The 57,671-nt window shown below is 57.6% G+C and carries 48 protein-coding genes, 1 tRNA gene and 2 pseudogenes (1 of these 51 running past the window's edge); 22 read left to right on the forward strand and 29 right to left on the reverse strand.

Features of this window, described 5'->3' with window-relative positions; translation table 11 throughout:
* Positions 1-131, forward strand: a 131-nt coding sequence (locus LKO31_RS08115) for an IS3 family transposase (protein WP_227690578.1), incomplete at its 5' end; no start/stop codon positions are given.
* A 102-nt stretch (positions 132-233) separates the two neighbouring features.
* Here LKO31_RS08115 and LKO31_RS15080 read toward each other — a convergent pair.
* The 10 genes and pseudogenes from LKO31_RS15080 to LKO31_RS08165 form a co-directional block, all read right to left on the reverse strand.
* A pseudogene (locus LKO31_RS15080) lies at positions 234-359 on the reverse strand (hypothetical protein); the annotation flags it as partial.
* Positions 360-1,032: 673 nt separating this feature from the next.
* Positions 1,033-1,108: transfer RNA gene (locus LKO31_RS08125), tRNA-Phe, on the reverse strand.
* Positions 1,109-1,203: 95 nt separating this feature from the next.
* A complete protein-coding gene (locus tag LKO31_RS08130; RefSeq protein ID WP_227689799.1) occupies positions 1,204-1,398 on the reverse strand; it encodes a DNA gyrase inhibitor YacG in 195 nt (64 codons plus the stop codon).
* Complete coding sequence (locus LKO31_RS08135; protein WP_227689800.1) at positions 1,388-2,368, reverse strand: Rne/Rng family ribonuclease; 981 nt, start codon at positions 2,366-2,368, stop codon at positions 1,388-1,390. Before LKO31_RS08135 ends, LKO31_RS08130 begins: the two co-directional genes overlap by 11 nt.
* Positions 2,361-2,930 (reverse strand): Maf family protein, encoded by a 570-nt coding sequence (locus tag LKO31_RS08140; protein ID WP_227690579.1) that lies wholly within the window; start codon positions 2,928-2,930, stop codon positions 2,361-2,363. Before LKO31_RS08140 ends, LKO31_RS08135 begins: the two co-directional genes overlap by 8 nt.
* Before the next feature lie 34 nt (positions 2,931-2,964).
* A complete protein-coding gene (gene infA / locus LKO31_RS08145) occupies positions 2,965-3,183 on the reverse strand; it encodes a translation initiation factor IF-1 (RefSeq protein WP_003049127.1) in 219 nt (72 codons plus the stop codon).
* A 190-nt stretch (positions 3,184-3,373) separates the two neighbouring features.
* Positions 3,374-5,311, reverse strand: a complete 1,938-nt coding sequence (locus LKO31_RS08150) for an asparagine synthetase B family protein (protein WP_227689801.1) — start codon at positions 5,309-5,311, stop codon at positions 3,374-3,376.
* A gap of 155 nt (positions 5,312-5,466) precedes the next feature.
* Positions 5,467-6,687 carry an ExeA family protein gene (locus tag LKO31_RS08155; RefSeq protein ID WP_227689802.1) on the reverse strand — a complete coding sequence of 407 codons (1,221 nt, stop codon included), beginning with the start codon at positions 6,685-6,687 and terminating at the stop codon, positions 5,467-5,469.
* A 77-nt stretch (positions 6,688-6,764) separates the two neighbouring features.
* Positions 6,765-7,994: a pyridoxal-dependent decarboxylase, exosortase A system-associated gene (locus LKO31_RS08160; RefSeq protein ID WP_227689803.1), complete on the reverse strand. Its 1,230-nt coding sequence runs from the start codon at positions 7,992-7,994 to the stop codon at positions 6,765-6,767.
* A gap of 4 nt (positions 7,995-7,998) precedes the next feature.
* Positions 7,999-9,555: an acyl-CoA ligase (AMP-forming), exosortase A system-associated gene (locus LKO31_RS08165; RefSeq protein ID WP_227689804.1), complete on the reverse strand. Its 1,557-nt coding sequence runs from the start codon at positions 9,553-9,555 to the stop codon at positions 7,999-8,001.
* A 192-nt stretch (positions 9,556-9,747) separates the two neighbouring features.
* Here LKO31_RS08165 and LKO31_RS08170 point away from each other — a divergent pair, with 192 nt between their 5' ends.
* Positions 9,748-10,020: an acyl carrier protein gene (locus tag LKO31_RS08170; RefSeq protein WP_227689805.1), complete on the forward strand. Its 273-nt coding sequence runs from the start codon at positions 9,748-9,750 to the stop codon at positions 10,018-10,020.
* 84 nt (positions 10,021-10,104) lie between these two features.
* Here the strand turns inward: LKO31_RS08170 and trxB are convergent, their stop codons facing one another.
* Positions 10,105-11,070, reverse strand: a complete 966-nt coding sequence (gene trxB / locus LKO31_RS08175) for a thioredoxin-disulfide reductase (RefSeq protein WP_227689806.1) — start codon at positions 11,068-11,070, stop codon at positions 10,105-10,107.
* A gap of 111 nt (positions 11,071-11,181) precedes the next feature.
* Between trxB and LKO31_RS08180 the strand changes: the two genes are divergently transcribed.
* Positions 11,182-11,892, forward strand: a complete 711-nt coding sequence (locus tag LKO31_RS08180; RefSeq protein WP_227689807.1) for a class I SAM-dependent methyltransferase — start codon at positions 11,182-11,184, stop codon at positions 11,890-11,892.
* 30 nt (positions 11,893-11,922) lie between these two features.
* Here LKO31_RS08180 and trhO read toward each other — a convergent pair whose 3' ends face one another.
* From trhO to LKO31_RS08200, 4 genes and pseudogenes are all read right to left on the reverse strand, one after another.
* Positions 11,923-12,681, reverse strand: coding sequence for an oxygen-dependent tRNA uridine(34) hydroxylase TrhO (trhO, locus tag LKO31_RS08185; RefSeq protein WP_227689808.1), 759 nt, complete (start codon positions 12,679-12,681; stop codon positions 11,923-11,925).
* Positions 12,682-12,742: 61 nt separating this feature from the next.
* A complete protein-coding gene (locus tag LKO31_RS08190; protein ID WP_407699263.1) occupies positions 12,743-12,946 on the reverse strand; it encodes a hypothetical protein in 204 nt (67 codons plus the stop codon).
* A gap of 290 nt (positions 12,947-13,236) precedes the next feature.
* Positions 13,237-13,608, reverse strand: a pseudogene (locus tag LKO31_RS08195) (AraC family transcriptional regulator); the annotation flags it as partial.
* An 80-nt stretch (positions 13,609-13,688) separates the two neighbouring features.
* Positions 13,689-15,782: a malate synthase G gene (locus LKO31_RS08200; protein WP_227689809.1), complete on the reverse strand. Its 2,094-nt coding sequence runs from the start codon at positions 15,780-15,782 to the stop codon at positions 13,689-13,691.
* Positions 15,783-16,101: 319 nt separating this feature from the next.
* Between LKO31_RS08200 and LKO31_RS08205 the strand changes: the two genes are divergently transcribed.
* From LKO31_RS08205 to LKO31_RS08220, 4 genes are read left to right on the forward strand one after another with little or no spacing between them, the layout of a single operon-like run.
* Positions 16,102-17,304, forward strand: coding sequence for a hydrolase (locus LKO31_RS08205; RefSeq protein WP_227689810.1), 1,203 nt, complete (start codon positions 16,102-16,104; stop codon positions 17,302-17,304).
* Positions 17,301-18,317 (forward strand): arginine N-succinyltransferase, encoded by a 1,017-nt coding sequence (locus LKO31_RS08210; protein WP_227689811.1) that lies wholly within the window; start codon positions 17,301-17,303, stop codon positions 18,315-18,317. The genes LKO31_RS08205 and LKO31_RS08210 overlap by 4 nt, the downstream gene beginning before the upstream one ends.
* Positions 18,318-18,322: 5 nt before the next feature.
* Positions 18,323-19,570, forward strand: coding sequence for an N-succinylarginine dihydrolase (locus tag LKO31_RS08215; RefSeq protein ID WP_227690580.1), 1,248 nt, complete (start codon positions 18,323-18,325; stop codon positions 19,568-19,570).
* 60 nt (positions 19,571-19,630) lie between these two features.
* Positions 19,631-20,473 (forward strand): alpha/beta fold hydrolase, encoded by an 843-nt coding sequence (locus tag LKO31_RS08220; protein ID WP_227689812.1) that lies wholly within the window; start codon positions 19,631-19,633, stop codon positions 20,471-20,473.
* Here the strand turns inward: LKO31_RS08220 and LKO31_RS08225 are convergent.
* The gene (locus LKO31_RS08225; RefSeq protein ID WP_227689813.1) at positions 20,470-21,264 is read right to left on the reverse strand and encodes an HAD family hydrolase; all 795 of its coding nucleotides are present in this window, start codon (positions 21,262-21,264) and stop codon (positions 20,470-20,472) included. The genes LKO31_RS08220 and LKO31_RS08225 overlap by 4 nt on opposite strands.
* An 87-nt stretch (positions 21,265-21,351) precedes the next feature.
* Between LKO31_RS08225 and LKO31_RS08230 the strand changes: the two genes are divergently transcribed.
* The 5 genes from LKO31_RS08230 (at position 21,352) to LKO31_RS08250 (ending at position 25,473) form a co-directional block, all read left to right on the forward strand.
* Entirely contained in the window at positions 21,352-22,458 is a 1,107-nt protein-coding gene (locus tag LKO31_RS08230) for an ABC transporter permease (RefSeq protein WP_227690581.1), read from the forward strand.
* On the forward strand, positions 22,458-23,306 hold the full coding sequence (locus tag LKO31_RS08235) for an ABC transporter ATP-binding protein (RefSeq protein ID WP_227689814.1): 849 nt from the start codon (positions 22,458-22,460) through the stop codon (positions 23,304-23,306). The genes LKO31_RS08230 and LKO31_RS08235 overlap by 1 nt, the downstream gene beginning before the upstream one ends.
* Before the next feature lie 8 nt (positions 23,307-23,314).
* Complete coding sequence (locus tag LKO31_RS08240) at positions 23,315-24,256, forward strand: MlaD family protein (protein WP_227689815.1); 942 nt, start codon at positions 23,315-23,317, stop codon at positions 24,254-24,256.
* 16 nt (positions 24,257-24,272) lie between these two features.
* On the forward strand, positions 24,273-24,923 hold the full coding sequence (locus LKO31_RS08245) for an ABC-type transport auxiliary lipoprotein family protein (RefSeq protein WP_227689816.1): 651 nt from the start codon (positions 24,273-24,275) through the stop codon (positions 24,921-24,923).
* Between the two features lie 229 nt (positions 24,924-25,152).
* On the forward strand, positions 25,153-25,473 hold the full coding sequence (locus LKO31_RS08250; protein ID WP_227689817.1) for a DMT family transporter: 321 nt from the start codon (positions 25,153-25,155) through the stop codon (positions 25,471-25,473).
* A gap of 14 nt (positions 25,474-25,487) precedes the next feature.
* Here the strand turns inward: LKO31_RS08250 and pepN are convergent, their stop codons facing one another.
* Positions 25,488-28,088 carry an aminopeptidase N gene (gene pepN, locus LKO31_RS08255; protein WP_227689818.1) on the reverse strand — a complete coding sequence of 867 codons (2,601 nt, stop codon included), beginning with the start codon at positions 28,086-28,088 and terminating at the stop codon, positions 25,488-25,490.
* A 45-nt stretch (positions 28,089-28,133) separates the two neighbouring features.
* Here pepN and LKO31_RS08260 point away from each other — a divergent pair, with 45 nt between their 5' ends.
* Positions 28,134-28,967: an SDR family oxidoreductase gene (locus LKO31_RS08260; RefSeq protein ID WP_227689819.1), complete on the forward strand. Its 834-nt coding sequence runs from the start codon at positions 28,134-28,136 to the stop codon at positions 28,965-28,967.
* Here LKO31_RS08260 and LKO31_RS08265 read toward each other — a convergent pair.
* The 9 genes from LKO31_RS08265 to LKO31_RS08305 all read right to left on the reverse strand — a co-directional run bounded on the left by LKO31_RS08265 (position 28,959) and on the right by LKO31_RS08305 (position 39,687).
* Complete coding sequence (locus LKO31_RS08265; protein ID WP_407699264.1) at positions 28,959-30,263, reverse strand: DUF445 domain-containing protein; 1,305 nt, start codon at positions 30,261-30,263, stop codon at positions 28,959-28,961. The two genes, LKO31_RS08260 and LKO31_RS08265, sit on opposite strands and share 9 nt — an antisense overlap.
* Positions 30,264-30,344: 81 nt before the next feature.
* Complete coding sequence (locus LKO31_RS08270) at positions 30,345-33,779, reverse strand: efflux RND transporter permease subunit (protein WP_227689820.1); 3,435 nt, start codon at positions 33,777-33,779, stop codon at positions 30,345-30,347.
* A 204-nt stretch (positions 33,780-33,983) separates the two neighbouring features.
* Entirely contained in the window at positions 33,984-35,132 is a 1,149-nt protein-coding gene (locus LKO31_RS08275) for an efflux RND transporter periplasmic adaptor subunit (protein WP_265104614.1), read from the reverse strand.
* Between the two features lie 337 nt (positions 35,133-35,469).
* On the reverse strand, positions 35,470-35,739 hold the full coding sequence (locus LKO31_RS08280) for a GlsB/YeaQ/YmgE family stress response membrane protein (protein WP_227689822.1): 270 nt from the start codon (positions 35,737-35,739) through the stop codon (positions 35,470-35,472).
* Positions 35,740-36,417: 678 nt separating this feature from the next.
* Entirely contained in the window at positions 36,418-37,410 is a 993-nt protein-coding gene (nadA, locus tag LKO31_RS08285) for a quinolinate synthase NadA (RefSeq protein WP_227689823.1), read from the reverse strand.
* A 131-nt stretch (positions 37,411-37,541) separates the two neighbouring features.
* On the reverse strand, positions 37,542-38,462 hold the full coding sequence (locus tag LKO31_RS08290) for an MBL fold metallo-hydrolase (RefSeq protein WP_227689824.1): 921 nt from the start codon (positions 38,460-38,462) through the stop codon (positions 37,542-37,544).
* A gap of 210 nt (positions 38,463-38,672) precedes the next feature.
* Positions 38,673-39,005 carry a Grx4 family monothiol glutaredoxin gene (grxD, locus tag LKO31_RS08295; protein WP_227689825.1) on the reverse strand — a complete coding sequence of 111 codons (333 nt, stop codon included), beginning with the start codon at positions 39,003-39,005 and terminating at the stop codon, positions 38,673-38,675.
* A 109-nt stretch (positions 39,006-39,114) separates the two neighbouring features.
* Positions 39,115-39,348, reverse strand: coding sequence for a BolA/IbaG family iron-sulfur metabolism protein (locus LKO31_RS08300; RefSeq protein ID WP_227689826.1), 234 nt, complete (start codon positions 39,346-39,348; stop codon positions 39,115-39,117).
* Positions 39,349-39,360: 12 nt separating this feature from the next.
* Positions 39,361-39,687, reverse strand: coding sequence for a DUF1476 domain-containing protein (locus tag LKO31_RS08305; RefSeq protein ID WP_227689827.1), 327 nt, complete (start codon positions 39,685-39,687; stop codon positions 39,361-39,363).
* A 203-nt stretch (positions 39,688-39,890) separates the two neighbouring features.
* Between LKO31_RS08305 and LKO31_RS08310 the strand changes: the two genes are divergently transcribed.
* The 7 genes from LKO31_RS08310 (at position 39,891) to LKO31_RS08340 (ending at position 53,877) form a co-directional block, all read left to right on the forward strand.
* On the forward strand, positions 39,891-43,019 hold the full coding sequence (locus LKO31_RS08310; protein WP_227689828.1) for a CHAT domain-containing protein: 3,129 nt from the start codon (positions 39,891-39,893) through the stop codon (positions 43,017-43,019).
* Positions 43,020-43,022: 3 nt separating this feature from the next.
* Complete coding sequence (locus tag LKO31_RS08315; protein WP_227689829.1) at positions 43,023-45,095, forward strand: adenylate/guanylate cyclase domain-containing protein; 2,073 nt, start codon at positions 43,023-43,025, stop codon at positions 45,093-45,095.
* Positions 45,082-45,825: a hypothetical protein gene (locus tag LKO31_RS08320; RefSeq protein WP_227689830.1), complete on the forward strand. Its 744-nt coding sequence runs from the start codon at positions 45,082-45,084 to the stop codon at positions 45,823-45,825. Before LKO31_RS08315 ends, LKO31_RS08320 begins: the two co-directional genes overlap by 14 nt.
* A 118-nt stretch (positions 45,826-45,943) precedes the next feature.
* Positions 45,944-47,812, forward strand: coding sequence for a ShlB/FhaC/HecB family hemolysin secretion/activation protein (locus LKO31_RS08325; RefSeq protein ID WP_227689831.1), 1,869 nt, complete (start codon positions 45,944-45,946; stop codon positions 47,810-47,812).
* Positions 47,813-47,859: 47 nt separating this feature from the next.
* Positions 47,860-51,270 carry a beta strand repeat-containing protein gene (locus LKO31_RS08330; RefSeq protein WP_227689832.1) on the forward strand — a complete coding sequence of 1,137 codons (3,411 nt, stop codon included), beginning with the start codon at positions 47,860-47,862 and terminating at the stop codon, positions 51,268-51,270.
* A gap of 103 nt (positions 51,271-51,373) precedes the next feature.
* Entirely contained in the window at positions 51,374-52,837 is a 1,464-nt protein-coding gene (gene cysS, locus LKO31_RS08335) for a cysteine--tRNA ligase (RefSeq protein ID WP_407699265.1), read from the forward strand.
* 92 nt (positions 52,838-52,929) lie between these two features.
* Positions 52,930-53,877 carry a D-2-hydroxyacid dehydrogenase gene (locus LKO31_RS08340; RefSeq protein WP_227689834.1) on the forward strand — a complete coding sequence of 316 codons (948 nt, stop codon included), beginning with the start codon at positions 52,930-52,932 and terminating at the stop codon, positions 53,875-53,877.
* 58 nt (positions 53,878-53,935) lie between these two features.
* Here LKO31_RS08340 and LKO31_RS08345 read toward each other — a convergent pair whose 3' ends face one another.
* Together LKO31_RS08345 and LKO31_RS08350 are read right to left on the reverse strand one after the other, a co-directional pair.
* Positions 53,936-54,154: a DUF2093 domain-containing protein gene (locus LKO31_RS08345; protein WP_227690583.1), complete on the reverse strand. Its 219-nt coding sequence runs from the start codon at positions 54,152-54,154 to the stop codon at positions 53,936-53,938.
* Positions 54,155-54,257: 103 nt separating this feature from the next.
* Complete coding sequence (locus LKO31_RS08350; RefSeq protein WP_227689835.1) at positions 54,258-55,601, reverse strand: oxygenase MpaB family protein; 1,344 nt, start codon at positions 55,599-55,601, stop codon at positions 54,258-54,260.
* A 68-nt stretch (positions 55,602-55,669) separates the two neighbouring features.
* Here LKO31_RS08350 and LKO31_RS08355 point away from each other — a divergent pair, with 68 nt between their 5' ends.
* On the forward strand, positions 55,670-56,368 hold the full coding sequence (locus LKO31_RS08355) for a CerR family C-terminal domain-containing protein (protein WP_227689836.1): 699 nt from the start codon (positions 55,670-55,672) through the stop codon (positions 56,366-56,368).
* Between the two features lie 69 nt (positions 56,369-56,437).
* On the opposite strand, the gene LKO31_RS08360 is transcribed toward LKO31_RS08355, so the two are convergent.
* Entirely contained in the window at positions 56,438-57,109 is a 672-nt protein-coding gene (locus LKO31_RS08360) for a helix-turn-helix domain-containing protein (RefSeq protein WP_227689837.1), read from the reverse strand.
* Between the two features lie 526 nt (positions 57,110-57,635).
* Between LKO31_RS08360 and LKO31_RS08365 the strand changes: the two genes are divergently transcribed.
* On the forward strand, positions 57,636-57,671 hold the beginning of the coding sequence (locus tag LKO31_RS08365; protein WP_227689838.1) for a LuxR C-terminal-related transcriptional regulator. Its footprint extends 696 nt past the window's final position; only the first 36 of its 732 coding nucleotides appear in the window; the start codon lies at positions 57,636-57,638; the stop codon falls past the right edge of the window.

Genomic DNA, 57,671 nt, shown 5'->3' on the forward strand with positions numbered 1-57,671 from the left:
AAAGTTGGCCAACGCGGCGTCAAGCGGAAGCTGCCATCTTCCAGTACATCAACGGCTTCTACAACACCCGTCGTCGCCATTCGTATCTCGGCGGCATTAGCCCACTCGCGTTCGAAGCCCAGGTGGCATAATGAGATAGGTGACCGGCGCAAAACCGGTACAAGTCCAATCGCTAAGCTGCGGCATAGCGAGCGCTCCACCTCTTCGGTCCTGATCCCAAACTTTGCCGCGAGCTCCCGATAAGAAAGATCATCAACGATATGACCGAGGAAGATTTGACGGTCGGCCTCACTCATCCGTTTGGCAGCGCGCTCATAGCGGCGCAGTTTGCGCCGCTCTACTTTGACCCAGCCGGTCATGCCGCTTTTCCACTAGACCCCAAGAGGCAATCCGATGCTTGTTCAAACTGAGGGACGATCCCACTCCTTACCCCAACATAGCAGCACCGCCGTTCCAACATATTCTTTACCATATCGCTTCTCCTTCAAACCAACGCAACCGGACAGAAAGGGGCTGGGTGGGCGGCAGGAAGGAGCCGATTGGCCCGCATGACCGGACGGGCTGCATCCGCAGGACCGAAACGAAGTGGAGGACCCGCAAAGCGGGTTGCGGCCCGTTCGAGCGGGACTAAGGCGCGTGACGTCCATCCAGCCCCCTTTTCGGCCAAAAAAACCCGCCGCCGCGCGGCGACCATCTGCGCCGGAGGCGCTCCCAATGACGATATATTCACGTGAATCTCGGAACGTCGCTGCTAAATATTCTCATATTGCGGGGGATGTGCCGCTGCCTTTCGCCTCTCGGGCGCTCTTGCCAACATGGCATCAGGATGAAAATCAAGCGCGGTGATAGAGCTTTTGGATTCGAAGCAGACATCTATGCGCCTACCCAGCCTATCCCTTGAACCACCGTGCAAAAGGATGGAGGTCCGAATCTTTGTCCAGCGACAGTTGAAAATCGCAAATCAATTGCTGCTGTTGCATGACCAAGTTATTTTTGATGTGCTACCAGTTGAGATGTTCTAATCAGAACAAGTGGTGCCCGGGGACGGGATCGAACCGCCGACACTGCGATTTTCAGTCGCATGCTCTACCAACTGAGCTACCCGGGCATCCGGTCAGCGGCGTTGTTTGCCGCTGCGGTGAAGGCCCTATAGGTGGCACATTTTCACCTGTCTAGAACCTTTTTTGCAGAAAGATGAAATTCTTACTGATCTTCCAGCCGATCCCCATCCATTCCGCCATCTGGGGCCTGCACAACAGGCACACGGTAACCCTCGCCAAACCATGACAGCAAATCACGATCGCGGCAGCCTCGGCTGCAAAATGGCTTAAACTCCTCGACGCGGGGTTTCCGGCACAAAGGGCAACTGCCCGATTTTGAAACCAATTTATTGGGCATGGCCCATTCCTTTCATGCTGGGGTCCACCATCAATTGGACGCTGCGCCCGCAAAATTGTTGCAATTGGGCGGTCCAGTCGGGATGCGCCGCGATCCAATCGATCACGGACGCCCGCGACGTCAGGGTTAGCGTCCCTGTCCCGCCCGTGCGCTGGGCGCGGCGCAGCAACAAGGCCGCGTCGCTTGCCACCGCGTCATAGCGAATTTGTTCGATAAAATTGGGGCGGTCACGGCGGCGGATGATTTGCATAAAGCCATAGCCATTGGTCGCCGTACGTTCAAAGGGCAGCGCGAGCAATTCATCAACCAAGGCGTCCACCTCCAACCGCTGGGCACGGCCTGCAAGGCTGGGGAAGTCGATGCCAATGGGGCCGCCAATGTCGAACGCCTCTATGGCCGCAATCACCGCGTGGCAACCCGTACGGGCCAAGGCCTGCCCCTCTCCCTCTCCGTCAATGTCGATCATGGTCATCGCCGGCGTGGGGTCGATCCACAGCGCCCCACCGTCAAATTCCCAATAGCCGCGCTGCGCCCGCTCGACCATCTCGGTCCAGCCTGCGGCTTCCAACCGATCTTCGCTGGGGGTGAGCGCCGACAACATCGTGATGGGATGCTGGGTTGCTGAAATGCGATCGAGCAGGCTTGGACCTTTTTGCACAACTGCGCCGTCTGCGGCGCAGCGGACACGGGCCAATTTGTGCCGCCCGCGCTCCTTCATCGCCATTCGCCCCACTTCGGCCAAGAATCGCCCGCCCAAGGGCACAGGCGCACGGCCTTGCAGGCTGGCGAGCTGTTTGCCGCCATCAGTGGTTAATTCCACCAGTTTGGGCTCTACCAACCGCGCTTCGGCGATGGTGCCATGGGACAGGCCGTCTAGCGGACGTTCAAGCCGCACAGCGCGCAGCGTGTCGCCGTCGATCAGAGCAGCACGGTTTTCACCAATGCCCGCCTCATACAGCCATTCAGCCAAGCGCGATGCCCGCGCTGGTCAGTAAAGTTCGGGTTTCATACAAAGGCAAGCCGACGACATTGCTGTGGCTGCCCGATAAAAAGCGGACAAAGGCCTCTGCCCGTCCTTGAATGGCATAGCCGCCCGCTTTGCCCATGCCTTCGCCGCTGGCGACATAAGCGTCGATTTCTGCAGCAGTCAGCAATTTAAACGCCACCACCGTGTCCACCACGCGCACGCGCGGCTTGCCATCACTGCCAATCACGCAAATGCCCGAATAAACATGGTGCCGCCGCCCCGACAACAGCGTCAACATGCGGCGCAGATCGGCTTCGTCAGCGGGCTTTTCCAAAATACGGCGGCCAACCGCCACCGTGGTATCCCCCGCCAACACCACTTCATGTGGTGCGCGCGTCGTCGCTTCCGCTTTGCTGCGCGCCAACCGGCCCACATAGTCGCGGGGCAATTCACCCTTCAGGGGTGATTCGTCAATTTCGGGGGCTGCAACACGCGACGGCACAAGGCCGATGCGTGCTAGCAATTCCAGTCGGCGCGGCGACGTCGACGCCAAAACCAAGTCTATAGGAAGGTTAGCGCCTGTCACGTCACACGACCAATCACTTGAAACGATAAGTGATCCGACCCTTGGTCAGGTCATAAGGCGTCAGTTCCACGAGCACTTCGTCGCCCACCAGAACACGGATGCGGTTCTTGCGCATCTTGCCAGCCGTATGACCCAAGATTTCATGGTCATTTTCCAACCGAACGCGAAACATCGCGTTGGGCAACAGCTCGACCACTTGGCCGCGCATTTCGAGTAATTCTTCTTTCGCCATTTCACCTCTGCGGCCCTAGCTCAGGCCTTTACATGAAGGATGGGCGCCCATAGCGCCAATTGGCGCAAAATGAAAGCGATCAGTCGCATTCGGCTGGTCAAACGGGAAATATACCCCCTGCCCCCGCCCGATCACCCCCCACAGCCCATCATGATGAACCATTTCCCAGTCGCTATTTGCGCGCTGCTGATCACCCCATAAACCGGCCGAGCGCCCGCTCCAGCAACAGCAATTGCCACAGCAAATGACCATGATCTTCGCTGCCTGCCTGATGCGCAGCCACCATGGTGCCAATTTCGGCCATATCAAACCAGCCCGTCCGCGACATGATTTCCGATGTCGCCAACCGCTGGGCCTCGCTGGCCCAGCTTCCCCGAAACCACAGCGATACCGGAATTTCTGGCTTGATACGCGGTTGTTCCAGCACCGCCTTGGGCAAATATTTGCCCAGCGCCTGTTTCAACACATGTTTGCCGCCCAATTTCCCGACACGCATAGACGCGGGCAGGCTGGCGACAAATTCGGCCAAACGATAATCCATAAAGGGGGCCAAGATCATCGGCTGATCCGCTCCGCCCAACCGGTCCAACTTGGACATCATCTGGCTGGGCAGCGCGATCTGCCATTCCGCAAATTGTGCGCGGTCCAAGGGCTCACGGCATTTGGCGCTGGCCATCGCCCGCCAATATCGTCCCTCGCCAATATGGTGGCCCAAGGCGCGCACCGCGCCGTCGTGAAACACCCGCACCCGCCGCGCGGGCCCTGTGCGGGCCACAGCCCGTGCATAAGCCTGTGTACCGCTTTGCCCCAAGCTGGTCATGCGGGCGCGCAATCGGGCACTGGACGGTGCCCAATCCCAACGCGGCAAGGCGCGGGCCAGCGGCCCCAAAACACCGCGCCGTACAAAGGAGGGCAGGCTTTCGCGCAGCCTTTCTTCTTGATGATGGAACATCATGCGGCGCGTTCCGGCAAAAATTTCATCCGCGCCGTGCCCGACCAAAGCCGCCGAAAACAACGACAAGCTGTCACGGCCAAGCGCCATCAAAATGGGAATATCCAGATCCGAACAAGGTTCATCAAAGCGGTCCGCGATATCATCGACCATCGCCAAAGTCGCGCTGGGCGCCGCCATGTCATGATGGTCGCCCGCAAAACGGTGGGCCAAGGCCCGCGCCGCTGCTCGTTCATCCCATTCGCGTTCGCCCGACCCGATGGTCATGCTTTTGATCGCGCGCTTGCTCGATTCCGCCATGACAGCCGCCAAGCCGCCGCTGTCCATGCCGCCCGACAGATATAGTCCCGTCATCGGTTGAACCGATGCATAATCCCGCACCACCACGCGCAGCAAATAGGCCAGATATTCTGCGACCTCTTTCTCGCTCGCTTTGACACGGCGGGAAAAATCGGGCCGCCACCAGCAAATTGGCGCGGCGCTGGGGTCGCCGCGCTGCAACAGCATATAATGGCCAGCCGCCAATTTATGCACGCCAGCCACCAAACAATTATCGTCAGGGACATAGCCCAAAGCCAGATAATCCTCGACCGCCGTTAAATTGGCTTCCCGCCCCAGCAAAGGGTGACGCAGCAAGGCTTTTAATTCGGACGCAAAGGCCACGGACCCATCCGATAATGGCGCATAATGGAGCGGCCTTGCGCCCATACGGTCGCGGGCCAAAAACACACAGCCACGGCTGTGGTCATGGATGGCCAACGCAAATAATCCGTTCAAACGCGCCAGCGCATCCACGCCCCACTGCCGCCACGCCGCCAGCACCAGTTCCGCATCGCTCCGCGCCAAAAAACGATGGCCGCGCCCGTCCAGCTCGGCACGTAATTCCGACGCGTTGAACAATATTCCGTCAAATATGATGGTGGCGGCCTCGTCATCACTGGAGAGCGGTTGCGCTGGCAAGGGCTGCGCGAGCGCGGGACCATCGCCCATCTGCGCAGCGGCGGCCCCATCCTCGTGCGACACAATCCCCAGTCCGACGCCCGCAGACGTCCATTCGCCATGATGATCCCCGCGATATGGCATCGCATTCAGCATGACGCGCAAGCGCGCCGGATCAACGGGCTTGGCCGTCTGAAGATGATAAATTCCAGCAATTCCACACATATCTGCTGACAAGCTTAGCCCTTAATTCCGGTCAGGTCAGCAATCTTCTGCGCCCTGCTCCACGCTTCTACACGTGGCGGGGCCTATGCGTTCCCACATGGCGAAAATGAACATGGGCCTTGTGCGGCAAAACCATGTCCTGCGTTACACGCGCCTTATTGCTGTCGTTACTCCGCCGCGGCGCGTGGGGCCATTTGGTCGGGGAATAATATTTCCGCATCTTGGTCCTGTTGGTCCACCCATTGAATCAACAGTTCAATCATCTGGCGCATCGCCATATCTTGCTCGCTGAGCCGCGCTTCCAATTTGGCGACGCGGTGCTGCAACATCACATATTCCGCCGTGGCGATCATGGCGGGCGAATCTTTGACCGTGGACGCGCTGGGCTGACCCGCGTCTTTCTTGGGGACTGATGGGTCCACAGGCTTTGCCCCGCTAGGCTGGGCCGCCACTTTCGCCGCCAATTTCGTCGCCACCGTAGCAAGGCTGGCATCACCGGCTTGGGCAGGGCTGGCTGTGCCCGCTTCATCCCTGTCCCCCGACAATTCCGACACGACATCCCGCACGGTCTGCGCGCTGATCCGCGTCACTTCTTCCAAGGCGCCGTGCAACAAAATGCGGCTGAACAGGCGGTTGACAAGCCGTGGAATGCCCTTGCTGTGCGTAAAGATTTCGGCAAATGCGTCGGCCGCGATAATGGGGTTGCCATTCCACCCCACCTTAGCCAGCCGATGGAAAATATAAGGTTCCAATTCATCGGCTTCCATCGGTTCCAGATGATGGGTCGCAATCACCCGCTGGCGCAGCGCATCCAACGACGGGCTGTGAAACAAAATCTGGCGAAATTCGGGTTGGCCAATCAGAAAAATCTGCATCAATTGTTGCCCGTCTTGCTGCAACGCAGCCAATAACAACAATTGTTCCAGCGCGGCGATGCTCAGATTTTGGGCATCATCGATGATCAACACGGTCCGGCGACCAGCCCGCAATTCCCCGCGCAAATATATCTCGATGCCGCGCAGCAATATTTCCTGCTCTTCGGCTTGATAGGCCAGCCCAAACTCCTCAGCCGCCACCATCAAAAAATCATCGGCTCCTTGGTCAGGAATCGTCAATTGCACCCCATGACAATGATTTTGTTCGGCCAAAAGCTGCTCAAGACTTTCCATCAAATGGCCAGCCAGCGCGGTTTTCCCCATGCCCGCATCGCCGGTGATCAATATGATCCCCTCCCCCTGCGCCAGCCCATATTCCAAATAGGACATGGCCTTGCGGTGCGTTGCGCTTTCAAAATAATAATGGGGGTCGGCGGTCAGTTGGAACGGACGACCAGTAAAGCCGTAAAATTGGTCATACATCGCGACATGCCCGTGCCTATGCTGCGCCATTTTGGCTTCAGCTTCCCCATGAACCAGCCACCCTAGGAAAAAAGGGTGAAGATAATCTTAGGCGTTTTTCGGCACGCCTACACCAAATATTCTGATGCAGCCCCCTGCCCCAAAAATTGCGCGGGGCTGGCCGAGGCACCATAAGCCCCCGCCTGAAACAGCACGATCAAATCCCCCACATCGGCGGTGGGCAAATGCACCTGATCACCCAATCGGTCCAATGGCGTGCATAAACATCCAACCACCGACACAACTTCTTGCGGCTCAGCCCCAAATTTTCCCGCAACCGCAATCGGATAATTCCGCCGAATGACCGTGCCGAAATTCCCACTGGCCGCCAATTGATGATGCAAGCCGCCATCCGTTACCAAAAATATGTCGCCGTGGCTGGTCTTGCGATCGACGATACGGGTCACATAAATGCCCGCTTCGGCAACCAACCAGCGCCCCAATTCCATCGCAAAGCGGCTGCCCCGCAAAATGCGGGGCCGCGCGGCCAATTGATCGGCCAAACGCGCCCCAACCAAGCGAATATCCACGGCGCTGTCGCCGGAAAAATAGGGCACACCCAAGCCGCCACCCAAATTTACCAGCGGCGGCGCCTCGCCAATGTCGCTGGCCAGATCGGCGGCCAAAGCCATGGTCTGCGCCTGTGTGTCGGCAATAGCTTCGGCCCCCAAGGCCTGCGACCCAGCGAAAATATGAAAACCGCGCCAATCCGCGCCCGCCGCCAAAATTTCGCGAACCAAGTCCGGCACCATCGCCGCATCAACGCCAAAAGGCTTGGCCCCGCCGCCCATCTTCATGCCCGACCCCTTCAGGTCGAAACCAGGGTTAACCCGCACCGCTAGCTTGGCCTGCATGCCGAGATTGGCCGAAATCGCCAAGGCCCGTTCCGCCTCGCCCGCCGATTCGACATTCAGCGTCACACCCGCCGCAATCGCGGCCTCCAATTCCCGTTCGCGCTTTCCCGGACCCGCAAAGCTGATATGCTCCGCCGCCACGCCCGCCGCCAAAGCCGCCGCCATCTCGCCGCCCGATGCCACGTCAAAACCATCGACGATGAACGCCATATGGGCCAGCAACGGCGCGAAGGGATTGGCCTTCATCGCATAATGAAGCTGCACTTCTGGCGGGAAAGCGGCGCGCCATTCGGCCGCCCGCGCGGTCAGCATCGCGCTATCATATAGGAATAAAGGCGTATCGCCTGCCTGATCAGCCAGAATATCGACCCGCTGACCACCGATCAGCAACATTTGCTGTGGATCAGCGACAAAATCAGCGGGAATGGGTCCAAATGCTTTCATGACTCTATGCCTGCCACTCGCTCGCAATTTGCGTGCGGTCTAATTTGCCATTGGGGTTGCGGGGTAAGTTATCGCGCCAGACGATATGTTGGGGCTGCATAAAATTGGGCAAGGTCTGGCGCAAATGGGCCATTAATTCGGCTTGGTCCTCCGCGCTGCCGCGCCCCGCTTTTCCGCGCACCATCAAAATAATGGCCGCCCCCAGTCGGTCGTCAGGCACGCCAAAGGCCACAGCCTCTAGGACAGTGGCCACGCTTTGCGCCGCTTCTTCCACCTCTGTGGGGCTGACACGGTTACCCGATGTCTTGATCATCGCATCATCGCGCCCCACGAAATAGAGCAAGCCCGCCGCGTCCCGCCGCACTTGATCACCCGACCATACCGCCACGCCGCCATATTGTGACGCCGATGGCGCGTGGCGAAAACGCTGGGCTGTGCGCTCGCTATCTTGCCAATATCCTTGCGCGACCAAGGGGCCGCAATGCACCAATTCCCCAACTTCGTCATCGTCGCACAGGCTGCCATCGGCGCGACACACCAATATTTCGGCATGGGGAATGGCGCGGCCCATCGATGTCGGATGCTGGACCACCAAATCGGGCGGCAAATAGGTCGAACGAAAGGCTTCGGTCAGGCCATACATGGGCACGATATCAGCGTCGGCGAAGGTTTCGCGCATGGCATGGATTAACGCGGGTGTCAGCGCGCCGCCACTGTTGGTCAAACATTTCAGCCGCGTCGCCGCATCCTGGGGCCATTCGGCTTCAACCAGTTGCACCCACAAGGGGGGAACCCCCGCCAAGATGCTGATGTCGTGCCGCACGACCGCCTTCATTATGTCACGCGGGGTCAGATAATCGAGCGGGGCCACACTCGCCCCCGCATAAAATGCGGACAGCAATTGATTCTGCCCATAATCAAAGCTGAACGGCAACACCGCCAGCACGCGGTCGTCGCTGCTCAATTTCAAATATTGCGCCACGCTTTGCGCGCCGAGCCATAAATTGGCGTGGCTCAGCATCACCCCCTTGGGGCGTCCGGTGGACCCGCTGGTATATAATAAGGCAGCCAGATCATCTGCCCGCGCATCCGATGGCGGCAATCCCTGCCCATCACCGTCCATCACCGCGTCCAGCGATTTCAGCTCCGCAATGTCAAAACCGAGTTCATCCGGCCCAGTGGCATCGCCGCCCTGTCCATCGGACAACGCCGCGATGCGCCCCGCATTGGCGATCAGCAACGCCGCGCCGCTGTCTTGCAAAATATGGCGGGCCTGCGCACCCTTCAACAAAGGATTGATCGGCACATGCACCAATCCAGCACGCGCTGCAGCCAGCGGCATCAGGCAGGTCAGGCGGTTCTTCGCGCTCCATGTCGCGACACGTTCGCCCTTGCCGCCCACTTGCTGGGCCAGCCACGCCGCCAAACGTCCGACCTGCTGATCCATCGCGCCATAGCTGATCACCTCTGCGCCAAACCGCAAAGCGGGTGCGTCCGCCGCCCCGCATCTTGTCAGATGGTCCAGCGGACAAAATGCGATGCCTGTCCCTCGCTTTGTCATATCTGCATATTCATCATGGCTGTCAGGCTCGATAATAGGCGCAGCGCCTTATGCAAATCATAAAGATGGCACTATGCTATAATAGGAATGGCAAATCCGGACTTTTCAAGCGCCGCTCAGCACGGCATGGGGAAAGAAAGACCATGCTGCGCTGCGTCAAATTACGTATCCGCACGTCAAAAGGATAAGCTTATGACCGATTCTGCTTCTGCATCGCTGGACGTGGAATTGCGCGATTTTCTGGCAAATATTCTGGGACTGACGCCGGAACGCGCCCTCGCCCTTGGGCCGGATAGCGGTTTGTTCGGCGAATTGCCGGAATTTGATTCGATGGCCGTCGCCGCTGTGCTGACCGGCCTAGAGGATGAATTTCACATTCAAATTGACGATGACGACGTCGATGGCGAAATTTTTGAAAGTTTCGGCAATTTGCTGGCCTTTGTGGCGAACAAACGCGGCGAATAAAGCGCAAACAGCCGCCATTTCACAACGCCGATGAAAAAAGGGGACCGCAAAACGGCCCCCTTTTTCGTGAAAATATTTATAATCTTACTGGGCCTTGGCCGCTTCAAATTCTGCTTCTGCCAAGAAACGCTCGGCATCCAAGGCGGCCATACAGCCCATGCCCGCCGCCGTAATGGCCTGACGATAATGTTTGTCGGTCACATCACCGGCCGCGAACACACCCGCCACCGCCGTGCGCGACGTGCCAGGGATCACCTCCAAATAACCATCAGCGTCCAGCGGCAATTTGCCCTTGAACAATTCGGTCGCGGGGCTGTGGCCAATGGCGACAAAGCCGCCGTCGGTCGGTTCATGGCTCTTTTCGCCCGTCACCGTGTCCACCAAATCTACGCCAACCAATCCGGCTGCACCTTCGCCGCCAACAAAACGTTCAACGGCCTTGTTCCACAACACCTTGATCTTGGGGTTTGCCAGCAAACGGTCCTGCAAAATCTTTTCGCTACGCAAGCTGTCGCGGCGGTGGATCAAGGTCACGTCATCGCTATGGTTGGTCAAATATAGGGCTTCTTCGACTGCGGTGTTGCCGCCGCCAATCACCACCACTTTTTTGCCGCGATAGAAAAAGCCATCGCAGGTGGCACAGGCGGAAACGCCCTTGCCACCCAATTCCTGTTCGCCGTCCACGCCCAGCCATTTGGCCTGCGCGCCGGTCGCGATGACCAGCGTGTCCGCCATATAAATATCGCCGCCATCGCCGGTCAGTTTGAAGGGACGCTGGGTCAAATCGACATCCGCGATCATATCCCAGACCATCGACGCGCCGACATGGGTGGCTTGCGCGGTCATTTGCTCCATCAACCATGGGCCTTGGATAACCTCGGCAAAACCGGGGTAATTTTCGACATCGGTGGTAATCGTCAATTGCCCACCGGGTTGCAGTCCCTGCACCACAATCGGCGTCATGCCAGCACGGGCCGCATAAATCGCCGCCGACAATCCAGCAGGGCCAGAGCCCAAAATCAGCATTTTCGTATGATATGTGGTGGGCATGATGGTCCTTTAGAATGTGCAACAAGGCCCTGTGTGGGCAGGGCATAAATGGGTGTTGCCAATTGCGCTAGCAAGGGACAGGCTGCGCGCCAAGGGGGAGGAGAATTTCTTATGCCGCAAAGCCGCAATGAAATGGACCAAGGGACCCAAGCCGCCACTGCATCCCGCCCCAGTTGGTGGGACCGTCATATGGTGCCGCGCCTGATCCGATGCGCCTGTTCCCAAGGCCAAATTATGAAAAGTCGCAGCAAAATCGTGCCCTTGGCCAGCGGCGATGTGCTGGAACTGGGCTGCGGCGGCGGGATTAATATGGAATTTTACAACTGGCCGCACATCACCAGTTTTACAGGCCTTGACCCCTCCCCCCAATTGCTGACGATGAGCGAACAAGCCGCCCAGCGTCACGGCCTGCACGGCAAGGGGGTATCGCCGCGCATCATATTGGGGCGCGGCGAATCCATGCCCTTTGGCAACCACAGCTTTGACAGTGTGGTGACCACCTTCACCCTTTGTTCGGTGGACGACCCAGCGGCGGTGTTATCCGAAATCCGGCGGGTTTTGCGTCCCCATGGGCGCGCCTATTTTCTGGAACATGGTGCCGCGCCGGATATTGCGCCCGCCAAATGGCAACGCCGCATCGAACCGGTCTGGAAACGCATGGCGGGCAATTGCCACCTCAGCCGGCCGATCAGCGCCGCCTATGAACAAGCGGGTTTCGCGGTGGACAGATTGGGCGCCCATTATATGCCCAAAACGCCGCGCCCCTTTGGCTGGGTGGAATATGGCACGGCCCGCATGATGCCCAGCACGGCGGACCTATAGCGAATAGCCCCCGTCCGGGGTTAGGCTAAGCTATTCGGCCTTGTCACCTTCGTCGCTTTCCGTCCGCACATCGCCCAGTTCCACCAAGCCATGGCCAATGCTGACCCGTTCATCGAACACAAAGCATCCGCCACGCCAGCGCGTATCGTCCGGCGGCATTTTTTCCAGATAATTTAAAATGCCGCCCTTCAGATGGTAAACATCCTCGACACCCTGCGACCGCAAAAAGGCCGTCGATTTTTCACAGCGAATGCCGCCCGTGCAAAACATCGCGATACGCTTGCCGTCAAATTCATCGGCATGGTCCGCCCACCACTGCGGAAATTCGCCGAAACTGCGCGTCTTGGGGTCGATGGCACCATCAAATGTGCCATAATCCACCTCAAAATCATTGCGCGTGTCGATCACCACCGTGTTGGGGTCATCGATAAAATCGTTCCAATCTTGTGGCTGAACATAATGTCCCGCATGTTTTGCAGGGTCCAGACCATCGACCTTCATGGTCACAATCTCTTTCTTCAGCCGCACCTTCATGCGCTGGAACGGCATGTCTTTGGCGGCGGAATATTTCACTTCTAATCCATCACAGCCCGGCAAAGCGCGGATACGGTCAATCACCGCCGCAATCCCCATGTCCGACCCCGCGATGGTGCCATTCACCCCCTCGGCGGCCAGCAATAACGTGCCTTTAATGCCTTGGTCGGTGCATAAATCCAGCAAAGGCTGGCGCAGCGCAGCATGATCGTCGAACGACGCGAAATGATAAAGGGCAGCAACGGTATAGGTCATAATCGCCGCCCTTTAACGGCTTTCACCCCTTTTGTCGAAGGGCTGATTGCGGCGCAGGCGACTAGGGCCAAAAAGGCCGCACCACGGACAGGGCATGGTCGACATAAGCCGCCTTTTCCCCAACGGGTGCAACATAATGCAGGGCCTCCCGCATATTATCTTCACCGCCCAAGCGCCCCATCACCCAAGCCGCCAGATACACAGACGCCATACATCCACCCGCCGTGGCAATATTGCCATGCGCGACAAATGGCGCGTCAATCACCTCAACGCCCGCATCCTGCACCCACGGCTTGGTGGTCAGGGTCAGGACCTAGGTATTTCGCGTTCGAGGTTTGAGGCGATATGTCGCAGGGCGAGGGGGAAAGCCGAAGGAATATGATAATATTTCAAGGATTTTCGACGAAGCCATGGGGCATATCGGTCAAATCCCTACCGGACGTCGAAATGGCTTCGATCTCAGGCCCGTGCGTCCTTGCGAGTAGCGATGCTACCCTCTGCGTCCACCCGAACCTAATATCTTTGCCATTTCGACGCCTCGAGCGTGAAATACCTAGGTCCTGACCCTAAATCGGTGCAAGCAGGAACCGTCCCCAACAGGCCTAATTTCGCCAATAGCAAGGTGCCCGAACATTGCGCGGCAATGATCTGCCGTGATGGGTCAAGGTCGAGCTGCGCCAAAAATGAAGGGTCAGCGGCAAATTCGCGCGTGTAAATTCCGCTGCCGAGTATCACGGCGTCCGCCTGATGCACAAAGGACATTGGCTGTTGCCGCTCGACCGTCAGGCCGTTCATCGATGTGACCCGCGCGCTGGGCGATGTGATGGCGGCAGACCATCCCGCCCCCCGCATCCGGCCCAAAATCGCGGCGGCGACAAAGCTGTCCAATTCATTGAACCCGTCCAATGTCAGCACCGCAATTTTCATGGTCCGCCTATCCCGCAACAAAATCAGGGCTATGACCTAGCCCTGATTTCGCGCGAAGGAAATATTCGGCGCTATGAAGGTCAGGCCGCTTTTTTGGCCTGACGATATTTGTGCAGCAACGGCTCGGTATAACCCGACGGCTGGCTGACCCCTTCAAAAATCAGCGCCCGCGCCGCTTGATAAGCGATGCCGTCCGGCGTCAGCTTTTCATAGAGCGGGTCGCTGGCATTTTGTTCGTCCACCTTTTCGGCCATGCGCGCCAAGGCAGCATCCACCTGTTCCTCGGTGCAAATGCCGTGCAGCAGCCAATTGGCCAAGGCTTGGCTGGAAATACGCAGCGTCGCGCGGTCTTCCATCAAGCCGACATCGTCGATGTCCGGAACCTTGGAACAACCAATGCCTTGGTCAATCCAGCGCACCACATATCCCAAAATGCCTTGGCAATTATTGTCCAATTCGCGGGTAATTTCGCCTTGGCTCCAATTGCGGCCACGCGCTAATGGCACGTTCAACAGCGGGGCCAAACCGGGCGCGGACTTCACCGCCAATTCTTTTTGCCGCGCGAACACATCCACCGCGTGATAATGCAGCGCATGCAGCGTCGCGGCGGTGGGCGATGGCACCCATGCGGTGTTCGCGCCGCTTTTCGGATGGCCGATTTTGGCCTCCAGCATCGCTTTCATCAAATCGGGCATCGCCCACATGCCCTTACCGATTTGCGCCTTGCCCGACAGGCCGCAAGCCAAACCAATTCGCACGTTGCGATCTTCATAAGCGGCGATCCAATCGCTACCCTTCATCTCACCCTTGGGCACCATCGGCCCCGCCCGCATCGACGTGTGAATTTCATCACCCGTGCGGTCCAAGAAACCAGTGTTAATAAAGGCCAGACGGTTTTTCACGGCATGGATACAGGCCGCCAAATTGGCACTGGTGCGGCGCTCTTCGTCCATCACGCCGACCTTGATGGTATAACGCGCCAGCCCCAGCATATCTTCGACCGCATCGAACAGGCGGTCGGTAAAGGCGCATTCCTCCGGCCCATGTTGCTTGGGCTTAACGATATAAATGCTGCCTTCGCGGCTGTTCTTCAGGCTGCCAAGTCCCTTAAGGTCATGTAGCGAACATAGGCTGGTAATGACCGCATCACACAGGCCTTCGGGTGCCTCGCTGCCATCCGCCAGACGGATCATCGGCGTCGTCATCAAATGCCCAACATTGCGCACGAACATCACGCTGCGGCCATGCAAAGTCATGGGCGAACCATCACTGCCAAGCCATTGACGGTCGGCGTGCATGGCGCGGGTGACGGTCTTGCCACCCTTGTCAAAACTTTCGGTCAAATCGCCGCGCATCAGGCCCAGCCAATTGGCGTAGCCCAGCACCTTATCTTCGCCGTCGACGGCGGCCACACTGTCTTCCAAATCGATGATCGTGGTCAGCGCCGCTTCCAAAATCACGTCGGCGATACCGGCGGGATCGCTGCTGCCAATCGCGCTGGCGGGATCAATCAATATCTCAATGTGCAAGCCATTATGACGCAGCAGCAAGCCGCCATCACGCCGTCCGACCAATTGCGATGCGTCTACCAAGGGCAAGTCTCCGCCCGTCCAATCGGTCCAGCTTTGGCCGGACAGTGGCAGGGCTTCGTCCAAAAAGGCCTTGGCCCGCGCAATGACCGCTGCGCCGCGCACCGCATCATATCCGCCAGCCTTGGCGGGATCGGCGTCCAGCGCATCGGTGCCATAAAGCGCGTCATACAAGCTGCCCCAGCGCGCATTGGCGGCGTTCAGGGCAAAACGCGCATTCAGTGCGGGCACCACCAATTGCGGTCCCGCCATAGTCGCAATTTCCGCGTCCACATTGGCGGTGGTGATAGAAAAACTGTCCGGTTCCGGCACCAAATAACCGATGCCCGTCAAGAAATCGCGATAGTCCGCAAATTCAATGCCTTGTCCGTCCCGCGCCTGATGCCATGCATCAATTTGCGCCTGCAACGATTCGCGCTTGGCCAGCAACGCCGCATTTTCCGGCGAAAAACGATGTAATATATTGGCAAAATCTGACCAAAACCGGTCAACGTCCAGCCCCGTTCCCACTATGGCTTGCTGTTCAATGAAGCTTGTCAGACGCGAATCAACGGACAGTCCGTGCCGGTCAAGAAAGTCAGTCATATTTTCACCCTTTTCAATGCGCGATGCATGGTCCTGGGGAGGAAAGGGTTCTGGCCCTATGCCGCGAACCGCCCGCAAACGCAATTGCATTCATTGGCAATTTACCGCGCCAAGGCCATCCCTACGGCCCCTTTCTTCCGCCATCCTCTGCCCTTTTCCTGCCCCTGTTGTACCATCGCACCGCTGCGACAGCGCATCTTGGGGCAAAACGGCATGGCCGATCCAGCCTTTTATCCGTGCCTTTTCCATCTGTTCGGCGGCCACATGCGCCTGTGACATCCCCCCTCGCCATCATCCAGAAAGCGGATATAGTGAGGTGATGCTAAGCAAGACCGAACAAGGGCTGATCGAGGGAATCGAACAAGCGCCGATGCTAGCCCATGTGCTGGATTGGGCGGCGATCAACAGCGGCACTGGCAATTTATCCGGCCTCGCTGCGATGGCGCACAAATTGGCCGATGTGTTTTCCGCCTTACCAGGCTCGCTGCGCCTATTGCCCCCCGATCCGGTGGAAATGGTCGACGCCAATGGCCAGACGCAGACCATCATGCGCGGCGAACATATGCTGCTGAGCGTGCGCCCCGATGCGCCCGCGCAATTGCTGCTGACCGGCCATATGGACACCGTCTTTGGCGCAGACCATATGTTCCAACGCTGCCAATGGTTGGACACAGACATTCTGAACGGCCCCGGCACAGCTGATATGAAAGCGGGGCTGGCGGTCATTTTCGCGGCCCTACAAGCCATAGAGGCATCCCCGATGGCAGCGCATATTGGCTATGATGTGCTGATTAACAGCGACGAAGAAACCGGCAGCCATGCGTCGGCGCGGCTCATCGCCCAATGCGCGGCGGGGAAAATGGCGGCCTTTACCTATGAACCCAGCCTGCCCGATGGCGGCTTGGCGGGGGCGAGACCGGGCAGCGGCAATTTCTCTGTCACCCTGCATGGCCGCGCCGCCCATGCGGGGCGCAACCCCGATGATGGACGCAATGCCATGGTCGCGGCGGCGGATTTGGCTTTGCGTCTTACCGCGCTAAAATCCCCCGACCTCAGCGTGAATGTTGCGCGCATAGACGGCGGCGGCCCCAATAATGTGGTGCCCGATTTGGCCATTTTGCGGGTTAATATGCGTCCGGCCCACCCCGACGCCATGCATCATGCCCAGCGCGCCTTGGCCGACATCATCGCGGCTGTGGAGCGCGACCATGACGTTCATGCCCATTGTCACGGCGGATTTAACCGCCCGCCAAAAATGCTGGATAAAAAGGCGCTGCGCCTGTTCGAATTGGTGCGCGATAGCGGCCAAGATTTGGGCCTATCCCTGACGTGGAAGGCGACGGGCGGCGTGTGCGATGGCAATAATATTGCGGCCTGCGGCATTCCGGTCATTGACACCATGGGGCCGCGTGGCGGGGCCATTCATTCCAGCGACGAGTTTCTGATCACCTCATCCTTGGTGGAACGCGCCCAATTGTCGGCGCTCAGCATGTTACGATTAATTGAAAGGGGATGTGTTTGACTTATGTGATACGCGCGGCGCGCGCTGATGACCTGCAAAGCCTGTATGAAATGGCCAAGCGCACGGGCGGCGGATTTACCAATTTGCCGCCGGATAAAAAGGCGCTGCGGGCAAAGCTGGACCGTGCCGAGGCGGGCTTTCACCATCATAGCGACGAACCAAGCGATCAACTTTATCTGATGATTTTGGAAGATAGCGCGACCGGCGAAACATGGGGCACCTGCCAAATATTCGGCAAGGTCGGCGAACGCTGGCCATTTTATTCCTATCGCATTGGCACAGACAGCAAACATAGCGAACAATTGGGCCGCACCTTTCAAGCCAAGGTGCTGATGCTCAGCAATGATTTGAACGGATGCAGCGAAGTGGGCGGCTTGTTCCTGCACCCCGCCGCGCGGGCTGGCGGGCTAGGCTTGCTGCTATCACGGTCGCGCTATTTGTTTATCGCGGGCCACCGCAACCGCTTTTGCGACCGGATTTTGGCCGAATTGCGTGGGGTCATCGACGAAGCTGGCAGTTCCCCCTTTTGGGACGGGGTGGCTGGCAAATTTTTCGGGATGAGCTTCCAAGAAGCCGACCAATTTAACGCCATGCACGGCAATCAATTTATCGCCGACCTGATGCCCAAACACCCTGTTTATATTGCCATGCTGCAAGACAGCGCGCGCAGCGTGATTGGTGTGCCCCACCCCACCGGCCGCGCCGCCATGCGCATGTTGGAAAATGAAGGGTTTAGCTTCGATCATTATATCGACATTTTCGATGGCGGTCCCACCATGACAGCCCGCACCGATCAGGTCGCCAGCATCGCCCATGCCAAACGCACCCCCCTGTCCGCCATTGCGCCGCCCAACAAGGCGCAAAATGGCACAGAGGCGCTGATTGCAGCGGGGGAATTGGCCAATTTCCGCTGCTGCTTTGGCACCATCAATGACGCAGGCGAAATCGACCAAAGCGTTGCGGATTTGCTGGGCGTTGGCATTGGCGACGAATTGACATGGGTGGAACGGTGACGGCGATGATCCAAGAAATTAACTTTGACGGCATCATTGGCCCCACCCACAATTATGCAGGCCTCAGCCCCGGCAATATTGCGTCGGCGCGCAACGCGGGGCAAATCGCCCAACCCCGCGCTGCGGCCCTCCAAGGCGTGGAAAAAATGCGCCGCAATATGGCGCTGGGCTTGGCCCAAGGCTTTTTTGTTCCGCTCGACCGGCCCGATACATCATGGCTCGCCATGCTGGGCACCAACATAATGCATGCCGATGCGCATATTCGTGCTCAGGCCTATTCCGCATCCTCGATGTGGGCGGCCAATGCCGCGACCGTGTCGCCTGCATCCGATACGCTAGACGGCAAATGCCATCTGACGGCCGCCAATTTGCTGACCATGCCGCACCGCAGCCATGAATGGCAGGGCACGTTGCGCCAATTGCAATGCGCCTTTGCTAACCCCAACTTTGTGGTGCATGCCCCCATCCCCGCCCCCTTTGGCGACGAGGGCGCGGCCAACCATATGCGCCTGTGCAGCGCCCATGATCAGGCTGGCGTGGAAATCTTTGTTTATGGCGTGCTCGCTGGTCGTTTTCCGGCCCGCCAAAGCATCGAAGCCAGCAAGGCCATCGCCCGCAACCATGGCCTGAACCCCGATAAAACACTGTTAATCCGCCAATCTGACGAAGCCATTGCAGCGGGCGCTTTTCACAATGATGTCGTCGCCGTGGCCAATGAACAGGTGCTGTTCACCCATGAACGGGCCTTTCAAAACCCCACATTGGCCTATCAAAAAATCCGTGACGCCTTTCCCGATGTGCAGATCATCACGGTTCCCGCCGCCGATGTCAGCTTGCAAGATGCCATTTCATCCTATTTGTTCAATGCCCAGTTGGTCAGCTTGCCCGAAGCGGGAATGGGTCTGGTGCTACCAACCGAAGCGCAAGAAAATCGCGCCGTCTGGTCATGGTTGCAGCGCCATGTCCAACAAGGCAGTCCGATCACTCGCTTGCTTCCCGTCGATGTGCGGCAATCCATGGCCAATGGCGGCGGTCCCGCCTGTTTGCGCCTGCGCGTGGTTGCGGACCCTAGGACCGTTGACCCGCGTTTCATCGCCAATGACAAGGTACTGAGCCAAATAGAAGGGATCATTTCAACCCATTGGCCGCAGGAAATCAGCCCCGATGACCTGTCATCGCCTGCATTGATGGAGCAAGTCCGCCGGGCCCGCCATGCGTTGCTAGACGTGCTAAACCTGCAAAATCTTGCCTAATCGCACTTATTCTCAGCCGCTTTGCTTTCCCCGCGCGCCCAGATGTGGCACATGGGCCGCATGACGCGCGACCATGCCCACCCACCGCACGCAGACCATGGGGACCGGATACTCCCCGAACATCAGCGTCTGTCGGCGCGCGGCATGACGTTCCGCATCACCCGCTGGCATGTTGGTGCTGGCAGCACGCCTTTATTATTCCTCAATGGGCTGGGCGCTGACGCCGACGCTGCGGCTCCTTTGCTGCGGCGCATTACGAACCGCGAGGTTTGGACGCTGGACATGCCCGGCACGGGCGGCTCACCCGATTGTTTTTGGCCCTATAGCGCATCTAGCATGGCCAGCGCGGTCATGGATGTTGCCGATCAATTGGGCCATCATCAATTGGACGTAGCAGGATTTAGCTGGGGCGGCGCTTTGGCCCAGCAACTGACCGCCCAATTTTCCGACCGTGTCGCCCGCTTGGTTCTGATGGGCACGACCGGACGCTTCAGCGCCGCCGACATCGGCTGGGGCGCCATATTTGACCGCGATGTTGTCAGCGGGGCGATCAGCACCCTTAAAATGCCCGCCACCAGTCCCTTGGGCTTTACCTATCAAAGCCTAGCGATGACGGGATGGAATAATGACGGACTGATTCCGAACCTCGTCGAGCGACCCATATTGGTCCTGTCGGCAACAAAGGACCATGTGGTCCCATCCAGCTATAGCGATGATCTGGCAAATCTTGTGCAAGCGCATCGCCATGTTAAAATATCGGGCGGCCACTTATTCCCCTTTACCAAGGCACAGCAATGCGCCGATGAAATTATGGCATTTTTGGCACCAAACACAAAAGCGACCACGCCCAAGAAGCCGCGCAAATCCGCGGCCCCCCTGCCCTGCGGAAATGAACTGGTCTAGTCGGGCTTTTCACCTGTCCCTTCACTGGCATTCTGCTGAATATTCATGCCATGGCGCGGGGCCTTGGCGGCCCGCCAATCCACCACCTGCCACCCGTGCAAGGGTGCCATTTCGCGCAATGCGCGCGACGGTGTGGTCGCCACCGCTTCATCGGCAAAACCCAGCATGGGATGGTCGGACACATGGTCAGAATATGCGCGAATATGGGTGTTTTCCCGTACAATCTGATTGGCAGCTAGCCATTGTGTGATGCGCGCAAATTTCGCATCGCCATAGCAATTATCCCCGCGCAGCCGCGCATGAACATGCTCCCCCGCGTCCCAATCTTCTAGTTCGGTCGCCAGAACATCCTGAATGCCCAAACGCCGCGCAATGGCGTCGACATATAAACGGAAACTGGCCGTCGCCAGCACCACCCGATATCCGGCGGCTTGATCTTTGGCGATTTGCGCCAATGCGGCGTCGTGCAAACCATGGCGCACGACATGGTCCGCATATTGTTCCGCCAAGGGACCAATATCCGCGCGGCGAAACTTTTTTCCAACCAGCAAACGCAAATTAACCGCTTTTAACGCCGATCGATCGAGCAATTTCAGGCAATACGCCAAGCCTGCCAAGGCAACCACCGGCAGCAACGCCAGCCGCCACGGTTGGCGGCGGCGCGCCACAAATAACAGAAAACCACTATAAGTTCCTGTTTTCGTTATCGTGCGGTCCATATCATAGAGCGCCAGCCGATGCGTGATCTGGGCGGCGCTTGATGCAGCGGTTGATGTTGGCAGAATATCCATATCCCGCCCATAATCGACCCAGCAACGTCCGCCAAGTCTTGGGAAAGGCTTGCCCGAACAGGGAAAATGCGCCAAAGTCGATCCACCATGGCGACAAGCGCGGACTTCGAAACAAAAGATGGCGCAAATGGCGCTGAAATCTTCCTTACCGGTCGCCTGACACTGGCCCGCTTGGGCGATTTGCCCGAACGCTTGGGGAAATTGGGCGATATCAGCCGTATCGACCTGTCCGGCCTTGATCGGATCGACACCGTTGGCGCTTGGTTGGTGACCCGCACCGCCCGCGCCCATGATGCCGAGGTCACGGGCGCTGGCGATGACGCCTTGCGTCTGCTGGGCGCTTTGTTGAAAATTGACGGCGACACGAAGGTTAAGGCGGACCGCCTACCCGCATGGAAACGTTTGCTGGACGAAGTGGGCACCGCCAGCCTTTCGACATGGCATGAATTTCTGGGCATCATCGGATTTTTCGGTGAGTTGCTGATTGCGCTGGTCAACCAAATCCGCTCACGCCGCCGCTTGCGCTGGAACGCCATTGTCACCCGTTTCCAAACCGTTGGGTGGGACGCCCTGCCCATCATTGGATTGATGAGCTTTTTGATCGGTGTCGTCATCGCCCAACAAGGCGCCGTGCAATTGCGGCAGTTTGGGTTGGAAATGTTCACCATTAATTTGGTGGGCCGTGCCTCCATTCGTGAATTGGGCTTGTTGATGACCGCGATCATGGTCGCGGGCCGTTCGGGTTCAGCCTTTGCCGCGCAAATCGGCACGATGAAATTGACCGAAGAAGTGGACGCCATGCGGACGATTGGCGTGTCGCCCATGGAGGCCATCGTCATTCCGCGTGTTGCAGCATCCACCATCACCATGCCATTGCTGGGCTTTTACGCCAGCATTTGCGCGATCATTGGCGGCGGTGTGTTTTGCTGGGTTGGTTTGGGAATTCCTCCGCTGACCTATGTGCAGCGCCTACGTGATATCATTCCCATGACCGATGTGTGGATCATGCTGCTAAAAGCGCCAGTATTCGGCATTTTGATCGGCGTCACGGGTTGCTACGAGGGTATGCAAGTGCGCCAAAATGCCGAACAAGTCGGCCAGCGCACAACATCGGCGGTGGTCGCAGCGATTTTTCTGGTGATTGTGTTGGATGCCATGTTCGCGGTCTTCTTCTCTAGCATTGGGTGGAATTGATGTTCAGCCAAACAGACGAAGATGCCCCTGTGCTGCATGTCGAGGATTATGAATTCGCGATCCGTATTCGCGGTCTGGTCAACCGCTTTGGCGACACGCTGGTGCATGACGGGCTGGATTTGGACGTCAAACGCGGCGAGATTCTGGGCATTGTCGGTGGGTCAGGCACCGGAAAATCGGTGATGATGCGCTCGATCATCGGCCTGCAAACCCCTGAAGCTGGCGAGATAGAGGTTTTCGGCAGCACGCTGGACACCATCAGCGATGAACGCGAAGGACGCGAACTGCGCCGCCGCTGGGGTGTGATGTTCCAAGGCGGGGCTTTATTTTCGACGCTGACCGTGGCCGAAAATATTCAGGTGCCAATACGCGAATATTATCCGCGCATGGACAATAAATTCATGGATGAAATCGCTGCCTATAAAGTGGCGATGGTTGGCCTACCTGCCGATGCGGCGCCCAAATTCCCTGCGGAATTGTCGGGCGGCATGGTCAAACGCGCGGGTCTGGCCCGTGCCTTGGCCTTGGACCCAGCCTTGCTGTTTCTGGACGAACCCACGGCGGGACTGGACCCCATTGGCGCGGCCAAATTTGATCGGCTGATCCGCGAATTGGCCGATACCATGCGGTTGACCGTCTTTTTGATCACCCATGATCTGGACAGCCTATATGCCACCTGCGACCGTGTCGCCGTGCTGGCCGAAAAAAAGGTGATTGCCATCGGCACCATCGACGAATTGCTGGCCACCGAGCATGAGTGGATACAAGATTATTTTAATGGCCCGCGCGGCCGCGCTGCGGCAAACGGCAATCAAACCGCCACGCCCCACGGCGCAAAGACAGTGTAGGAACGAGCATGGAAACGCGATCAAACAATGTCTTGGTGGGGTTATTCGTCCTGTTGTTCACGGCGGCGATTGCCATTTTCGTGGTGTGGATGGCCAATAGCAGCGGCGGCGCAAAGCGGGAATATGATGTCTTTTTCAAACAATCGGTGGATGGTTTGAACAAGGGTTCTGCCGTCCAATTTTCGGGTGTTCCCGCCGGTCAGGTCAAGGAAATCCAACTATGGCCCGATGACCCGCAATTTGTGCGTGTCCGCATCGAGGTTCAGGAGGATGTGCCGGTTTTACAAGGCACCACCGCCGCATTGGAAGGCGTGGGCTTTACGGGCGTATCGCAAATATCGCTGAACGGCGCGGTCAAGGGCGCACCGCCGATCACCGACGAAGGGCCAGCGGGCAAGCCGGTCATCCCGACCCGCACAGGCGGCCTTGGCGAGTTACTGAACACCGCGCCGCAATTGCTGCAACGCCTGTCCACCCTCACCGAGCGTTTGGCGGAACTGGCGGACGACCGGAACCAGCAAAGCATCGCGGGCATTTTGGCCAATGTCGAACGCACCACCGCCATCATGGCCCGCAACGGGCCAGCCATTGAACAAGCTTTGGCCGACACGCGTCTGGCCATTCAGCAAACGGGTATGGCCGCCGAGCAAATTGGCAAGTTGGCATCATCCACCCAAGGGACGATTGACCGGAATATCGACCCAGCCATGCGCCATTTGCGCGACACGCTACAATCGGCCAACCACTCGATGCAGACATTGGAAGGCGCGATTGCCGATGCACGCCCCGGCCTAAAAACCTTCAGCGACACCACCATTCCAGAGGCGAACGCCCTGATCCGCGATTTGCGCCGTACATCGTCCAGCCTGTCTAGCCTGACCGACAAATTGGACCAACAAGGTGCTGGCGCCGTAATCAGCGGCAGCCGCCTGCCCGATTATAAGCCATAAGGGATAATCCACCGCCATGACCCACATGACCCCCATGTCCCGTATGAACGCTGCTTTGCGCGGCTGGAAAACCCCGCTGTTGGTGGCCACGGTGGCCATCACCTTGTCAGGCTGCGTCAGCTTGGGCGGCGGAAAGTCTCCGCCTTTTTTGCTGACGCTTGACGCCGCCGTCCAGCCCAGCACCAGCGAAGCGCGCACCGCCGCACAGGGCAATACGCTGACCATCTTGGTCCCCAACGCCCCGCAAAAATTGCGAACCACGCGCATTCCGGTGCAGCAAGACCAAGGCAGCGTCGCTTATGTCGCGGACGCCCAATGGGTGGAAGCACCGCAGCGTTTGTTCCAACATCTGGTCAGCGCCACGGTCGCTGCGCGCAGCAGCCGCGTGGTGCTGGACGAAGGGCAATATCTGACCGCGCCTGGCGAACAACTGGCGGGCGAATTGCTGGAATTTGGGGTCGATGCCCGCAGCAACCAAGCGGTCATCGTCTATCAAGCCATGCTGGTGAATAACGCTGGGAAAACCGTTACCCAGCGCCGTTTCGAAGCGCGTGAGCCGGTATCTGGCAAAATAGCGGCGCGCAGCAGCGGCCTCGCCCTGCAAAATGCCGCCAATCGCATGGCGGTGGAAATCAGCGACTGGCTGACCACCACCCCCGCCAGCTAGGGTCAGTCGCGGCCTATCATCCCCTATAAGTAGACGGAGGAGCGCGCCAACTGCCCCTCCGGACAGCAAGCCTTATCACAGGGCGCTCGCGGACGGACGCCCTACCCGCATCTTGCCCTGCGCGCTTTCCTTATCTATAGGCCCCCGCCAACCATGAATATCGTCAGCCTCTTTCGGGTTTCCGGCTGACGCCCTTCCTTTCCGAGCCCGCAACAGGAAAGGACCGCCCATGGGCTGGATCATCCTTGGCATTGCTGTTTTTACCGAAATTTGTTGGGCGCTCAGCCTGAAATGGGCTGCATCGGCCGAAAGCTGGCTGGTATCCGCCGTGCCCATCACCCTCAGCTTTGTAAATATGGCGCTGCTGGCCTATGCGATGCGCGAAATTAATGCGGGCACCGCTTATGCCATTTGGACCGGCCTTGGCGCGGTGGGCGTGATTATTGGCGGCACCATCTTGTTCGGTGAAAAAATCAGCACCGTGCAAATCGGCTTTATGGCGTTGATCGTGATTGGGGTGGTGGGAACCAAGCTGTTCTCCACCACCTAAATCGAGTGATTTGATTAAGCGAGCAGGCTTTTCGATGCCTGCTCGGTGACATCACGCGACAGGCCGGGCTGCGCCAAAATGCGTTCCAGCGCGCTGCGCATCATCGCGGCACGGCCTTCGTCGAACCGCTTCCACCGGCCCAAAGGCGGGATCATGCGTGCGGCAGTTTGCGGATTTTTGCTGTCGAGCGCGATCACCAAATCGGCGATCAACTGATATCCCTTGCCGTCAGCGCGGTGGAATGCCGCCTGATTGCCCGTCAACGCACCATAAAGGGCGCGCACGCGGTTGGGGTTGGACAAGGTGAAATCGGGGTGCTGAGCCAATCGCTCCACCGCTTCGGGTGTGTCATCGCGCATCGACCAGCTTTGCACCTGAAACCATTTGTCCAGCACCAAGGCATTGTTGTGATAACGGTCGTAAAATTCCGCTAGCGCCGTTTCGCGTTCCGCGCTGTCACCATGCGCCAATACAGCCAGCGCCGCCTGACGTTCGGTCATGCCGTCCGCCTGTCGGAACATCGCCAAAGCCATTTGCGGCGCATCGACAAAACCCGCCGCCGTCAAATAGGTCAAGGCAACGCCGCGCAGGCGGCGACCGCCCTTGGCGGTGGGCGACAAATCTGATGCAGGCGGCGCGGCCTTGGTCAGCAGGGCACGGAAATCCGCCTCCAATACCCGCCCAATCGCCGATTGCAGGGCCAAACGCGCCGCGCGAATGGCGTCGGGGTCGACCACCAGCATCTGGTCGCCAATAAAGGCCTCGCTGGGCAAGGCGATGGCTTCCGCGACAAAGGCAGGGTCTGCGGCGGCCTCCGTCAGCGTTCCCGCCACGGCGTCGATCACCGCAGCCTTGTCGGTGTCGTCGCCCCCGCCAGACACCATTGCCACCAGCGCATCCAGCATCAATTGCTGAAGCGCCTCGTAACGGGCAAAGGGGTCATCGTCATGCGCGGCCAGCCACGCCAATTCACCCGCACCGCGCATAAATTGGGCGATCACCGGCGCGCTAAAGGCGCGGTTGATCGACAAAGCAGGCCTGTTGTCAAAGCGGCCAAGGGCGATGCGTTCTTCGGCCCCGTGCAGTGTAAAGACCTGATCGGCCACAACTTGATCGCTGCCATCCATTGCAAAGGCTTTCAGGCGCAGCGGCATCATCATCGGCAATTTGTCCGGCTGACCGGGCGTGGCGGGCACGCTTTGTTGCACCACCAAAGTCCATTCCGCGCCATTTTGTTCCAACGCCATATTCAGGCGCGGCGTGCCCGCCTGTTCATACCAGCGGCGAAATTGCGTCAGGTCGATCTGGCCGCCGTCTTCCATCGCGCGGACGAAATCTTCGCAGGTAGCCGCTTCGCCATCATGGCGGTCGAAATATAGGTCCGTGCCCGCACGAAACCGCTCTGCGCCCAGCAAGGTCGCCATCATACGGATAATCTCCGCGCCCTTATTATAAATGGTCGCGGTATAGAAATTGCTGATTTCCTGAAAACTTTCAGGCCGAATGGGATGCGCCAATGGCCCCGCATCTTCGGGGAATTGGGCGGCGCGCAAAATGCGCACATCCTCAATCCGCTTGACCGCTTCCGACCCCATATCTGCGCTGAAACATTGGTCGCGGTATACGGTAAAGCCTTCTTTCAAGCTCAGTTGGAACCAATCGCGGCAGGTGACGCGATTGCCCGACCAATTGTGGAAATATTCATGGGCGACCACTCCTTCCACCCCATCATAATCGGCGTCGGTCGCGGTGTCCGCATCCGCCAAAATATAGCGGGTGTTAAAGATATTCAGGCCCTTATTCTCCATCGCGCCCATGTTGAAATCGCTGACGGCGACGATGTTGAACAGGTCCAGATCATATTCGCGGCCATAGACGCGCTCATCCCAATCCATGCTGTTCTTCAGCGCCTGCATGGCATGAAGCGTGCGCCCTTCATCGCCCGCCCGCACCCATATGTTCAGCGCAACTTTGCGGCCCGACATGGTGATAAATTCATCGCTGGTCGCCACCAGATCGCCCGCCACCAGCGCGAATAAGTAGCTGGGCTTGGGCCATGGGTCTTCCCACACCGCCCAATGACGGCCATCCGCGCCATCGCCGCTGTCGATGCAATTGCCGTTGGACAGCAAGATGGGGAATTGCGCCTTGTCCCCCTCCATCCGCACCACATAGCGGCTCAGCACATCTGGGCGGTCGGGATGAAAGCTGATGCGGCGAAACCCTTCGGCCTCGCATTGGGTGCATAACATGCCGCCCGATGCATATAGGCCCATCAACTGGCTGTTGGCCGATGGGTCAATGATCGTATCCACCGCCACAATGGCCGTTTCCCGTTCCCCCAATTCTATCCGCAAATCGGGACCAACCATGGCCCAATCATTCCAATCTTGACCATCGACGCGCACGCCAGCGACGCTCAACCCATCGCCGCGCAGCAACAATGGCGCGGGGGCAGCGGCTTGCCGCGTGATATGCATTTGCGACGTGATTTTGCTGCACTGAACATCCAATTGGAAATCCATATGAATTTCAGGGATCGCCCATTCATAGGGGCGATAATCACCGCGATGGATGGTCACGGGCAGCGGGGGAGTGGAGGATGCGTCTGTCATCACAACAAACTAGGCATTGCGCGCACAAGGCGCAATAAGAGCCGCATGAGTCAGATGCTAATTTTTGGAATGGGCTATAGCGCCCAACATATCGCCAACCGCCTGCGCGCGCGGGGCTGGGACGTGGTGGGAACCAGCCGCTCCCCCAGCGAAAACCAGATAGATTTTCACGACCACACCGCCGTGCTGCGCGCCATGGCGGACAGCAGCCATATTTTGTCCACCGTCCCGCCGGAAAGCGGTGCAAACAAAGATGGTGATAGCGATAGCGGGGGCGACCCCGTTCTGGCGCTTTATGGTGAGGCGCTGTCCCTGACCCCTGCCCGTTGGATTGGCTATTTATCCTCCACCGGCGTTTACGGCGATGTGAACGGCGCATGGGTCGATGAAAGCGCGCCGATCAAGGGCCGCCGCCCTGCCCGCAACGCGGCCGATCAGGCATGGCAGGACTTGCGTTCTGATGTCCGCGTCTTTCGCTTGCCCGGCATCTATGGCCCGCAGCGCAGCATGTTGGACCGTATCCGCCAAGGCCGTGCCCACCGCATTGATATGTCCCATCAAATTTTCAGCCGTATTCATGTCGATGATCTGGCGAGCGGGGTTATCGCATCCTTTCGCGGCCCAGCGGGCGTGTATAATCTGGCCGACGATCATCCTTGCCCGCAAAATCATTTGGTCGAATATGGCGCGGCGCTGTTGGGCGTGGACGTGCCAGTGCTGCAAAATCTGGAACAAGCCAATTTATCGCCCGCGGCCTTGGCCTTTTATGCCGAAAACCGCCGCGTCGCCAATGGCCGCGCCAAACGCCTGCTGGGCTGGCAGCCACGCTATGCCGATTATCGCAGCGGGCTAACTGCCTGCCAACAGGGGTTAAAATAGCATATCCACGCTGTGGATAACCAATCCGCACAGGCCGCCGACCAAAGTGCCGTTAATCCGAATATATTGCAGATCATTGCCGACCGCTTGTTCCAGCCGGTCGGTAATGGTTTTGGTATCCCAGCTTCGCACCGTGTCCGACACCAGATGCACGGCCTTTTCGCCATAGCTTTCCACCACGCCAATCATCGCGCGGCGGAAATAGCGGTTCAAGGTGCGGCGCAAGGCGGGGTCATTGCCCAACATCGCGCCAAATTGCCCCGTCAATTCGCCAATGCGCCCCGCCAGCAACGTATCGGGGTCGCGCGCCGCGCGCAGCAACGCCGCCCGCCCTTGCTCCCACAGACCGTCCAGCCAATTTTTAACGGCGGCATTGTCCAGCATTTCGTCGCGGATGCGCGCCACCCGCGCCTGAACCTTGGGGTCATGCTGCAAATCTTGCGCCAGCTTGGCCAAGGATTCCTCGGTTCGGATACGCAGCGGATGATCGGGTTCGGCCGCCATGTCGGTCAATAATTTGCTAAGCCCTGCGACAATGCGTTTGGCGATGCTTTCATCCAGCCCCGTCAGGCGCACCAAGGCGTTGCTATTGTCATGCACCATTTGGTGAATCAAATGGGCGTTGCTGTCCAGCGCCCCGCTGCCCCAACGGACCGCATTGTCCAACAACGGCTGATGCCGCCCCTCTGCCAAAGCGGCTTGCAGCGCTTGCCCCAACAAGGGCGCAATATTCATCGCCCTTAGGCGGTCCGCCAGCGCCGATTTCACCATGCCGCCCAGCCGTTGATGGTCGAGCGCCCCCAGCGCATCGGCAAAAATCCGTGACGCCCCTGCCTTTAAACGCTCGCCGCCTTGGGCGGGCGATGACAAAAAGAGCCCGACCGCCCCTGCCACATCAACATCGCGCATTTTGCGGGCAATCAAGCGCGGCAGTAAAAAGTTGGTCAGCAAAAATTGCGCCAGCGTGTCACCAATCCGATCCTTGTTGCGTGGGATAATCGCGGTATGCGGTATCGGTAGGCGCATCGGGTGACGGAACAGGGCGGTCACCGCAAACCAATCCGCCAAGCCGCCGACCATCGCCGCTTCGGCAAAGGCGCGGATATAACCCACCATCGGGTGCGCATCTTGGAAAAATTTTGCCCCGATAAAAATGAACGCCATGACAATCAACAGGCCCGTCGCAACCAAGCGAATATCGCGCCCGCCAGTGGGGATGGCAAGGCCCCGAACAGGCGACAGTTCCGGCAACGGTGGGGCAGCCCTTGCGCCATCGGGTGCGGCGCGGTGGTTCATAGACGTCATAAGGTCAAAATGGCGCGTCCGCCCATTGGTTGCAAGCAGGGAGCATCTTTATGCCCCCTGCTATGGTGGGGTTTATCCCGCCGACACATGGCCGCTGCTGGGGCCATGCGGGCCAATGTTGGGGTTGGGTTGGTCGTCCCCTTCGCGATAGGTCAGCAGACGGCTGCCCAAATAGCGGCCCAAGCGGCGTTCCAGACTGTCGGCAATGCTGAAACCAGCTGGCACAATCACCAATGTCAACAGCGTCGATACAATCAGTCCGCCAATCACCACAATGCCCATTGGCGCACGCCACGCCCCGTCACCCGACAGCGACAAAGCGGTAGGCACCATGCCCGCGACCATGGCGACGGTGGTCATGACAATCGGCTGCGCCCGCTTGCGGCCCGCGTCCAGCAGCGCCTCTGTTTTGGGTACACCGCGTTCCATTTCTTCCAGCGCAAAATCGACCAGCAAAATGGAGTTTTTGGCCACAATCCCCAGCAGCATCAGCAAGCCGATGTAGACGGGCATAGAAATGGGCTGACCCGTCAACCACAGCGCCAGCAACCCACCAAAAGGCGCAAGCAACAAGGACGTCATATTGACCAATGGTGACAGGAAACGACGATAGAGCAAAACCAAGGTCGCAAAGACCATCATCAGGCCCGACACCACGGCAATGGCGAAATTGCTGATCAATTCCAGTTGGAATTTCTGGTCGCCCTGTACGATCTTGCGGATGCCGTCTGGCATTTTGGCAATGGACGGCAGCGCATCGATTTTCGCCTGTGCCACGCCCGCCTTGACGCCCGGTGCCAAATCAGCGCCCACCACCACGCGGCGGGTCTGATTATAACGGCGAATTTGCGTCGGCCCGACGCCAAAGCTGATTTCTGCCACGGACTTTAGCGGAACAGTGGTGCCGCGCGATGTCGGAACGGGCAGATTTTCGATGGTTGCCAAGCTGCGACGGCTGTCCTCTGCCAGCAAAACCCGAATGGGGATCTGACGATCGGACAGGGAGAATTTGGCAGCATTTTGATCAATATCACCCAAGGTGGCGATACGGATCGTCTGACTAAGTGCCGCTGTCGTCACGCCCAAATCGGCGGCCAAATCCATCCTTGGCTTGACCAAAATTTCTGGACGTGGGGTGTCCCCCTCAATACGCGGCGCACGAATTTCTTTCAATTCTGACATTTCTGCCACAATTTTCTGGGCATAAAGTTCCAGCTCTGCTGGATCATCACCACCAATCGCCAAAGTAATATCACGGCTAGAGAAGCCATGACTTTGGCTGCGGAAGGAAATGCGTGCATCGGGTATTTCCGTCAGCTTGGAGAGCATCTGCTGCTCCCACTCCACGCTTTTCATTTTGCGATCACGCTTCAAAGTCACATAACCGCTGCCCGACCCAATGTTGATATCCAGCATCACGCTTTCAACGTCAGGGCTGGTTTTCAACGCCGCGTCAATGGCTTCTGCAATGCCTTCGCTTTGCGCCAATGTGGTTCCGGGCGGCAATTCCCACACCACTTCGCTGTTGTTGCTGTTCATCGTGGGCTGGAACTGTTGTGGTACCTGTGTGAAAATTACCAAGGTCAACAGCAACGCCACAACACCCGCACCCAGCACCCACACACGATGATCAAATAATCGTGCCCAGAAACGCTGGGCCATAAAATAGGCCCATTGTGCAAAACCATTGTTTTTCACGCCCAGCTTATAGGCCAAACTGCCCAACACGATCATCAACAGCATTGCTATCAACGACGCCATGATCAGCGACAGCGGCCCAATCACCAGATAAAAGACCGCTGCACTCGGCGGCGCGATACCGGGTCCAACAGGCGCGACAAATTTGGAAAATTGCCACGCCAAGGCCGCCACGCCCACCAACAATGGGACAATCCAAAATGTCGGACGAAATGCTGCGGGCACAGCATGGGCACGGCGGCGGCGATGGCCGTTGCTGTTCAATGTCCATGCCAGCACCCGTTCATAACGGTCAATCGCCGGCCCTTCGCCATGCTTATCCTCGCCTTGTGCCGCCAGAAAATAGGCCGCAATCATCGGCGTAATCATACGGGCCACAGCCAGACTGATCAGCACCGCAAAGACAATGGTCATCCCAAATTGAATGAAAAATTGGCCGGAAATCCCCGGCATCAAGGCGACGGGCAAAAACACCGCAACAATGGACATGGTCGTCGCCACAACCGCCAAACCGATTTCGTCAGCCGCGTCAATGGACGCTTGAAAGGCTGATTTGCCCATCCGCATGTGGCGGACGATATTCTCGATTTCCACAATCGCGTCATCGACCAACACCCCCGCCACCAATGACAAAGCAAGCAGCGACAGCGAATTGAGCGAAAAGCCCATTAAGTCCATGAAGAAGAAAGTCGGAATGGCCGACAGCGGAATAGCCAAGGCTGAAATCGCCGTAGCCCGCCAGTCGCGCAGGAACAAAAACACCACGACCACGGCCAAAATGGCCCCTTCGACCATCATCAGCATCGCGCTGTCATATTGTTCTTTGATATATTCGGTCATGGTGAACAGCGTGCCGAATTTCACCTTGGGGTTATTCGCCGCCAATTGTTCCAATTTCAACACGGCTTCGTCATGAACCGCCACATCTGATGCGCCTTTGGCTTTGGTAATCGCAAAGGCCAGCACTTGCCGCTGGTTCATCTTGGCCATGGCACGCTGTTCCGCATAAGCGTCGCTAACGTCCGCAATATCGCCAAGGCGAATGGTACGTCCTTGACCCAAAGAAATGCGCGTTTCGGCCAATTCCACGGCGCTGCCGGCATTGCCCAACACACGCACAGCCTGTTCCGACCCTGCAATCTCGGTTCGTCCACCAGCAGCATTGAGGTTAATTTGCTGTAATTGTTGGTTCACCTGACTGGCCGTCAGGCCATAGCTTTGCATCCGTGCGGGGTCCATTTGCACCCGAATTTCGCGCGACACACCACCCGAGCGGGTCACGCTAGCCATGCCATTCACCGACAATAATTCTTTGGCCACCGTATTGTCGACGAACCAACTCAGTTGCTCCAGCGTCATATCTGACGCTTCAACCGAAAAATAGCTGATCGGCCCACCCACCGCATCCACACGGTACACACGCGGTTCCAAAATTCCGTCTGGCAAATCACCCCGAATTTGGGACACGGCCTGATTCACATCATTATAGGCCCGATCAATGGGCATACCGATGGCGAATTGCACCATCGTCCGGCTGCTGCCCTCGCTGACAATGGAACTAATCTCATCAACGCCATTCACAGCGCGCACCGCCGCTTCGATACGCTGGCTGATTTGGTTTTCCAACTCGCTGGGTGCAGCGCCGGGCTGGGCGACCTCCACAATCACCATGGGAAATTCGACATCGGGCATGTCGTTAATGTCCATGCGGTTGAAACTGACGATCCCCGCCAGCATCAACAGCAAAAACACAACGATGGGCGGCACCGGATTGCGGATGCTCCATGCGGAAATATTGCGAAGGTCCATCTTACTCGCCCTTATGCCATCCCATCAAAACCCGATTGGGACGTTCATTCTTTTGATTATTCAGCAAAAATGAACGTCAAACGCTTGTCAGGCCATATTTTCATCTTGTGAATTTATTCGGACTAAGGGGCCACGGCCAATCTTATTATCACCGCAATTCGGCCCCTCATCTTTGCCATAGGCAAGGTCAATCGAGTATCACGATCAAGGTGTGACCTTCTGAACAACCGGTTTGACCGTATCGCCAATATTCAAGAAGGAACCCGCCAAAATCACCACCTTCTCGCCCCCCGTCAGGCCGCCAGCAATGGCAACCCCTTGGTCCGTGACGGTGCCAACGGTAACATTCCGGCGACGCACTATATTTTTGTCGTCAACAATCAAAACATAGCTGCCGTCGGGGCTGCTTTGCACCGCGCTTTCGGGCAACATCGGGGCTTCACCCGCCCCGACAATCAGACGCGCGTCCGCAAAGCCACCGGGGCGCAATAACATATGATAGGGAACCGATATCCGAACAGTCCCCTGCCGCGTTTGCGGGTCGACAACAGGCGATATTTGCCAAACTTGGCCGGTGATCGTCAAATCCGTACCCACTGGCGTGACCGTGGCGCGCGTCCCGACAGACACACGCTGCAAATCCGCCTCGGACAAGCGGGCCAGCATCTCCATTTCGCCGTCGCGGGCCATGCGGAACAAAGTTCCACTGCCAGCACCGACAATCTGACCCGGCTCCACGTCACGTGTCAGCACCAGCCCACCCGCCGGAGCAACGATATTCAAGCGCGCGTTACGGGCCAAAGACTCGCGATATTGCGCCTGCGCGACACGCACACGGGCCTGTGCCGCATCACGGGTCGCCCGTTTGCGGTCCAAATCCGCCTTCGAAATAAATCCGCGTGAAACCAATGCCTCCGCCCGCGCCAGTTCCGCTTGTGCCAGTTCGGCATCCGCTTGCGCCACCCGAATAGAGGCTGACAAAGCCTCGGCTTGCTGGGACTGCACGTCGCGGTCAATCACCGCTAAAACCTGCCCTTGCTTCACCCACTGGCCGGGTTCGACCAGCACCCGCTGGACTTGGCCGCCCTCGCCCACCACGCCGACTGGCATTTCACGGCGTGCAGCGACCGATCCTGTGGCGGATAAGATAGTCTCAACAGAGCGGTTGCTCGCAACCAGCACGGTCACGCGGGGGGCATTTCGGCCCTTGGTCGCTGCATCGCCTTCATTGCCGCTGCGCATCACAGAAAAGGCCGCATAAGCGCCCGCCAAAATGACCACCGCCAAAATCAAGGACAGGATCAAAAACACCCTTTTGCGCCGACTTGCATCGCCATCCGTGGCCGAAACCATGGTCCGGTCGTCCACGTCTAACGCAATTTCATGCCCCCGATTGTCCACGCACAAATCCTTTAAGCCATGATTTATCGACTAAGTTTCAGCAAGATGATCGCCAAAGTCGCCGTAAAAATCTTGGATACCATTTTCACAAGGTGTGTTATCCGCTTACATCACCACTGACAAGTGCTGAATCGGTCAGCCATTCGTTTCGAAATTCGGTTCAAATTCATAACAAGACCGACATAAAAAAGGCGCCACCCCCAAGGATGGCGCCTGTCTCTTGTCCATAAGTCTGTCGCAGCCATGTGCATTTCACAATGGTTGCGGCCAGATCTGTGGGCTAAATTGCTTAACGCACACTGCCGCGACGGAACAGATTGACGATCGCCAACAGAACAATGGCACCAATAAATGCGGTCAATAAAGTCATGGGATCAAATGCGTTTCCGCGCAAATGCCCACCACCCAAAAAGGCACCAAATAAGAAGCGGCCCAAGATAGAGCCCACGCAACCCACGATGATATTCAGGAAAATGCCTTGCTGTGCGTCTGTGCGCATCACAATGCTGGCCAGCCAACCGATAACGCCACCCACGATCAGTGCAATAATGAAGTCCATAACCCGAACCCCTTTAATATGCTCCCTTCCCCAATGGAATATTTCGGAGCGTGTGACTATTTTACATCTTCATATGACAAAGATCATATCAAAATGCTGCGAACATCAATCAAATTTTCCGCACATCCACTCAACACAGTAGGAACAGCGTCACGCTTTTTCAAATAGTCATGATGTCAAAAAGAGACCACAAGACTGATGAAGTGTCATCACCCTGTTTGATAAGCTGTATTGAAAGAAATGCGGCTTTGTGAACAGGCCGAAAGACCTGACGGATCTACCTATGCCGGACATTGTGATGATCGTGTGCAACACTCTCTCTCCACATATTGAAGCAAGGCCGGAACCCTATACTCCAAATCAGTCCACGCGCCTTATCGCGTCATGGCATCGGTTGACCGATGAACTATCAATGATTGTGGATTAGAAAGGTTCCCGACCGCACGAAGGGGCGGCGGTCGGGAGAGTAAGACGATATCCATTCAGATACCGCCTCAGGTCGCACCTCTTCTCTAGATCAACCGGCCGGCCCCAACAGTGACGCGGGTCACATCCGGTAAAAAAGAGCATAAAAAAGGCCGTCTGAAAATCAGCGGCCTTTTTTATATCTTTCATGCAGGCTCATTAAGCGCGAAACGGCCATCATTACAGCCGATCAGCAAAGCCCCCATCGCCCGATCAGGCTGGGCGACCCAAATCGCCCTTGCCGACCGTCCCGCTGGCCATTTCGAGCATCCGGTCCAGACTACGCTTGGCCCCAAGGCGCAATTCTTCGTCCATTTCGATACGCGGGGTCAGGTCACGCAGCGCCAGATAGAGTTTTTCCATCGTGTTCAGCGCCATATAGGGACAAATATTGCAGCTACAATTTCCGTCCGCACCGGGCGCGCCGATGAAGTTCTTGTCAGGCATCGCCAATTGCATTTGGTGAATGATGTGCGGCTCGGTTGCCACAATCAGCGTGTCACCATCAAAGCTTTTGGCGAATTGCAAAATACCGCTGGTCGAGCCGACATAGTCGCTATGGTCGACAATATGCGGCGGGCATTCGGGGTGCGCCGCCACCGGAGCATCGGGATATTGCGCCTTCAGCTTCAGCAATTCGGTTTCGCTAAACGCTTCGTGGACAATGCACACGCCCGGCCACAACAGCATGTCGCGGCCAAATTTGCGATTCATATAGCCGCCCAAATGGCGGTCTGGTCCGAAAATAATTTTTTGTTCCGGCGGAATTTGGCTGATGATGGTTTCCGCGCTGGACGACGTAACGATGATATCGCTGAGCGCCTTCACCTCGGTCGAGCAGTTGATATAGGTCAGCGCGATATGGTCGGGATGGGCTTCGCGGAAACGCTTAAATTGTTCCGGCGGACAGCTATCTTCAAGGCTGCATCCAGCGTCCATGTCGGGCAGCACGACGATTTTCTCGGGCGACAAGATTTTGGCCGTCTCGGCCATAAATTTCACGCCGCAAAAGGCGATGACATCGGCATCGGTTTCAGCGGCTTTGCGGGACAATTCCAGACTGTCGCCCACAAAGTCGGCCAAGTCCTGAATTTCAGGCTTTTGATAATAATGGGCAAGGATCACGGCATTGCGCTCTTTGCGCAGACGATCAATTTCTGCGCGCAGATCAAGCCCCGAAAGATTTTCACGAATGGGTGCAGTCATGGCTTTTCCTCTTACGGCTCCTTATGCGGGCCTTGAACCTGTACAACCCCCTACACAGGCAAAGTTCATTGGGCAATCATCCTAACCCCTTGATGCCGGTCACTCGGCCCAGATATGGTCCAAGGGGGTCATCAGGACGCAAGGCTCCACCGGTCATCCTGACAGCGGACCAGCGCCCGATTTTCCAAATCCAGCAAATGCGCCAACACGGATCGTCCGGCCGCGCCCGTCAAACGCGGGTCCAATCCTTTGTACATTTGCGCCACCATGGCGGGAATGTCTCGCTCGCCCTTTTCCAATGCCCGCAAAATCTGCCGTTCCCGCTGTTTGCGATGGCCCAACATCCCCCGCACCAACTGGCGCGGCTTCAGCACCGCTGGACCATGGGCCGGATAATAAATACGGTCTTCACGTTCATATAGCAAAGACAGGCTGGCCATATAATCGGCCATATTTCCGTCGGGCGGGCTGACCACGCTGGTCGACCATGCCATGACATGATCGCCCGTGAACAAGGCGCCGCTTTCCAGCAATGCAAAACATAAATGATTGCTGGTATGCCCCGGCGTCGCCACCGCTTCCAATGTCCAGCCATCACCATGGACTTGCTCGCCATCGGCCAACACTTGGTCGGGTGCATAATCAGTATCAAAGGCGCTGTCTGCGCGCGGCCCGTCATCTGCGATTACAAGGGGCGCACAGCCAATGATCGGCGCACCCGTTGCGGCCTTTAACGGAATCGCCGCGGGGCTATGGTCGCGGTGGGTGTGGGTGCATAAAATGGCGCGAACCCGCTGGCCTTCGGTGGCCCGCAAAATGGCTTCGACATGGCCTGCCCCGCGAATATCCGCAGGGTCGCTAATGCTCAGGCCGCTGCCCGTCGGGCCGGGGTCGATCACCGCCACATCCGTCCCATTACCGACAATCCATGTCTGGGTTCCGGTAAAGGTATAGGGGGACGGGTTGGGCGCCAATACGCGGCGCACCAAGGGTTCATGCTGCTCTACATCGCCCGCGCGGATGCTGTCAGGCCAAGGCTTGTCTTCGCTCATGCCCCCAATGTGGCACCCCGCACCCCCAAGGGAAAGAGGTGATGCCACAGGAATTTTTTAAAATGCCTCTTTTCATAGCGGTGACAGGCCATATCAACGCGCCTCCCGCCTATGAAAAAGGGGCTGAAAAGCCTTTGGCCCAGCCCCTTCATCTTGCCCCGTCAGATCAGCCGCCCATCATGGCATGGCCCATCCGTTTTGCGGCATATCTTATTCCGCGCGCGCGGGCAGATCGGCCACCAATTCGTGCAATTCGCCAGCTTCCCACATTTCCATCATAATGTCGCTGCCGCCGATAAATTCACCCTTAACATATAGTTGGGGAATGGTCGGCCAGTCGGAATATTCCTTAATGCCTTGGCGAATTTCCATGTCTTGCAACACATCGACCGAGCCATATTCCACGCCCAGACGGTCCAGCATCGCAATAGCGCGCGAGGAAAAGCCGCACTGCGGAAACAAAGGCGTGCCCTTCATAAACAAAAGCACAGGATTTTCGGCGACCAGCTTTGCAATGCGGTCATGGACGATAGGATCACTCATTATTTTCTCCTTCGGACGTCATATCGTCCGAAAATTGGGGCGTTCGGCAATTGGGATGCCCCAAAACTGGGCCAAAAATCGGGAACGCCGTAAATATGGTCATGGCTTCTTATGAAGGGATGCCAGTGGTTAATTGCAAGGCGTGCAGTTCATTTCCCATACGCCCGCCCAGCGCGGCATAAACCGCCTTATGCTGCGCAATACGGGTCATTCCTCGGAAGGATTCACTAACAACATGCGCGGCATAATGATCACCATCACCAGCCAAATCGGTGATTGTCACGGTCGCATCGGGAAAGGATGCGGTGATCATCGCCTTCAGCTCGGCTTCCTGCATTGCCATGAAAAGCGTTCCTTAATTTTGGACTTCGATAAACTGGCGGCGCGCCTCGACAGCCTTTTCGACCAAGGCGCTGCGAATTTCCGCGTCACTGATATCCACCTTGGCAGCGGTCAAATCGCCCGCCAATTTGCGGATCACATCTTCGTCGCCCGCTTCTTCAAAGTCAGCTTGTACAACAGCCTTGGCATAAGCGTCGGTTTCTTCGGGGGTCAGGCCCATCCGCACAGCGGCCCATTCACCAATCAAGCGGTTGCGGCGCGCCGTGATACGGAATTGCAATTCCTGATCCCGTGCGAATTGATTTTCAAACGCCTGTTCGCGATCTTTGAAGCTCGTCATATGATCCTCGTCGGAAAGAAGAAATTTTTATTCAAATAGGTCGCCAAGCAAGCGGGCGCAAGCCGCCTGTGGCCTAGATCACTTCCCTTTGCTCTTCTAGCAGGTTAAATAAAGGGGTCCGGGGGGGTGTTCGCCCACAGATTCAGTATGATTGTGCGTCTTTGACACAAGAACTGGGCCATGGACGACGAAGGGGATCTAACATGGCACATCTACGAACCATTTCTATGCCTGCATGGAGCGCCCTTGCAGCCTTAAGCTTGGGCGCGCTGTCCGCGCCCGCGTCGGCCCAGATGGGCGATCCCAATATTCAGGACAGTTTTTCTATCGGCGACAAGGGCGGTGCGCTGTGTCAGGTGCAAGCCACGGTTCATGACCCGATCTTGGCCGGCCTTTATGAACGGTCCTGGATGGTGCTGTGCCGCGATGCCAGCCAACCCGTCGGCTATATCCGCAAATTGTCGGGCAGCCCCACCGACATTGCCCCCCGTATCGAGCAAGGCCGCCCTGTCAAACTGACCTGCACGGCGCCCAATAATTGCGTGCTCAGCGACAGCACCGTTATGTGGACGCAGCAAAATGTGCCCGATGGCGCCTACACCTTCCATGCCGAAGGGTTTGAGGCTTATGCCGACGCCTTGAAACTGGCTTTGGCGTCCCTGAAACAACGGCGCATTGCATCCGGCACAATCAAGGTCGCGACAACCTCGGTCGGGGCCAATGACGGTTTTGCGCGCACCGTAGCGGGGGCCATTGATTTGGACAAAGCCTTGGCCGAAGGATATCGCCGCAACCATGCGGGCGATTATGCCGAAGCCGCAGAATTTTTCGAAGCCTTGTCACGGCGCAGCAACAGCGGAGAAAATACGGCTGGTCTGGACAGCAGCGAATTCACGCTGAACCGCGCTTTGCAAAAAACCAATTTGGGCGAATTTGCCGAGGCGGAACGCTTGTTCGCCGAGGTCGACGCCATTCCTACGGCGGACATGGTTCAGCAAAGGCTCCGCCGTAATTTTCGGGCGATGCACGCGCTGAACCAGCATAAGCTGGACGAAGCCGACGCCATTTTACGTCAACCCATGGCGCAAATCATCCTACCAGTGGAAGTCAGCGGACGGAGCATCACCCTGACCCCCGCTATGGCCGCCAATTTGAACAGCGAAACCAGCCAAGCGGGCCTGACATCCGAAGCGGACACCCAAAAGCTGACCCCTGTCGAACGCGCCCGCATCATTGATGCGCAAGCGGCGCAATTACAGGGCACCGTCCTACGCCTGCGCGGCGATGCGGCGGGCGCGCGCGACGCCCAATTGCGGGCGCTGGCGGGCGCACAATCTGTCCGCAATGGGCGCGTTACCGCCACCGTGCGTTTGCGCTCGCAAATGCTGGGCGAATTGGCGCTGGCCGAAGAAGCCTTGGGCAACATATCCACCGCCGATGCGCGTTTGGCCGATGCCGTGCGCGAATTGACCGCAGAATATCCCGAAACCAGCGCCTTGGCATCCGCCAAGGCCCGCTATGCGGCCTTTTTGACCCGCCAAGGTCAAGATGACAAATCGCTGGCTTTATATCGCGATGTGGTATCGATGTTGGCACAAAGCCAGCGTTCGGCCAGCGGCATGGCCAATATCATGGCCCCTTATTACAGCATTTTGGCCAATCGCGCCGACACCGACCCTAGCGCCATTGCCGAATTTTTCGTGGCCAGCCAGTTACAGGTCCGCCCCGGTGTGGCCGATACACAGGCCGTGTTGGCCCGCGAACTCTCCGCCGGAAATGGCGAAAGCTCGCGTCTATTCCGCCAGGCCACCACTTTGACGCGCGATATGGAACGCAGCCGCATCGAGGATGCGCGTCTGGCGCAATTGCCTGTGACCAGCGAAACCACCACCTTGCGCGCCAGCCTGCGCAGCCAAATCGATAATTTATCGTTTCAACAAGCGGAAACGCTGGCGCTATTATCTGAATATCCGCAATTCCGCGTCGTCGCGTCGGGCAGCCTTGGCCTTAGCGACCTACAAAAGGTTTTGCGCAGCGACGAAGCCTATTTAAAAATGCTGGTCGTTGGTGACGCGGTATATGCCATGTTGATTGGCCCCAACGACGCCAAATTGTGGAAATCCGCATTAAGCGCCCGCGAATTGGACCGCGATGTCGATTTGCTGCGCGATTCCATCTCGGCCATCGAAAATGGCAGCCGTGTTACCTATCCCTATAATGCGGCGTTGGCGCGTGACCTATATGGCCGTTTGATGGGGCCAATGGCCGCCCGCGTGCCCCAAGTTCCGCACCTGATCTTTGAACCTGATGGCGGCATGCTGCGCTTGCCAGTAAATTTGCTGATCACGTCCGATACCGGCTTGGCCGATTATGAAAACCGCCTGCTGGACCCCAATGCCGACCCCTTTGATATGCGCGGCATTGCTTGGCTGGGCCGTTCTACGCGTCCCAGCACGGCGGTTTCGGCCCTATCGTTCCGCAACGCCCGCCGCGCGGCACCGTCGCGGGCGACGCGGCAATATTTGGGACTGGGGCAAAATGCACCCGTGATCGGTGAACTGCCATCCACTGGCACACGCGGCGGATATAGCGGCAGCATGGACGCCCAATGCCATTGGGATGTGACGCAATGGTCGCGGCCTATCTCAGCCGATGAACTGGTTCAAGCCAGCAGCGCGGTTGGCCAAAGCAACAGCATGTTGTTAACTGGCGCAGCCTTTACCGACAGCGCCGTGCGGCAACGCAGCGACTTGAACGATTATCGCATCATTCATTTCGCCACCCACGGTTTGGTCACGGCGCCCATTCCGTCCTGTCCGGCACGCCCTGCCCTTGTCACCAGCTTTGGCGACGAGGAATCGGACGGATTGCTGACCTTCCAAGAAATTTTCGACCTGAAAATTGACGCCGATCTGGTGATCTTGTCAGCCTGTGACACGGCCTCCGAAGCGTCGGTCTTTGCCACCCGCGAAGCGGGTGTGACCGGCGGCGGCGGCAATGCGCTGGATGGACTGGTGCGCAGCTTCATTGGTGCAGGGGGCCGCTCGGTCATCGCCAGCCATTGGCCTGCCCCCGATGATTATGACGCCACAAAGCGCCTGATCGGCGGTTTGTTCGCCGCCAAAAATGGCGAGAGTGTGGCCGATGCCTTATGGGCCACACAGGTCAATTTGATGGATGATGTTCGCACCTCTCACCCTTATTATTGGGCGGGTTTTGCGATCATCGGTGACGGGGCACAGGCGTTGCTACGCGACGTTAGTGCTGCTCCAGCCGCACCGACAAAGGTCACGCAGGTGCCCAGTGATGATGCGTTGACATTGGGGCATTAATTTATGGCGAGCAGCGCCCCGCCAGCAGATGCCGCCCCCGCATCCACGCACGCTATTCCCATGGCAAAGCGGCTGCGGCGGCTTGTGGCACAGCTTGGCCCATGGCGTTTAATCGTCGTCACTCTGGCCTTGTTATTGGCCGTCGCACTGGCCCGTTTCAGCTGGGAAGCCCCCTTAATTGGCGAGGCGGAACGCGCGCTCTATGACGCCCGCGCCACCGCCATGGCCCCGCATGTCAGCCAAGACAAACGCATTGTCATGGTAACCTATAATGACGAAACCTTGTTCAACACGGGCATCCGCTCTCCGCTGGACCGCACCTTGCTGGCCAAGGCACTGGGCAATATTGATGCCATGGGCGCAAAAGCCATCGGCATCGATATTGCCTTTGACAGTCCCCGTCCCGACGATGAACTGTTGAAAAATCAATTGCGCGCCATGCAGACGCCAACATGGTTGGCTTATGCCGAACAGGCCAGCAACCCGAACACGATTTTCTTTGAGCAACAACGCTTTCTCGAAGCCTTTCTAGGCTCTGTCCGCACCGACAAAACGCAGCCGACCAGCGTGTTATTTCGTACCGACGGCGACAGTGTTATTCGCAAATGGCCGGACCGGCCGGCCAATCTGCCGCCGTTAATGTCCAACGCCTTGGCCCCCGTTGATGCGGCCCATAAAAATTATACGGGCCCCATTCGTTTCTTGTCCCCTTCCCGCGCCACCGCGGGGCAAGAAGAACCCGTCTTTGCCAATATCCCCATCGACAGCTTTGCGATGGATATGGACGATGACATGCGCGCTAGCTTTGCCGATCTGGTGCGCGGACGTTATGTCCTGATTGGCGGCGATATTATTGATAATGATCAATTTAACACGCCGCTCAGCCGCTTTGTGGACCCCATTACGGGCGAACATGAAACGATGATCGGACTGGAAGTCCATGCCCATATGCTGGCCCAGCAATTGGACGGGGCATGGTTCAAGCCCATTTCATCGCCCATATTATGGGGCTTGGCAATTTTGGTCGTGCTGGCAGGTGGGGCCACCGCCTTGGTCGATATTCGCGCACGTTGGATGATTTTGCTGTTCGGCAGCCAAATGCTGTTCTTGGCCGCTTTTCCCTTTTGGCTTCAGGGCCAGAATATTGACACATCAGATTTGCCATCCTTTGGCTGGGCCTTTGGCTGGCTGCTGGGCTATGCGTCTTTTGGCACCGCAGCGCGCGCTGTCGGGTCCAGCCAGCGCGCCTTTGCGCAGTCCGCCCTGGGCAAATATCTGCCCGCCGATATTGCGTCGGAAATCATCCGCGACCCCGACCGCTTGTCCTTGACGGGCGAAAAGCGCGAGATTTTCTGTGTCTTTACGGACCTAGAGGGCTTCACCAAATTAAGCCACGCCATCACGCCAGAGGATGTGGCCCGATTGCTGAACGAATATTTGGATCGTCTATCCGACGTGGTGCTGGAACATGGCGGCACCATCGACAAATTTGTCGGTGACGCCGTGGTCGCTTTTTGGGGCGCGCCGATCAGCCGCGCCGACGATGGGCAACGCGCCGCCGCAGCGGCCTTGGCCCTCTATGAGGCTGGCGAAAAATTTCGCATCGATATGGCCGAAGGGGTGCCGCCGCTGGGCATGACCCGCGTGGGTTTGCATGTGGGCGACGCGATTGTTGGCAATTTCGGCGGTGATGGACGCATTCAATATACGGCGCTAGGCGACAGTATGAACACCGCCGCCCGTTTGGAATCCGCCAACAAAAGCTTGAAGAACAATATTTTGTTCAGCGCAGAAGCCGCCACGCGCAGCGACCGTGATGATTTGATACCCATGGGACGCGTGACGCTACGCGGGCGATCACGGCCCGTCGACCTGTTCACCCCGCGCCCCGACTTGACCGCGCAGCAACGCCAATTGGTGCACAAGCTGGTCGGGGCACATGGTGCGGGCGATCACACAGAATATGTGATGATCGCCACAGAAATTACCAAAATTTTGCCGCAAGACGCTGCTATCAACTTTCTGATTGAACGACTGAGCGCCACGCAAAGGGGAGAAAGCTATGTCCTTACCTAAATTCCGCATTCGCCATTTGGCGATGACCGTTGCGGCGGTGTCAGCCGTAACATTGGCGGGAACAGCCGCCGCGCAGACGATGGTCGTTCGTGCGACGGGGCCTTCTGCTTCCAAATATCCGGCGGGCAGCCGCCTGAAAGACAGCGACAAAGTCACGCTGATTGCCGGCGATAAATTGGTGCTGATGCAATCGGGCAAGACCCGCACGCTCAGCGGACCTGGCAATTTCACCGCCAATGGCCCTGTGTCGGCGAGCCAAAATACCAGCACCGCCGTCACGCGCATGCTGGCAAAAGGCCCCACCATGCGGTCACGCGGCGGGTTTTCACGCGGCACCGACGCGCAAAAGGTGCTGGACGCCCGCGCCCCCAATTTGTGGCTGCTCGATTACCGCGAAGGCGGCACCTTCTGCGTAGCGGATGCTGGCGGATTGCTGCTCTGGCGCCCCGATATGGACAGCGACCAACTGCTGCGCATTGAACAGGGCGAGCATAGCGACACCATCGCCTTTGTGTCGGGGGCCAATTATCGCAAATGGCCGAATGAAACGCTACCCATCCAATATAATGTGGATTATAAACTGTCGGGTGGCGGACTGGCTGCACCTGTGACCGTTCGCTTTGCTGCGCTGAACAGCACCCCCGATGGGGCCGAAGCATCGATGGAGGCGCTGATCAGCAAAAATTGCACAGGCCAAATTGATCGCTTGGCAGCGGCCATGGCCGACTAATCACCGCCCCTGCCGCCGCGGCGGCGGCAGCCAGCACGGGTCGCACCGAAAATGGGGGCTTTACCCCCAATGAGAATATGAAATTCCGCTTTAATTCAGCGGAACGAAGGGGGGTTTTATGGGGTTTCAGGCCATGATTGGTGCCGCGTCTTGGCAAAATGGGCAAGCACCCGTGCGGACGACCAGCATTTTGACAACGGGATCACTGCCTGTACATCTGCGTAGCATCCTGTTGGCCAGTGCTTGTGCAGTGACAGGCCTGATGCCGTCGGCTGCGCTGGCCCAAAGCGGCAATATTTTGCCGACCCGTGAAGAATTGCAGCAACCACCCATATTGTCTGCCCCGCCCCAGCGCCAACAAGCCATTACGGCCGAAGACCAACTCATCGAACGCGCGCCTTGTGCCTTGGCCCAGCCTGAATATCAAAATATTCGCTTCACCTTGCGCAGTGTGACTTTCACAGGGTCCGACTTTGTCGATATGGCCACCCTATCCCCCAGTTGGTCGGCCATGCAGGGACAAGAATTATCGCTGGCCGCTGTTTGTGAAATTCGGGACCGCGCCGCCACCATTTTGCGCCGCCAAGGCTATTTGGCGGCGGTTCGCATTCCGCCGCAAACCATTGAAGACGGCGCTATTCAATTGGATGTGCTGACCGCCAAGCTCGCGCGGGTCGAGGTGCGCGGCAATGCCGGTGCCAATGAAGCAATGCTGGAATCCTATCTGTCGCATTTGACCGATCAGCCTGTGTTCAATATCCACAAAGCCGAACGAGCCTTGCTGCTAGCCCGGGATATTCCGGGCATGGACGCCCGCCTGACCCTGCGCTCTGGCAGTGTGGAAGGCGAAGTGATTGGCGAAGTGCAAGTCGTTCGCATGCCCTATATCTTTGACTTTGCCGTGCAAAATTATGGCACGCGTGATGTGGGCCGCTGGTCCGGCGTGGCCCGTGCACAAATTGCGGGCCTGACGGGCATGGGCGACCTGACGACGCTCAGCTTTTATGCGACGCCCGACCTTAAAGAACAAAAGGTTGTGCAAGTGGCGCATGAATTTCGCGTTGGGCGCGACGGACTGCGCATCGGCGGCAGCTATAGCAACGCATGGACGCGGCCCGATATTCGGGGACTGGACCTGCGCTCCGATGCCCAGATTATCAATCTTTACGCCAGCTATCCCTTGCTGCTCAGCCAGACACAGCGCGTCAATATTGGCGGCGGATTGGATTTCATCAACCAAGACGTGCGCCTGACCAACTTAAAGCTGAGCCAAGACCGGCTGCGTGTGGCCTATATTCGCGCCGATGCGGGCTGGGTTGATGCCGGCTCCATCCAAGGGCGCGGCGGCTATTCACCCAGCCACCCACGCTGGTCGGTGCATAGTTATCTCGAAGCGCGAAAAGGCCTGAGCTTTTTGGGTGCCAGCGATGATTGTGGCGCCAATGGCGCGGGCTGCGCTGCGCCGGGCCGTATCCCATTGTCACGCGTCGAGGGTCGCCCCGATGCCTTTTTGCTGCGTGGGTCGATGCAAATGGAATATCGCCCGCATCCCAAATTCGCCCTTTCCGCCGCCCCGCGCGGTCAATGGGCGGCCAAGCCTTTGCTGGCCTATGAAGAATTTTCGGGCGGCAATTTCACCGTCGGACGCGGCTATGATGCTGGCACGGTTATCGGAGACAGCGGCGCAGCCGTCGCCCTCGAGGCACGCTATGCCGGCGGCCTATCCTTGGGTAAGAAACATGTCGAACTTCAGCCCTATGTCTTTTTCGATGCGGTTCAAATTTGGAATAAAGACAGCAGTCTGGCTGGCCTAGACAAGCAGCATATGTTTTCAACCGGCCTTGGGTGGCGCGCAACGGCCCATAAAATTGGCCGCGTGGACATGACATTGGCGGTGCCGCTGAACAAGGCTGGGCTGCTGACAGAACGTCCTGACCCTAGGTTGCTCGTTTCGCTATCAACATTTTTTGGCGTCCGCGCCCGCTAAGCCTGCTGGGCACCCAAAGCGTAGAAAAGCATAAGAGGATGACGGCCATGACATCATTATCGCCCGCCCGCTTCACCACCCTGAAATCCATGTTGAATGGCGGGTGCGCGGCGTTGACCTGCGCCGTCATGCTCGGTTTTTCTGCGCCAGCTTCGGCGCAAATTACCGGCAACTATCACAGCGGCATGGGTGGGGTCACATTGGATTCCACCGTTAACACCGGTCAGGTCACGGTCGACCAAGGCCAGACAGTGATCCGCTGGACGCCCACGGGCCCGAATAGCGGCGCCTATGTCACCTTTTTAGAAGCAGGCAATAGCCTGAACTTCAACGCATCCAGCGCCGTCAACGGTAACTACACGGTACTCAACCAATTTGTGAACGCCGATGGGTCGGATTTCGCGTCGGCGATCAATTTTAACGGCAATGTCACCTCGTCGCCCAATGGCAATATTTGGTTCCAAAATGGTGCGGGCATCTATGTTGGGCAGACTGGGCGGTTTGACGTTGGCGCCTTGGTTCTGACCAGCCGCAATATCTTGCATGACCTGCAAGATGCGGGATCGGCGGGCACCAGCGGCAGCCTCTATGGCGCAAACGGAGAGATTCAGTTCGGCGGCACGCGAACCTCCACCGATTTTTATGACGGCATCGTCTGGAATAGCGGCACCATCAACGCAACATCCAACTATGTCGCGATTGTTGCACCGAACATTGTTCATGACGGTACCGTCACCGCCCATGGGTCCGTCGCTTATGTTGTGGCCGAAGCGGCCAGCATCCGGATCAACCAAGGCTTGTTCGATATTGATGTCACGACCGGTTCTGGCACCGGAACAGGCAATGAAACCTTGCTGACTCATCGCGGGCAAACCTTGGTCAATGGATCGGACCCGAACCAGAATATTTACATGGTCGCGATCCCGAAAAACAATGCCGTCACAATGTTGGTCCAAGGCAATGTTGGATATAGCGCTGACACCGCCACCACGGGGTCCAATGGCTCGATCATCCTATCGGCGGGTCGCAACATCGTGGGGGGCCAAATTGATATCAGCGGCCCAGTTCAGGCCAATGCGGATATCCGCATTCAAACTGCGGCATCCAGCACGACCAGTTTCAACGGAGCGGTCACGGCCCACGCATCCGGCAGGTTGACCGGCGACATTAGCACAGCTTCCACCTTGGCCTTTGCTAACAGCAGCAATTTGACTGGCGATGCATCCGTTGATGTGTTCGTGTCTGGGCGCTTGGAAATGGGCCACAGCGGCAGCCTTGATCCCGCTGATTTGTCGCTGACGTCATCGGGTACGGGCGCTAGCTCGGGTGACGTCCGCTTGTCGGCGACGGGCGGTGTCATTCAGCTAGACGGCAATCTCAATATGAACGCCGACTCGTCGCTGGTACTGGGGACAGATTTCATCCGGGGCGGCGCGGTAACGCTGTCCGCATCTGGCGGCGGCCAGCTGTTGTCGGGCGCCGACACCCAAGTCACGCTTTCAGCAAATGGTTTTGACTCAAGCGGCTCGTCCCAGCCATTCACCATTTATGGTGGGCAGGTTCGGGTCGGCGTCGAAAGTGGCGGCAGTCTGGACCTCAACAATATTTCTGTGGATGCCAGCGGCGATGATTATGCAGGGCGCATATCCTTCATCGCCAATGGCGGGACCATTGCGGCCGACAGCATTGACGCAGCCGCAGATGGTTTGAACGGCAGCGGACAGGACCCTAGTGATCCCACTCCTGTTAACACGCTGACCGCAACGGACGGCATTATTTTTCAGGCGGTCAGCGGGGGCCGCATCGCAGTGGCCGGCGGCATAGACGCCGCGACCAGCGCCAGCATGGGCTTCCACCTGTCCGGCGCGGCGGATAATATGATCAGCGCGCAAAATGGCATATCCGCCGATGCTGGCGGTTGGATCGAACTGCACCACACGGGGCGCGGCGCTGGCACCAACAGCATTTCTGGCGGCGCGGTGAACTTTAGTGCACGAAACAAGATTGTCGCAGACGCCAACAGCAAAATCATGGCGACAGAGGCGCTTGATTTACGCGGCGGACGGGGCATTGATTTGGGCGAAGCGCAAAGCCAAGGCACCACATCCCTCTATGCCGAAGACGGCACGGTGTTGGTGGATAATTTGCTGTCCAGCGACACTGTCGACGTCACTGGCCGCAGCGTCGACATCGCCAGCACGGCAGGACTGAGCTTCAGCAATATCAACGCCTTTAGCGGCGATGCCACCATTCGGGTTGCCAACACCCTTGGCATAATGGGTTCTGCGCAAGCCGAAGGCAATATCACGCTGACCTCGGCGGATATTGATATCGATAGCAGTTCAGGCCAAATTATGTCCTTTTCTCCCGACAGCACCGTTCGCTTGATCAATGGCAATAGCGCCAACACCACCAAGATCGGCGGCACACAGACCGGCAATGAATATCATCTGAGCAGCGATGAACTGAACAGCATTCGCGCCGACACTATCATCATCGAAGCCCCAGCCAGCGCCGCGAGCTCGGCTCCGCAAGTCATTCTGGACGATATGACGGTCGATTTTGGTGATATAGGGAATTTGTCCATCCTGTCGGGTGGGGACATGTCCGTTGTTGGCAATGTGAATGTCTTCGCGACATCCGACATTGTAAGGCTCAACCTAGTCGCCGCACGCGAAATGCGTATTTTGCTAGGCGAAGGTTCCATTTTCATGGGCAATATGTCCGGTTCGTCTGAGCCCACGGGCACATTGAACCTGACCGCACCGCGCATCATTGCAGCGACGCAATCCGCGATCAATGATCTGGCATCGGCCACCACCCAGCGCCAATATGAACAGCGTTTGATGGAAAATGACGGCTTTGCAAACAACGGCTATATTGCCGCAGGCCGCATCAACGCCACCGTCGATACGGGCTTTTTCGTCCAAAATAGCGGCGACGGCATTTTGCCGACGGAACGCAATGGCCTAGCCTTTGGGCCCGGTGGGCTGAACATTAACACAAGTAATGCCAACACTTTGGTGGTGATCAACGGGACACGCCAAACCTTCAATGGCATTTTTACGGGGGCCGACGCCATCACGCCATTTTCGGATATTTTCCCCGGTGTGACCATCAATGGGGAACGTCCGTCATCCAGCACAAGCTTCAACCAAATATCGTTGATGAACAGTTGCCTGATCGTCGACCCGACCGTCTGCGGTGCAGCAGCCTTGGGGCCAGACACGCCAACGACACCCAATTTGCCGGAATTTCCGATTCAAGTGATCATCGGCGATCCCACCTCCCCCGACAATGAGCCAGAGGATGAGGTGATCGCCGAAGAAAGGGAATCCGCCGAAATGCCCGAAAGCCTGATCAGCGTCAGCGACATTCATCCCATGTCCGGCGAGCCGCTTATCATTGATCCGGTCACCGGCGCGGCCAATGACGATCTGTGGGCCCCAACGCCCTAGGGGCAAGGCCCTAGGGACGAAGCAGGCATCGTTCATATGGCCCGCCATAGGGATAATCACATAGGACGCGCTATCGGCTTGACGATGGCGCGTTGATCGGGGCATGGCTTCGGCCATGACCGACCTTCATCGTCCCGCCGAAACACCACTGCATCTGTTCAACAGCCTGACGCGCAGTCTGGAAATATTCACCCCCGTTCATGCGGGCGAAGCGCGTGTCTATAGCTGTGGCCCCACCGTCTATAATTATCCCCATATCGGCAATATGCGGGCCTATGTGTTCGCCGACACGCTAGGCCGCACGTTGCGGCACAAGGGGTATAAATTAACCCATGTCATCAACATCACCGATGTTGGCCATTTGACCGATGACGCCGATGCTGGCGAAGACAAGCTGGAAAAGGCGGCGGCAGAGAAGGCGCAATCGATTTGGGACATCGCCCGCCATTATACCAATGCTTATTGGGCGGATATTGACGCGCTGGGCATCACCCAGCCAGCCCATTGGTCCATCGCGACCGACTATGTTCCGCAAATGATTGAATTTGCAAAGCAGATTGCGGACAAACATTGCTATGAACTGCCCAGCGGGCTCTATTTCGATACCAGCACGGTGTCCGATTATGGCCGCTTGGCCCGCCACGGCACCGACGAAGGCGAAAGCCGCATCGACCCCGTGGACGGCAAGCGCCACCCTGCCGATTTTGCGATTTGGCGCAAAACACCCGCAGGCGAAACGCGCCAGATGGAATGGGACAGCCCATGGGGCAAAGGCGCGCCAGGTTGGCATTTGGAATGTTCGGTCATGTCCGAAGCGTTGCTCGGCTTTCCTTTCGACATTCATACCGGCGGCATTGACCACCGTGAAATTCATCACCCCAATGAAATTGCACAAAACCAAGCCCATAGCTGCTCCCCCGACAGCGGCGCACGGATGTGGATGCACAATAATTTCTTGGTCGAACGATCGGGCAAAATGTCCAAAAGCTCGGGCGAGTTTCTGCGTCTGCAATTGCTGATCGACAAGGGATATCACCCCCTCGCCTATCGCCTGATGTGCTTACAGGCCCATTATCGCAGCGAATTGGAATATAGCTGGGACAATTTGGCCGCCGCGCTGACGCGTTTGAAGCGACTGGTCATGGCCGTCATGCCGCTGCGCGATGTCACCAGCGCGACCGTCGAGCATCCCCGCCTGTTGGACTTGCTGACCAAGTTCGACGCGGCAGTCTCCGACGATCTGAATACCGCCATTGCCCTGACCTTGATCGAGGAAGCAGCCGCGATGAAAAAGGTCGACACCGGCGAAAAACGCGCCTTGATCGAAGCGATGGACAAGGTGCTGGGCTTGCAATTGTTCAGCATCACCCGCGAAGAATTGCGCCTACGCCCCAAGGCCGCAAGGATCAGCGAAGCCGACATCACCAGCATTTTGGACCAACGCAAAGCGGCGCGGGCCAACAAGGATTTTGCGGCATCCGACGCCTTGCGCGATCAACTCATCGCCGCTGGCGTGGATGTGATGGACGGCGACCCCTTGGCATGGGATTGGCGCCCCATCCTTTAGCCCCATCCGTTAATAGAATAATCTGGTGGCGGGGCTTGTGGTACCTATCAAGCTTCGCCATCCTCTTCGTCAACGATGATGGAGAGGAAAATATGTCCAAAAGCGTTGCCGTGATGTCGGCGATGATCCGCCCCCTGCTGGAATCGAAATTGCCGCATTGGGTGGAACCTGTATATTTCAGCACCCGTGAGGAAGCATTAGCGCTGGCTCCGCGCGCCGACATTGGCTGGTTCGATATGTATCACCGCGCCGATATGGCAGCGGCGATTACAGCGGCCGAAAATATGAAATGGCTGAACAGCATTTATGCCGGTGTCGATGGTATGCCGTTGGAATTAATGGCCCAGCGCGGTGTCACCCTGACCAACGGCGCGGGCATTAACGCCATCACCATCGCCGAATATGTGGTGATGGGAATGCTGAATATCGCCAAGGGGTATCGCGATGTCATCTATGCCCAGCAACGCCGCGAATGGCTGATCGACAGCCCCGGCAAGATGGAATTATTCGGCAGCAAAGCCCTGCTGCTGGGCTATGGCGCAATTGGCAAGTTAATCGAAGAACGACTGCATGGTTTTGGTGTGGATGTCAGCGTGGTGCGCCGATCCGGCGGCCAAAACGGTGTTTTGGGACCGGACGAATGGCGGGCCAAGCTGGGCGATTTTGACTGGGTAATTTTGGCGGTTCCGGCTACCGATGAAACGGACGACATGATCGGCGCCGCCGAATTGGCGGCCATGAAAAACAGCGCCATATTGGTCAACATCGCGCGCGGCACGGTGGTGGATCAAGACGCCCTGATCCATGCCCTGCAATCCGGCGAAATCGGCCACGCCTTTTTGGACGTGACCACGCCCGAACCTTTGCCCAGCGATCATATTTTGTGGACAATGGACAATGTGCATATCAGCATGCATTTGTCGGGCCGCGCACAGGACAAAATGTTTGTGCGTTCCGCCCAGCGGTTTTTGGACAATTTGGAACGCTGGCACCAAGGCGAAACCTTGGCGCATCAGGTGGATTTAAAGCTAGGCTATTAAACCCCATATGGTGCGGGGCTGCATGGTGCATCCCCGCCGCCATTTGTTGTTCGTCCGATCAGGATTTCGGCAAATTGGCAGCGCCGCCAGCGATGATCGCCGTCGCAGAAGCCTTTGCATCCACATAAGCTTCCTGAAACTCGGCGCTCCAATATTTCAGATCTTCTAAGGCGATTTGCTGGCCGGTAACGGCGCACAGCACATAGCGACCGGGGCGCACCACCGCAAATTCGGGGGTATCATATTCCAAAATCGCAAGGTCATTCTTGGTAAACATAGGTTGCATTTGCGCTTCTGCGCCATGGATGTCCAGCGTTGATATGATGGACGTCTGCCCGCAAGCGACATAGCATCAGCCATGCCGCCCAAGGCTTCGCGCCCTATTCCGCCGGAACAGCTTGCGGCGCCGCGCGATAGTGGCTGGCGTCCGTGGTAAATTCCGCATGACCATAGCTGGCCAGTTGGTCCTTAATTTTGCGAACCAAACGGCGATCCGCCCAATCACAAACCAACGGAATTTTCCGCATCATCGCATAGCCAAATAAGCGGCCAAAAACGAACACGCCCGCGATGGCGGCCAACAACTTGTCGGTCGGGGTAATATATACTCCCATGTCCCGTGCTTTTTTCTCATCCCCTTCCAAAAAGCTTTTCAGGAAGAAAAGCTTGGAAAAGCTCATTTCAAACACGCCATAGATACGGGACTTCAGGCTGTTGTCCGGCCGCAAATCCGCCGCCATCGTCGAGCGCAGCAACTCTCCGCATGTGCTGTCATCAAATCCAGCCCGCAATGTGCCGCCCCGCGCTGTCATCAAATCCACAATGCCTTGCGGCGTATCGGCCAGCAAATCTTCGGGCAGTCCCAGCAAAAAGCAACGATAGCGGGACAATTCCACCTTGGCCCGCTCGTCACGGTTAAACTCGGTGCGTCCCTGCCGCAGCAGCTTGTACGACAGCAAGAAAATGGTGATTAATCCGGCGGGCATCTGGTCCACCTGCGGAATGGGAATGCCATATACACCCAAATCCCAATCCTTGGGACGCCGCATGACATTGGCCCGCACCATGCTGTGCATCAACCGCACCATGGCGGCCGATTTAAACCCTGGACCAAAGCGTTCCAAGGCCCCCGGCAGCACCGATGTGCTAAAGAAAGTCGCCGTTTCCTTGACCCGCCGCGCCGATGTGCCGCTGGACAAAGTGTTGGTGATCGCCATTGGCAATGCGGCATATTTGTTGATGAAGGTCGCGATAAAAGCGCCGCGAATGATGAATGGCCCCATATTGGCGGCGCTATTGCGGTCCAGACGCGCGCCCTCTTCCACCATTTCCATGTCCAGCCAATCTGGCGTTTGCTCCATCGCATGGATGAACGCGACCAATTCTGGCGGCGCATCGGGCACGGATTCGACGCCTTTGTCGCAAGCCTCGGTCAGCATCTCTACCAAGTGGCGGAACCCATATTCGCGCATCAAACCCGCATAAGCATCGGCAACACGGTCGCCCATCAGCGAATAAGCGCGAATAAATTCCATCATATGCGAATCCGCCAGCAAGGCGGCGCGTTCGGCTTCATATTTTCCCGATATGGTGGAATGGTCGTGCGCCGTTGCGGCAAAGCGTTCGGGGATGACAGAGAAATCGACATTGCCATAAATGGCTGGATTTTCCTGTTTTTGCGATTCCACTCTTTGCCACAAGCTTTGCAGGTCCACGCGTGCCATATCTTTATGTCCTCTCGCCAATTGCTTTCACAATATCTATCAATTGATAGAATTTCAACAGGCTTTATATGTCTTCTGATATGACGTCCAAATCCGCCCTTTCTCCGTCATCGGCCCGACAAATGCGTGCCTCCGCCCAAGGCTATAAAAAAGGCGAGGAAACGCGCCGCCGTATCTTGTCAGCGGCATCAGAAATATTTGGTGAGCGCGGCTTTGCGTCCGCAACCACCCGCATGATCGCGCAAAAGGCTGAAACCAACCTGCCAGCCTTGACCTATTATTTCGGCAATAAAGAAGGTCTGTACCGCGCCTGCGCCGACGAAATTGTGGCCGATTATCACAAAAGTGTGGGGCAACTCGCGGAACAAATTGCCGCCATGCTGGCTACCAATATGGACGCCAAAACGGCGCAGACATTGCTGTTTGACTTGCTCAGCAATTTGGCGCGTTTCCTACTCACCTCGCCCGACACGGAAAGCCGCGCTTTATTCATTCAACATGAAATGGCTAGCCCAGGGGCAGCGTTTGAAATTCTCTATTCCCAGCTATGGAACCCCGGCATTGCGCTAACCGCCATGCTGATCCGCGCCGCTTCCAATGGGAAAATTGACGAACGCGCTGCATGGGTCCGCGCCGTCATGATGATCGGCAGCCTGACCAGCCTGATTTCGGGCCGCCCCATTATCACGCGCACGGCGGGCGATCATGATTTGGAAATTTTGGTGCTGGACGCGCTGAACGACCAAATTCTATCCTTGGCACGCTAGGCATAGCACGCCCCCACCCGTGCGGCGGGCGAAAAGCCTAACCGCACGGCGCACCAAGCCTATTTCGGCTTAAAATTCCACCGTGATACGCACACGCTCTGGGCGCACAGCCGCCGCGGCGGCGATGGAGGCACGGGCCGATGCAATGACACGGTCCAGCGGTTCCGCACCGCCGCCCCTGCTCGGGCCGCTGATGGTCGGAACGGTCGCGGGTAGCACCGGGCCCACAGCCGCATCGCTGCCCCAAATATCGGCGGCATCGACGCACAGGGCCCTCGCCAATGCTTCAATGCTGCGCACGCGCGGAACGGTTTTGCCCGTTTCCCATGCCCAAATGCTGGGTTTGCTGATGCCCGCACGCCGCGACAAAGCGGCCAAACTCAATCCTCTTGCTTCGCGCAAGGTCCGAAGGCGAACCGACAAAGATAATGGCTCGCTATCGGCTGTTACGGCCATAGCCGGCGCAGTTGCCGCAACCGATGCCAATTCACTCGTGATCTCCGCCGCAGCCAACAGGTCATGCTTGCGCGCCATGCTCAGCATTTCTTGGCTGATGGGATGTTCAAAACGACAGCCATATAAAGCGTCACCCGTCCACACGACGACAGCCGCTGTCGGCTCCGCCGCAGACATGGAAATATGGATTCGCTGCCCCGCGTGCAGCAATGTTTCTGTTTCCAGCAGCACCCCTGTCGCGGACAGGTTGTGAACCACAATCGGCTCCGCCCCGCGTGAAGACAAAAGGCCTTCCGCTTCCGTGAAAAGTTCGAATCGATCCGCCCCGCGCGCTTCGTGTTTTTTATCAATATCGGGACAGTTGATAGGGTTATACATTCATCTCGCAATCTGCTGGTTAGCTATGGCGCAAAACCTATACATGCCCTGAAAAACAAACAAGCTAAACACCCATTATGGCGACAAAAATTATCATTTCCAAACAAATCCCTGTGCCAGATCGGGTCACCGTTACTCCATCCTCATTGGCGGGCCTATCTCGGCTCCATCATCCCTTCACTAGTTTCACTTTGCCGGAGTTTCATCCAATTCAAAGCATGCTGGCCGGCCCGAGGCTGTCGTATAGCTCCCTAGGCATTTCGATTATCTCCGACCCTTTCAAGACCCATCCCGATGATATCACGTTACATCCAGACAGAATGCCGATGTAACGCCCCATATCCAGCCATTTTGGCGGCACAATGGAGCAAACAGCGCCTTCCGCTCCCTCACGTCATTTTGCATCATTGCGTCTTCTTGGGGGGACGCAACCATGAAAATTGGCATAATCATGCCCTGCCCATTACAG

Origin of the sequence: Sphingopyxis yananensis (assembly GCF_020687785.1) — a bacterium.
Lineage (GTDB): Bacteria > Pseudomonadota > Alphaproteobacteria > Sphingomonadales > Sphingomonadaceae > Sphingopyxis > Sphingopyxis yananensis.

Excerpts from the sequence above, each read along its gene's own strand:
- LKO31_RS08130 (WP_227689799.1), bottom strand. The coding sequence starts at position 1,398 with ATGCCCAATAAATTGGTTTCAAAATCGGGCAGTTGCCCTTTGTGCCGG.
- infA (WP_003049127.1), bottom strand. The coding sequence starts at position 3,183 with ATGGCGAAAGAAGAATTACTCGAAATGCGCGGCCAAGTGGTCGAGCTG.
- LKO31_RS08155 (WP_227689802.1), bottom strand. The coding sequence starts at position 6,687 with ATGGCGCAGCATAGGCACGGGCATGTCGCGATGTATGACCAATTTTAC.
- LKO31_RS08160 (WP_227689803.1), bottom strand. The coding sequence starts at position 7,994 with ATGAAAGCATTTGGACCCATTCCCGCTGATTTTGTCGCTGATCCACAG.
- LKO31_RS08165 (WP_227689804.1), bottom strand. The coding sequence starts at position 9,555 with ATGACAAAGCGAGGGACAGGCATCGCATTTTGTCCGCTGGACCATCTG.
- LKO31_RS08170 (WP_227689805.1), top strand. The coding sequence starts at position 9,748 with ATGACCGATTCTGCTTCTGCATCGCTGGACGTGGAATTGCGCGATTTT.
- trxB (WP_227689806.1), bottom strand. The coding sequence starts at position 11,070 with ATGCCCACCACATATCATACGAAAATGCTGATTTTGGGCTCTGGCCCT.
- LKO31_RS08180 (WP_227689807.1), top strand. The coding sequence starts at position 11,182 with ATGCCGCAAAGCCGCAATGAAATGGACCAAGGGACCCAAGCCGCCACT.
- trhO (WP_227689808.1), bottom strand. The coding sequence starts at position 12,681 with ATGACCTATACCGTTGCTGCCCTTTATCATTTCGCGTCGTTCGACGAT.
- LKO31_RS08200 (WP_227689809.1), bottom strand. The coding sequence starts at position 15,782 with ATGACTGACTTTCTTGACCGGCACGGACTGTCCGTTGATTCGCGTCTG.
- LKO31_RS08205 (WP_227689810.1), top strand. The coding sequence starts at position 16,102 with ATGCTAAGCAAGACCGAACAAGGGCTGATCGAGGGAATCGAACAAGCG.
- LKO31_RS08215 (WP_227690580.1), top strand. The coding sequence starts at position 18,323 with ATGATCCAAGAAATTAACTTTGACGGCATCATTGGCCCCACCCACAAT.
- LKO31_RS08220 (WP_227689812.1), top strand. The coding sequence starts at position 19,631 with ATGACGCGCGACCATGCCCACCCACCGCACGCAGACCATGGGGACCGG.
- LKO31_RS08225 (WP_227689813.1), bottom strand. The coding sequence starts at position 21,264 with ATGGATATTCTGCCAACATCAACCGCTGCATCAAGCGCCGCCCAGATC.
- LKO31_RS08230 (WP_227690581.1), top strand. The coding sequence starts at position 21,352 with ATGGCGACAAGCGCGGACTTCGAAACAAAAGATGGCGCAAATGGCGCT.
- LKO31_RS08235 (WP_227689814.1), top strand. The coding sequence starts at position 22,458 with ATGTTCAGCCAAACAGACGAAGATGCCCCTGTGCTGCATGTCGAGGAT.
- LKO31_RS08240 (WP_227689815.1), top strand. The coding sequence starts at position 23,315 with ATGGAAACGCGATCAAACAATGTCTTGGTGGGGTTATTCGTCCTGTTG.
- LKO31_RS08245 (WP_227689816.1), top strand. The coding sequence starts at position 24,273 with ATGACCCACATGACCCCCATGTCCCGTATGAACGCTGCTTTGCGCGGC.
- LKO31_RS08250 (WP_227689817.1), top strand. The coding sequence starts at position 25,153 with ATGGGCTGGATCATCCTTGGCATTGCTGTTTTTACCGAAATTTGTTGG.
- pepN (WP_227689818.1), bottom strand. The coding sequence starts at position 28,088 with ATGACAGACGCATCCTCCACTCCCCCGCTGCCCGTGACCATCCATCGC.
- LKO31_RS08260 (WP_227689819.1), top strand. The coding sequence starts at position 28,134 with ATGAGTCAGATGCTAATTTTTGGAATGGGCTATAGCGCCCAACATATC.
- LKO31_RS08265 (WP_407699264.1), bottom strand. The coding sequence starts at position 30,263 with ATGAACCACCGCGCCGCACCCGATGGCGCAAGGGCTGCCCCACCGTTG.
- LKO31_RS08270 (WP_227689820.1), bottom strand. The coding sequence starts at position 33,779 with ATGGACCTTCGCAATATTTCCGCATGGAGCATCCGCAATCCGGTGCCG.
- LKO31_RS08275 (WP_265104614.1), bottom strand. The coding sequence starts at position 35,132 with ATGGTTTCGGCCACGGATGGCGATGCAAGTCGGCGCAAAAGGGTGTTT.
- LKO31_RS08280 (WP_227689822.1), bottom strand. The coding sequence starts at position 35,739 with ATGGACTTCATTATTGCACTGATCGTGGGTGGCGTTATCGGTTGGCTG.
- nadA (WP_227689823.1), bottom strand. The coding sequence starts at position 37,410 with ATGACTGCACCCATTCGTGAAAATCTTTCGGGGCTTGATCTGCGCGCA.
- LKO31_RS08290 (WP_227689824.1), bottom strand. The coding sequence starts at position 38,462 with ATGAGCGAAGACAAGCCTTGGCCTGACAGCATCCGCGCGGGCGATGTA.
- grxD (WP_227689825.1), bottom strand. The coding sequence starts at position 39,005 with ATGAGTGATCCTATCGTCCATGACCGCATTGCAAAGCTGGTCGCCGAA.
- LKO31_RS08300 (WP_227689826.1), bottom strand. The coding sequence starts at position 39,348 with ATGGCAATGCAGGAAGCCGAGCTGAAGGCGATGATCACCGCATCCTTT.
- LKO31_RS08305 (WP_227689827.1), bottom strand. The coding sequence starts at position 39,687 with ATGACGAGCTTCAAAGATCGCGAACAGGCGTTTGAAAATCAATTCGCA.
- LKO31_RS08310 (WP_227689828.1), top strand. The coding sequence starts at position 39,891 with ATGGCACATCTACGAACCATTTCTATGCCTGCATGGAGCGCCCTTGCA.
- LKO31_RS08315 (WP_227689829.1), top strand. The coding sequence starts at position 43,023 with ATGGCGAGCAGCGCCCCGCCAGCAGATGCCGCCCCCGCATCCACGCAC.
- LKO31_RS08320 (WP_227689830.1), top strand. The coding sequence starts at position 45,082 with ATGTCCTTACCTAAATTCCGCATTCGCCATTTGGCGATGACCGTTGCG.
- LKO31_RS08325 (WP_227689831.1), top strand. The coding sequence starts at position 45,944 with ATGGGGTTTCAGGCCATGATTGGTGCCGCGTCTTGGCAAAATGGGCAA.
- LKO31_RS08330 (WP_227689832.1), top strand. The coding sequence starts at position 47,860 with ATGACATCATTATCGCCCGCCCGCTTCACCACCCTGAAATCCATGTTG.
- cysS (WP_407699265.1), top strand. The coding sequence starts at position 51,374 with ATGGCTTCGGCCATGACCGACCTTCATCGTCCCGCCGAAACACCACTG.
- LKO31_RS08340 (WP_227689834.1), top strand. The coding sequence starts at position 52,930 with ATGTCCAAAAGCGTTGCCGTGATGTCGGCGATGATCCGCCCCCTGCTG.
- LKO31_RS08345 (WP_227690583.1), bottom strand. The coding sequence starts at position 54,154 with ATGTTTACCAAGAATGACCTTGCGATTTTGGAATATGATACCCCCGAA.
- LKO31_RS08350 (WP_227689835.1), bottom strand. The coding sequence starts at position 55,601 with ATGGCACGCGTGGACCTGCAAAGCTTGTGGCAAAGAGTGGAATCGCAA.
- LKO31_RS08355 (WP_227689836.1), top strand. The coding sequence starts at position 55,670 with ATGTCTTCTGATATGACGTCCAAATCCGCCCTTTCTCCGTCATCGGCC.